Annotated in this window: 50 protein-coding genes and 1 pseudogene (1 of these 51 running past the window's edge); 27 read left to right on the top strand and 24 right to left on the bottom strand. The window is 72.7% G+C overall.

Annotated features, from left to right (window positions below; genetic code table 11):
• The 5 genes from KUM32_RS05165 to KUM32_RS05145 form a co-directional block, all read left to right on the top strand.
• Positions 1-818: the 3' portion of an endonuclease/exonuclease/phosphatase family protein gene (locus KUM32_RS05165; protein ID WP_217140591.1), read on the top strand. 235 nt of this gene lie to the left of the window's left edge; only the last 818 of its 1,053 coding nucleotides appear in the window; its start codon lies beyond the left edge, outside the window; it ends in the stop codon at positions 816-818.
• Between the two features lie 100 nt (positions 819-918).
• Positions 919-2,145, top strand: a complete 1,227-nt coding sequence (locus KUM32_RS05160; protein WP_217140590.1) for an MFS transporter — start codon at positions 919-921, stop codon at positions 2,143-2,145.
• A gap of 521 nt (positions 2,146-2,666) precedes the next feature.
• Positions 2,667-3,572, top strand: a complete 906-nt coding sequence (locus KUM32_RS05155; protein ID WP_217140589.1) for an alpha/beta fold hydrolase — start codon at positions 2,667-2,669, stop codon at positions 3,570-3,572.
• Positions 3,573-3,628: 56 nt separating this feature from the next.
• A complete protein-coding gene (locus tag KUM32_RS05150) occupies positions 3,629-4,480 on the top strand; it encodes a helix-turn-helix transcriptional regulator (protein ID WP_217140588.1) in 852 nt (283 codons plus the stop codon).
• Positions 4,477-4,686: a DUF397 domain-containing protein gene (locus KUM32_RS05145; protein WP_217140587.1), complete on the top strand. Its 210-nt coding sequence runs from the start codon at positions 4,477-4,479 to the stop codon at positions 4,684-4,686. The genes KUM32_RS05150 and KUM32_RS05145 overlap by 4 nt, the downstream gene beginning before the upstream one ends.
• A gap of 30 nt (positions 4,687-4,716) precedes the next feature.
• Here the strand turns inward: KUM32_RS05145 and glnA (KUM32_RS05140) are convergent, their stop codons facing one another.
• A complete protein-coding gene (gene glnA, locus KUM32_RS05140; protein WP_217140586.1) occupies positions 4,717-6,078 on the bottom strand; it encodes a type I glutamate--ammonia ligase in 1,362 nt (453 codons plus the stop codon).
• 348 nt (positions 6,079-6,426) lie between these two features.
• Here glnA (KUM32_RS05140) and KUM32_RS05135 point away from each other — a divergent pair, with 348 nt between their 5' ends.
• The 3 genes from KUM32_RS05135 to KUM32_RS05125 are packed head-to-tail and all read left to right on the top strand — an operon-like array spanning position 6,427 to position 9,527.
• Positions 6,427-7,095 carry a DUF3105 domain-containing protein gene (locus tag KUM32_RS05135; RefSeq protein ID WP_217140585.1) on the top strand — a complete coding sequence of 223 codons (669 nt, stop codon included), beginning with the start codon at positions 6,427-6,429 and terminating at the stop codon, positions 7,093-7,095.
• On the top strand, positions 7,092-7,718 hold the full coding sequence (locus KUM32_RS05130) for a DUF305 domain-containing protein (RefSeq protein ID WP_217140584.1): 627 nt from the start codon (positions 7,092-7,094) through the stop codon (positions 7,716-7,718). The genes KUM32_RS05135 and KUM32_RS05130 overlap by 4 nt, the downstream gene beginning before the upstream one ends.
• Before the next feature lie 54 nt (positions 7,719-7,772).
• Positions 7,773-9,527, top strand: coding sequence for an NAD+ synthase (locus KUM32_RS05125; RefSeq protein WP_217140583.1), 1,755 nt, complete (start codon positions 7,773-7,775; stop codon positions 9,525-9,527).
• A gap of 180 nt (positions 9,528-9,707) precedes the next feature.
• Here KUM32_RS05125 and KUM32_RS05120 read toward each other — a convergent pair whose 3' ends face one another.
• From KUM32_RS05120 to KUM32_RS05110, 3 genes are all read right to left on the bottom strand, one after another.
• On the bottom strand, positions 9,708-10,154 hold the full coding sequence (locus KUM32_RS05120) for a VOC family protein (protein WP_217140582.1): 447 nt from the start codon (positions 10,152-10,154) through the stop codon (positions 9,708-9,710).
• A gap of 85 nt (positions 10,155-10,239) precedes the next feature.
• Positions 10,240-10,494: a Txe/YoeB family addiction module toxin gene (locus KUM32_RS05115; protein WP_217140581.1), complete on the bottom strand. Its 255-nt coding sequence runs from the start codon at positions 10,492-10,494 to the stop codon at positions 10,240-10,242.
• Complete coding sequence (locus KUM32_RS05110) at positions 10,491-10,754, bottom strand: type II toxin-antitoxin system Phd/YefM family antitoxin (RefSeq protein ID WP_217140580.1); 264 nt, start codon at positions 10,752-10,754, stop codon at positions 10,491-10,493. The genes KUM32_RS05115 and KUM32_RS05110 overlap by 4 nt, the downstream gene beginning before the upstream one ends.
• A 217-nt stretch (positions 10,755-10,971) precedes the next feature.
• On the opposite strand from KUM32_RS05110, the gene KUM32_RS05105 reads away from it, so the two are divergent.
• A complete protein-coding gene (locus KUM32_RS05105) occupies positions 10,972-13,965 on the top strand; it encodes a bifunctional [glutamine synthetase] adenylyltransferase/[glutamine synthetase]-adenylyl-L-tyrosine phosphorylase (protein ID WP_217140579.1) in 2,994 nt (997 codons plus the stop codon).
• 50 nt (positions 13,966-14,015) lie between these two features.
• Here the strand turns inward: KUM32_RS05105 and KUM32_RS05100 are convergent, their stop codons facing one another.
• Entirely contained in the window at positions 14,016-14,879 is an 864-nt protein-coding gene (locus KUM32_RS05100; RefSeq protein ID WP_217140578.1) for a phosphatase PAP2 family protein, read from the bottom strand.
• A gap of 81 nt (positions 14,880-14,960) precedes the next feature.
• Entirely contained in the window at positions 14,961-15,995 is a 1,035-nt protein-coding gene (locus KUM32_RS05095; RefSeq protein ID WP_217140577.1) for a LacI family DNA-binding transcriptional regulator, read from the bottom strand.
• A 379-nt stretch (positions 15,996-16,374) separates the two neighbouring features.
• On the opposite strand from KUM32_RS05095, the gene KUM32_RS05090 reads away from it, so the two are divergent.
• From KUM32_RS05090 to KUM32_RS05055, 8 genes and pseudogenes are all read left to right on the top strand, one after another.
• A complete protein-coding gene (locus KUM32_RS05090; protein WP_217140576.1) occupies positions 16,375-17,646 on the top strand; it encodes an extracellular solute-binding protein in 1,272 nt (423 codons plus the stop codon).
• Positions 17,647-17,773: 127 nt separating this feature from the next.
• A complete protein-coding gene (locus KUM32_RS05085; protein WP_217140575.1) occupies positions 17,774-18,778 on the top strand; it encodes a carbohydrate ABC transporter permease in 1,005 nt (334 codons plus the stop codon).
• Between the two features lie 13 nt (positions 18,779-18,791).
• On the top strand, positions 18,792-19,703 hold the full coding sequence (locus KUM32_RS05080) for a sugar ABC transporter permease (RefSeq protein WP_217140574.1): 912 nt from the start codon (positions 18,792-18,794) through the stop codon (positions 19,701-19,703).
• 191 nt (positions 19,704-19,894) lie between these two features.
• The gene (locus tag KUM32_RS05075; protein ID WP_217140573.1) at positions 19,895-21,577 is read left to right on the top strand and encodes a glycoside hydrolase family 13 protein; all 1,683 of its coding nucleotides are present in this window, start codon (positions 19,895-19,897) and stop codon (positions 21,575-21,577) included.
• Between the two features lie 553 nt (positions 21,578-22,130).
• Complete coding sequence (locus tag KUM32_RS05070; RefSeq protein WP_254405054.1) at positions 22,131-22,670, top strand: hypothetical protein; 540 nt, start codon at positions 22,131-22,133, stop codon at positions 22,668-22,670.
• Positions 22,671-22,720: 50 nt separating this feature from the next.
• Positions 22,721-24,850 carry an FG-GAP-like repeat-containing protein gene (locus KUM32_RS05065; protein WP_217140572.1) on the top strand — a complete coding sequence of 710 codons (2,130 nt, stop codon included), beginning with the start codon at positions 22,721-22,723 and terminating at the stop codon, positions 24,848-24,850.
• Between the two features lie 684 nt (positions 24,851-25,534).
• Positions 25,535-28,564, top strand: a pseudogene (gene pulA, locus KUM32_RS05060) (pullulanase-type alpha-1,6-glucosidase); the annotation flags it as partial.
• A 55-nt stretch (positions 28,565-28,619) separates the two neighbouring features.
• Positions 28,620-28,982 carry a 5-carboxymethyl-2-hydroxymuconate Delta-isomerase gene (locus tag KUM32_RS05055; protein ID WP_217140571.1) on the top strand — a complete coding sequence of 121 codons (363 nt, stop codon included), beginning with the start codon at positions 28,620-28,622 and terminating at the stop codon, positions 28,980-28,982.
• A gap of 12 nt (positions 28,983-28,994) precedes the next feature.
• On the opposite strand, the gene KUM32_RS05050 is transcribed toward KUM32_RS05055, so the two are convergent.
• The 9 genes from KUM32_RS05050 to KUM32_RS05010 form a co-directional block, all read right to left on the bottom strand.
• The gene (locus tag KUM32_RS05050; protein ID WP_217140570.1) at positions 28,995-29,711 is read right to left on the bottom strand and encodes a TetR/AcrR family transcriptional regulator; all 717 of its coding nucleotides are present in this window, start codon (positions 29,709-29,711) and stop codon (positions 28,995-28,997) included.
• Positions 29,712-29,783: 72 nt separating this feature from the next.
• Positions 29,784-31,715, bottom strand: a complete 1,932-nt coding sequence (locus tag KUM32_RS05045) for a hypothetical protein (RefSeq protein ID WP_217140569.1) — start codon at positions 31,713-31,715, stop codon at positions 29,784-29,786.
• A gap of 46 nt (positions 31,716-31,761) precedes the next feature.
• Positions 31,762-32,313, bottom strand: coding sequence for a tetratricopeptide repeat protein (locus tag KUM32_RS05040; RefSeq protein ID WP_217140568.1), 552 nt, complete (start codon positions 32,311-32,313; stop codon positions 31,762-31,764).
• 115 nt (positions 32,314-32,428) lie between these two features.
• Positions 32,429-33,082, bottom strand: a complete 654-nt coding sequence (locus KUM32_RS05035; protein ID WP_217140567.1) for a response regulator transcription factor — start codon at positions 33,080-33,082, stop codon at positions 32,429-32,431.
• Entirely contained in the window at positions 33,067-34,332 is a 1,266-nt protein-coding gene (locus KUM32_RS05030; RefSeq protein ID WP_217140566.1) for a sensor domain-containing protein, read from the bottom strand. The genes KUM32_RS05035 and KUM32_RS05030 overlap by 16 nt, the downstream gene beginning before the upstream one ends.
• A gap of 181 nt (positions 34,333-34,513) precedes the next feature.
• The gene (locus tag KUM32_RS05025) at positions 34,514-35,545 is read right to left on the bottom strand and encodes an SDR family oxidoreductase (RefSeq protein ID WP_217140565.1); all 1,032 of its coding nucleotides are present in this window, start codon (positions 35,543-35,545) and stop codon (positions 34,514-34,516) included.
• A 60-nt stretch (positions 35,546-35,605) separates the two neighbouring features.
• A complete protein-coding gene (locus KUM32_RS05020; protein WP_217140564.1) occupies positions 35,606-36,220 on the bottom strand; it encodes a winged helix-turn-helix domain-containing protein in 615 nt (204 codons plus the stop codon).
• A gap of 411 nt (positions 36,221-36,631) precedes the next feature.
• On the bottom strand, positions 36,632-37,663 hold the full coding sequence (gene glnII, locus KUM32_RS05015) for a glutamine synthetase (protein WP_217140563.1): 1,032 nt from the start codon (positions 37,661-37,663) through the stop codon (positions 36,632-36,634).
• A gap of 263 nt (positions 37,664-37,926) precedes the next feature.
• The gene (locus KUM32_RS05010) at positions 37,927-38,286 is read right to left on the bottom strand and encodes an arsenate reductase family protein (RefSeq protein WP_217140562.1); all 360 of its coding nucleotides are present in this window, start codon (positions 38,284-38,286) and stop codon (positions 37,927-37,929) included.
• 175 nt (positions 38,287-38,461) lie between these two features.
• Here KUM32_RS05010 and KUM32_RS05005 point away from each other — a divergent pair, with 175 nt between their 5' ends.
• From KUM32_RS05005 to KUM32_RS04980, 6 genes are all read left to right on the top strand, one after another.
• Positions 38,462-38,776, top strand: coding sequence for a hypothetical protein (locus KUM32_RS05005; protein ID WP_217140561.1), 315 nt, complete (start codon positions 38,462-38,464; stop codon positions 38,774-38,776).
• A gap of 189 nt (positions 38,777-38,965) precedes the next feature.
• The gene (locus KUM32_RS05000; RefSeq protein WP_217140560.1) at positions 38,966-40,207 is read left to right on the top strand and encodes a sensor histidine kinase; all 1,242 of its coding nucleotides are present in this window, start codon (positions 38,966-38,968) and stop codon (positions 40,205-40,207) included.
• Entirely contained in the window at positions 40,207-40,881 is a 675-nt protein-coding gene (locus KUM32_RS04995) for a response regulator transcription factor (protein WP_217140559.1), read from the top strand. Before KUM32_RS05000 ends, KUM32_RS04995 begins: the two co-directional genes overlap by 1 nt.
• Positions 40,882-41,051: 170 nt before the next feature.
• A complete protein-coding gene (locus KUM32_RS04990; RefSeq protein WP_217140558.1) occupies positions 41,052-41,486 on the top strand; it encodes a hypothetical protein in 435 nt (144 codons plus the stop codon).
• Positions 41,487-41,509: 23 nt separating this feature from the next.
• On the top strand, positions 41,510-42,277 hold the full coding sequence (locus tag KUM32_RS04985) for an ABC transporter ATP-binding protein (protein WP_217140557.1): 768 nt from the start codon (positions 41,510-41,512) through the stop codon (positions 42,275-42,277).
• On the top strand, positions 42,274-44,859 hold the full coding sequence (locus tag KUM32_RS04980; protein ID WP_217140556.1) for an ABC transporter permease: 2,586 nt from the start codon (positions 42,274-42,276) through the stop codon (positions 44,857-44,859). Before KUM32_RS04985 ends, KUM32_RS04980 begins: the two co-directional genes overlap by 4 nt.
• A gap of 62 nt (positions 44,860-44,921) precedes the next feature.
• Here KUM32_RS04980 and KUM32_RS04975 read toward each other — a convergent pair whose 3' ends face one another.
• Both KUM32_RS04975 and glnA (KUM32_RS04970) read right to left on the bottom strand, forming a co-directional pair.
• On the bottom strand, positions 44,922-45,179 hold the full coding sequence (locus KUM32_RS04975) for a hypothetical protein (protein ID WP_217140555.1): 258 nt from the start codon (positions 45,177-45,179) through the stop codon (positions 44,922-44,924).
• Positions 45,180-45,338: 159 nt separating this feature from the next.
• On the bottom strand, positions 45,339-46,748 hold the full coding sequence (glnA, locus tag KUM32_RS04970; RefSeq protein WP_217140554.1) for a type I glutamate--ammonia ligase: 1,410 nt from the start codon (positions 46,746-46,748) through the stop codon (positions 45,339-45,341).
• 264 nt (positions 46,749-47,012) lie between these two features.
• Between glnA (KUM32_RS04970) and KUM32_RS04965 the strand changes: the two genes are divergently transcribed.
• Positions 47,013-47,480: an RDD family protein gene (locus tag KUM32_RS04965; RefSeq protein WP_217140553.1), complete on the top strand. Its 468-nt coding sequence runs from the start codon at positions 47,013-47,015 to the stop codon at positions 47,478-47,480.
• 122 nt (positions 47,481-47,602) lie between these two features.
• On the opposite strand, the gene KUM32_RS04960 is transcribed toward KUM32_RS04965, so the two are convergent.
• The 4 genes from KUM32_RS04960 to lipB all read right to left on the bottom strand — a co-directional run bounded on the left by KUM32_RS04960 (position 47,603) and on the right by lipB (position 50,865).
• Complete coding sequence (locus KUM32_RS04960) at positions 47,603-48,307, bottom strand: DUF4191 domain-containing protein (protein ID WP_217140552.1); 705 nt, start codon at positions 48,305-48,307, stop codon at positions 47,603-47,605.
• A 91-nt stretch (positions 48,308-48,398) separates the two neighbouring features.
• On the bottom strand, positions 48,399-48,599 hold the full coding sequence (locus tag KUM32_RS04955; protein WP_217140551.1) for a hypothetical protein: 201 nt from the start codon (positions 48,597-48,599) through the stop codon (positions 48,399-48,401).
• Positions 48,600-48,866: 267 nt separating this feature from the next.
• Complete coding sequence (gene lipA, locus KUM32_RS04950; protein ID WP_217140550.1) at positions 48,867-49,820, bottom strand: lipoyl synthase; 954 nt, start codon at positions 49,818-49,820, stop codon at positions 48,867-48,869.
• Between the two features lie 193 nt (positions 49,821-50,013).
• Positions 50,014-50,865 carry a lipoyl(octanoyl) transferase LipB gene (gene lipB, locus KUM32_RS04945; protein ID WP_217140549.1) on the bottom strand — a complete coding sequence of 284 codons (852 nt, stop codon included), beginning with the start codon at positions 50,863-50,865 and terminating at the stop codon, positions 50,014-50,016.
• A 236-nt stretch (positions 50,866-51,101) separates the two neighbouring features.
• Between lipB and KUM32_RS04940 the strand changes: the two genes are divergently transcribed.
• Positions 51,102-52,577 (top strand): regulator, encoded by a 1,476-nt coding sequence (locus KUM32_RS04940; RefSeq protein WP_217140548.1) that lies wholly within the window; start codon positions 51,102-51,104, stop codon positions 52,575-52,577.
• Between the two features lie 16 nt (positions 52,578-52,593).
• On the opposite strand, the gene KUM32_RS04935 is transcribed toward KUM32_RS04940, so the two are convergent.
• A complete protein-coding gene (locus KUM32_RS04935; RefSeq protein WP_217140547.1) occupies positions 52,594-53,997 on the bottom strand; it encodes an NAD(P)/FAD-dependent oxidoreductase in 1,404 nt (467 codons plus the stop codon).
• 403 nt (positions 53,998-54,400) lie between these two features.
• Positions 54,401-55,318 carry a TIGR01777 family oxidoreductase gene (locus KUM32_RS04930; RefSeq protein WP_217140546.1) on the bottom strand — a complete coding sequence of 306 codons (918 nt, stop codon included), beginning with the start codon at positions 55,316-55,318 and terminating at the stop codon, positions 54,401-54,403.
• 71 nt (positions 55,319-55,389) lie between these two features.
• Here KUM32_RS04930 and KUM32_RS04925 point away from each other — a divergent pair, with 71 nt between their 5' ends.
• Positions 55,390-55,914, top strand: a complete 525-nt coding sequence (locus KUM32_RS04925) for a GNAT family N-acetyltransferase (RefSeq protein ID WP_217140545.1) — start codon at positions 55,390-55,392, stop codon at positions 55,912-55,914.
• A 126-nt stretch (positions 55,915-56,040) separates the two neighbouring features.
• The gene (locus KUM32_RS04920; protein WP_217140544.1) at positions 56,041-56,838 is read left to right on the top strand and encodes a peptidoglycan recognition protein; all 798 of its coding nucleotides are present in this window, start codon (positions 56,041-56,043) and stop codon (positions 56,836-56,838) included.
• Positions 56,839-56,944: 106 nt separating this feature from the next.
• Here the strand turns inward: KUM32_RS04920 and KUM32_RS04915 are convergent, their stop codons facing one another.
• Complete coding sequence (locus tag KUM32_RS04915) at positions 56,945-57,466, bottom strand: DUF4240 domain-containing protein (protein ID WP_217140594.1); 522 nt, start codon at positions 57,464-57,466, stop codon at positions 56,945-56,947.
• Positions 57,467-57,671 lie beyond the last annotated feature (205 nt).

Genomic DNA, 57,671 nt, shown 5'->3' with positions numbered 1-57,671 from the left:
TCCTGCCCTGGTTCGGCCTGCTGGTCCCGGTGCTGCTGGTGATCGCCGTCGTCCGCAAGTCGGCGACGGCGCTGATCGCGCTGGTGCTGCCGGTGAGCGTGTGGCTCAACCTCTTCGGCGGCCTGCTCTTCGACAAGACCGGCACCGGCGGCAACCTCACGGTGGCCACGCACAACGTCAACGCGGCCAACGCCGACCCCGCCGGCACCGCCCGCGCCGTGGCCGCGTCCGGCGCGGACGTGCTGGCCCTGGAGGAGCTGAAGGCGGCAGCGGTACCGACGTACGAGAGGGCGCTGGCCACGAAGTACCGCCACCACGCGGTCGTCGGCACCGTCGGACTGTGGAGCACGTACCCGATCGGCGACGTGAGGGCCGTCGACATCGGGCTGGGCTGGACGCGCGCGATGCGCGCCACCGTCGCCACGCCGTCCGGACCGCTCGCGGTGTACGTCGCCCACCTGCCCTCCGTACGGGTGAAACTGGAGGCCGGGTTCACCGCCCGGCAACGGGACGAGAGCGCCGACGCCCTCGGCGAGGCGATCGCCGACGAGAAGCTGCCCCGCAAGATCCTGCTCGGCGACCTCAACGGCACCATGAACGACCGTGCGCTCACCGCCATCACCTCCCAGATGCGCTCCCCGCAGGGTGCCGTGGGCAACGGCTTCGGCTTCAGCTGGCCGGCGTCGTTCCCGATGGCCCGCATCGACCAGATCCTGGTCAAGGGCGTCGAGCCGCTCACCAGCTGGACCCTCCCGGCGACGGGCAGCGACCACCTGCCGATCGCCGCGCGTGTGAGGGTCAACACACCGACCGACTGAGATTCGTCGGCGGAATACTCGCCCTGAGAGGCTTTGTTCCGTACGGGAACATAGAGGTTCCCCCCGTACGCACCCCCGCTCTCGAAAGGCGAGACCCTTCATGCCCCTGGCCCTGCTCGCCCTTGCCGTGGGCGCCTTCGGCATCGGTACGACCGAGTTCGTGATGATGGGCCTGCTGCCCGACGTCGCGGACGACCTGGACATCTCCCTCCCCACCGCCGGCCACCTGGTCTCGGCCTACGCGCTGGGCGTCGTCATCGGCGCCCCGCTGCTCGCGGCGGCGACCGCGCGGATGTCCCGCCGCACGGTCCTGATCGCGCTGATGGCCCTCTTCGTGGCCGGCAACGCGCTGTCGGCGTTCGCCCCCGGCGAGGTCTCCCTCCTGGCCGCCCGCTTCGTCAGCGGTCTGCCGCACGGCGCCTTCTTCGGCGTCGGCGCGGTGGTCGCCACCGGCATGGTGGCGCCGGAACGCAAGGCCCGCTCCGTCTCCCTGATGTTCCTGGGCCTCACCGTCGCCAACATCGTCGGCGTGCCCGCGGCGACGGCCATGGGCCAGCAGCTCGGCTGGCGGGCGACGTTCCTCGGCGTGAGCGCGATCGGCGTCGCGGCGATAGCGGCGCTCGCCGCGCTGATCCCGCGCGACCACGCCCCCGCCCCCGCCACGGGCCTGCGCGGCGAACTGGCCGCCCTGCGCTCCGTCCCCGTCTGGCTGGCGCTCGGCACGACGGTCGCCGGCTTCGGCGCGCTCTTCGCCGCGTACAGCTACATCACGCCGATGCTCACGGACGCCGCCGGGTTCGCCGAGGCCAGCGTGACGCTGCTGCTCGCCCTCTTCGGCGTCGGGGCCACCGCGGGCAACCTGCTGGGCGGCCGCCTGGCCGACCACTCCCTGCGCGGCACCCTCTTCGGCGGCCTCGCCTCGCTGGTCCTCGTCCTCGCCCTCTTCCCGCTCCTGATGCGCGCGGAGGTCACGGCGGCGGTGGCGGTGGCGCTGCTCGGCATGGCGGCCTTCATCACCGGCTCCCCGCTCCAGCTGATGGTCATGGAGAAGGCCTCCGCGGCCCCCTCCCTCGCCTCCTCGGCCAACCAGGCCGCCTTCAACCTCGCCAACGCCGGCGGCGCCTGGATCGGCGGCCTCGCCCTGGCGGCGGGCTTCGGCGTCACGTCCCCGGCGACGGCGGGCGCGGGGCTGGCCGTCCTCGGCCTGGCGGTCGCGGGCGCGGCGTGGGCGGTGGACCGGCGCCGGGCCGCTGCCGCTCCGGCGGCCGGGCGGGAGCGCGTGGTCGCGGCGCACATGCCGGAGGCCCCGGAGCCGGCGCGGCGGTGACCCCCGGTCCGCCGTGGCCCTGGGCGGGCCGGGGGCCTACCGGATTCAGCGGCAGGTCCCGGAGCCGGCGCGGCGGTGACCCCCGGTTCGCCGTCGCCCTGGGCGGGCCGGGGGCCTACCGGATTCAGCGGCAGGTCCCGGAGCCGGCGCGGCGGTGACCCCCGGTTCGCCGTCGCCCTGGGCGGGCCGGGGGCCTACCGGATTCACCGGCAGGTCCCGGAGCCGGCGCGGCGGTGACCCCCGGTCCGCCGTCGCCCTGGGCGGGCCGGGGGCCTACCGGATTCACCGGCAGGTCCCGGAGCCGGCGCGGCGGTGACCCCCGGTCCGCCGTCGCTCTGGGCGGGCCGGGGGCCTACCGGATTCAGCGGCAGGTCCCGGAGCCGGCGCGGCGGTGACCCCCGGTCCGCCGTCGCTCTGGGCGGGCCGGGGGCCTACCGGATTCACCGGCAGGTCCCGGACCCGCCCGGCGGCAGCGGAAAACCCCGTGCGGAACCGACGGCCCGGCCGTCAGGATGCGGTGCATGACCGTCCTCGTGTCCGATCCCGTCCGCCTCGGTGAGACGCGCCTGCCGGACGGGCGCCTGCTCGGCTGGGCCGAGTGGGGGCCGCCGGACGGGGTGCCCGTCCTGCTGTGCCCCGGCGCGGCCACGAGCCGCCGGCTCGGCTTCGGCGCGGGTGTCGTGGACGGGCTCGGCGTACGCCTGGTCTCCGTGGACCGCCCGGGACTCGGTGCCTCGACCCCGGCCCCCGGCCGGACCTTCGCCGACTTCGCGTCCGACGTCCGCCGTCTGTGCGCGCTGCGGGACCTGGGGCGCCCGGCCGTGGTCGGCAACTCGCAGGGCGCCCCGTTCGCCCTCGCCTGCGCCGAGGCCGGCGTCGCCTCCGCGCTGGCCCTCGTCTCGGCGGCCGACGAGGTGGCGGCCCCCGAGTTCGCCGCCGCACTGCCCGCCGAGCTGCGCGCGCTGACCGAACGGGCCGTACGGGACCCGTCCGGCGCCGAGGAGTTCTTCGCCGGGTTCGACGCGGACGCGATGTGGGACATGGTCATGGGCGGCAGCCCGGCCTGCGACCTCGCCGTGTACCGGGAGGACGGCTTCTCGGCCGCCTACCGCCGCGCTCTGGCGGAAGGCTTCGCCCAGGGCGCCGCCGCCGGATACGCCCGTGACACCACCCTCGCCATGGGCCGCTGGCCCTTCGCGCTCGACCGCGTCACCGTCCCGGCCGACATCTGGTACGGCGAGCAGGACACCAGCCACTCCCCGGACAACGGCGTCCTCCTCGCGGCCCGGATACGCGGTTCCCGCCGCCGTGTCGTACCGGGGGTCGGGGGCGCGGTGCTGTGGACCCACGCGGAGCCGATCCTCACCTCGCTGCTGGCCGGTCACCCGTTGGCGTGCGCGGGGTCCCGTTCCCGCCCGCAGGCGTAGTACGGCGCCCTACCGTGTCGTCCGTCGCGATACGACGCGTACGAGGAGGGGTGCGGATGTCGGTGAACGGCGAGGCGGACGAGCCGGGTTGGGAGGTCGACCCGGACGACGAGTGGGGTGTGGCCGTCCTCACCACCGTGGGGAGGCAGTTGAAGCTGCGCCGTGAAGCGGTGGGGATGCGGGCCGGCGACTTCGGAGTGGCGGTCGGATACGGGGAGGATCTCGTCTACAAGGTGGAGGGCGGGAAGCGGATCCCCCGGCGGGAGTATCTGGAGAAGGCGGACCAGGTGCTGCGGGCGGGCGGTCTCATCGCCGCGGCCTGGGAGGACGTGAAGAGGGTCCGGTATCCCAAGCAGGTGCGGGATCTGGCGAAGATGGAGTCCAGGGCGGTCGAATCGCTCTCGTACGGCAGCTACAGCCTGCACGGGTTGCTCCAGACCGAGGAGTACGCGCGCGCACTCCTCGGCAAGCGGCGGCCGGCCCTCACCGAGGACGAGGTGGAGAACGCCGTCGCCGCGCGCATGGGCCGCAAGGCGATGTTCGAACGGGCCCCGGCCCCGGAACTCAGCTTTGTCCAGGAGGAGGCGACCCTCAGGCGCCCTGTGGGAGGCAGGATGGTTCTGCGGCGGCAGCTCGAACATCTGCTGGAGGTCGAGCGATTCCGGCACGTGGAGATCCAGGTGATGCCGACGTCTCGCGGTGACCATCCGGGAGGCGGGCGGATGCAGGTGCTCAAGTTCGAGGACGGCACGGCGGTCGGACGGGCGGACGACATGTTCGGCGGCCGGCCCGTCACGGATCCCCGGCAGTTGCGCATCCTCGAACTGCGCTATGGCAGTATCCGGGCCGAGGCGCTGTCCGCCCGGGAGTCAGTGGCCTTCATCGAACAACTGCTGGGGGAGACATGAGCCGCAAGGACACATCCGGACACCTCGCCGACCTGGCCTGGTTCAAGAGCAGCTACAGCGACACCAGCGAGCCCAGCGACTGCGTCGAGGTGGCGACGACCCCCGCCGCCGTCCTCGTCCGCGACTCCAAGCGCCCCGACGGCCCCCGCCTCGCCGTCACGCCGTCGGCGTGGGCGGGGTTCGTCGCCGGGGCGGGCGGGGGCTGATCCCCGCCCCCACCCGCACCCGGCGGAGCGTCACAGCACCGGCAGCGACTTCCGCAGCTCGAACGCCGTGACCTGCGACCGGTACTCCTCCCACTCCTGCCGCTTGTTGCGCAGGAAGAAGTCGAAGACGTGCTCGCCGAGGGTCTCCGCGACCAGGTCGCTGTGTTCCATCAGGGCGAGGGCCTCGCCGAGGTTCTGGGGGAGCGGCTCGATGCCCAGGGCGCGGCGTTCGGCGTTGGACAGGGCCCACACGTCGTCCTCGGCGCCCGGCGGGAGTTCGTAGCCCTCCTCGATGCCCTTCAGACCGGCGGCCAGCAGGACGGCGTAGGTCAGGTACGGGTTGGCGCCGGAGTCGATGGAGCGGACCTCGACGCGGGCCGAGCCGGTCTTGCCGGGCTTGTACATCGGCACGCGGACCAGCGCCGAGCGGTTGTTGTGGCCCCAGCAGATGTACGACGGGGCCTCGCCGCCCGCGCCGGCCGTGCGCTCGGAGCCGCCCCAGATGCGCTTGTAGGAGTTCACCCACTGGTTGGTGACCGCGGAGATCTCCGCCGCGTGCCGCAGCAGGCCCGCGATGAAGGAGCGGCCGACCTTGGAGAGCTGGTACTCCGCGCCGGACTCGTAGAACGCGTTGCGGTCGCCCTCGAAGAGCGAGAGGTGCGAGTGCATGCCGGAGCCGGGGTACTCCGAGAAAGGCTTCGGCATGAAGGTGGCCTGCAGGCCCTGCTCCAGCGCGACCTGCTTCATGACCAGGCGGAAGGTCATGATGTTGTCGGCCGTGGAGAGCGCGTCCGCGTAGCGCAGGTCGATCTCCTGCTGGCCGGGGGCGCCCTCGTGGTGGGAGAACTCCACCGAGATGCCCATCGACTCCAGCATGGTGATGGCCTGGCGGCGGAAGTCCATGCCGATGTTCTGCGGGGTGTGGTCGAAGTACCCGGAGTTGTCGGCGGGGGTGGGGACCGTGCCGTCGACCGGCTTGTCCTTCAGCAGGAAGAACTCGATCTCCGGGTGGGTGTAGAAGGTGAAGCCCAGGTCGGAGGTGCGGGCCAGGGCGCGCTTGAGGACGAAGCGCGGGTCGGCGAAGGACGGGGAGCCGTCCGGCATCAGGATGTCGCAGAACATGCGGGCCGTGCCGGGGGCCTCCGCGCGCCAGGGCAGGACCTGGAAGGTGGAGGGGTCCGGCTTGGCGATCATGTCGGACTCGTAGACCCGGGCGAAGCCCTCGATCGCGGAGCCGTCGAAGCCGATGCCCTCGTCGAAGGCCTGCTCCAGCTCGGCCGGGGCCACGGCGACGGACTTCAGGAAGCCCAGTACGTCCGTGAACCACAGGCGTACGAACCGGATGTCGCGCTCCTCCAGCGTCCGGATCACGAACTCCTGCTGCTTGTCCATCTTCCGCTTCCCCATCCTTGCTGGTCAGGCCGCCTGTCTCCGGTACGGCGGGAGGCGGTCGGGCACCCGGGCATCACACCACAGCACGGTTTCGTACGCGTTGCGGACCCCGATCGGCAGACCGGTCACGGCCTGAACGTCTCACGTACGTCCGGTGTACCGCTCTCCCCGCAGACTAGAGGCCATGTGTTCGATCGGGCCATTCCTGGGATCCCGCCGGGACGGAACCTACGACAGAACCTGTGAACGGATCCCGCGACCTCCCCTACAAAGGGCCCCCGCTCCCCCATTACGATCAGCGGACTCACCGCCCCCCGCTTTCTTTCCTTCCCAAGAAGGGCACACCCCATGGGTTCCGCCAAGAAGAGCAGCAACACGGCGCGACAGGCACGCATAGCCGAGATGCGGCGCGCCGAGGAGGCCCGCGAGCGCCGGAACCGGATCCTCACGATCGCGGTCAGTGCCGTGGTCGTCGCCGGTCTCGTCGCCGGCGGGGTCGTTCTAGTGCGGTCGCAGTCCGGCGACTCCGACGACGCCGCGGCGTCCGACGACAAGAGCACCGGCAAGTTCGTCGCCGGGGAGGACGGGGTGCGGACCTGGGAGGGGAACCTGTCCCGCAACCACGTCACCAAGAAGGTGACGTACCCCGTCGAGCCCCCGGTCGGCGGCGACCACAACCAGGTCTGGATGAACTGCGACGGCGACGTCTACACCAAGCCGCTCAACAAGGAGAACGCCGTGCACTCGCTGGAGCACGGCGCCGTCTGGGTCACGTACACCAGCAAGGCCCCGAAGGCCGACGTCGGGAAGCTTGCCGCCAAGGTCAAGAAGACGCCGTACTCCCTGATGAGCCCGGTCGAGGGGCAGAAGGACCCGATCATGCTCACCGCCTGGGGCCACCAGCGCACGGTGACCGGCGCCGACGACCCGAACGTGGACACGTTCTTCGAGAAGTTCGTCCAGGGCGAGCAGACCCCCGAGCCCGGTGCCGCCTGCACCAACGGACTGTCCCAGTGAAACCGGGCCGCGCCTGCTGGATCGCCGGGGCCGCCGCGGCGGCGCTCGTCGCGGCCGGTGCGATCACCTACGCGGGCGCCGGGGACGACGGCGCGGAGCGCGTCCCGGCGGCCGACTCGGCGGACGCCGGTTTCGCGCGGGACATGGCGGTGCACCACCAGCAGGCCGTGGAGATGTCGTACATCGTGCGCGACCGCACCGGGGACGAGGAGGTGCGGCGGCTCGCGTACGACATCGCGCAGACGCAGGCCAACCAGCGCGGCATGATGATCGGCTGGCTCGATCTGTGGGGGCTGCCCAAGGTGTCGTCCGACCCGCCGATGACCTGGATGGGCATGGGCGACATGCCCTCCGCGGGGGAGGGCTCGCTGATGCCGGGGATGGCCACCGACGCCGAGATGGAGAAGCTCGGCACCCTGAACGGGAGGCAGGCGGAGGTCTTCTACCTGCAGCTGATGACGGAGCACCACAAGGGCGGCGTCCACATGGCCGAGGGGTGCGCCGAGACGTGCACGGTCGGCGTGGAGAAGCGGCTGGCCCGGGGGATGGTGGAGTCGCAGGAGTCGGAGATCCGGCTGATGGCGGACCTCCTGGCCGAGCGGGGCGCGAAGCCGCGGGCCTGAGCCCGGCACCGGCGCACCACCCCATCGCGTCGTTCTGACGATTACACTGGGCGCGTGCCTCAACTACGACTCGCCCTGAACCAGATCGACTCCACCGTCGGTGACATCGCCGGGAACGCGGAGTCGGTCGTCCGCTGGTCCCGGCACTCGGCCGAGCAGGGAGCGCACCTGGTGGCGTTCCCGGAGATGATGCTGACCGGGTATCCCGTCGAGGACCTGGCCCTGAGATCGTCCTTCGTGGAGGCCTCCCGCGCCGCCCTGCGCTCCCTCGCCGCGCGGCTCGCGGACGAGGGACTCGGCGGACTGCCGGTGGTCGTGGGCTACCTCGACCGCTCGGCGACCGCCCGGCCGAAGTACGGCCAGCCCGCCGGCGCCCCGCAGAACGCGGCGGCGGTGCTGTACGGCGGCGAGGTGGTGCTGACCTTCGCCAAGCACCACCTGCCGAACTACGGCGTCTTCGACGAGTTCCGCTACTTCCTGCCCGGCGACACCATGCCGGTGGTGCGGGTGCGCGGCGTCGACGTGGCCCTGGCCATCTGCGAGGACCTGTGGCAGGACGGCGGCCGGGTGCCGGCCGCGCGCTCGGCGGGGGCCGGACTGCTGCTCTCCGTCAACGCCTCGCCCTACGAGCGCGACAAGGACGACACCCGGCTGGAGCTGGTGCGCAAGCGGGCCCAGGAGGCCGGGTGCACCACGGCGTACCTCGCGATGACCGGCGGGCAGGACGAACTCGTCTTCGACGGCGACTCGATCGTGGTCGACCGGGACGGCGAGGTCGTGGCACGGGCCCCGCAGTTCTCCGAGCGCTGCATGGTGCTGGACCTCGACCTGCCGGCCGCGGACGCCGACGCCCCGGCCGGCGTGGTCGACGACGGGCTGCGCATCGACCGGGTGGTGCTGTCCGAGGAGCCGGTGCCCGCCTGCACCCCCGCACGCTCCGGCGGACACGCCGAGCGGCTGGACGACGACGAGGAGGTCTACTCGGCACTGGTCGTCGGGCTGCGCGCCTACGTCACCAAGAACGGCTTCCGCTCGGTGCTGATCGGGCTGTCCGGCGGCATCGACTCCTCCCTCGTCGCGGCGATCGCCTGCGACGCGCTGGGCGCGGAGAACGTGTACGGGGTGTCGATGCCGTCCAGGTACTCCTCCGGCCACTCCAAGGACGACGCGGCGGAGATGGCGCGCCGGACCGGGCTCAACTACCGCACCGTGGCGATCGAGCCGATGTTCGACGCGTACATGGGCTCGCTGGGCCTGACCGGGCTCGCCGAGGAGAACCTCCAGTCACGCCTGCGGGGCACCCTGCTGATGGCGATCTCCAACCAGGAGGGCCACATCGTCCTGGCGCCGGGGAACAAGTCCGAGCTGGCGGTCGGGTACTCCACGCTGTACGGCGACTCCGTGGGCGCCTACGGGCCCATCAAGGACGTCTACAAGACGTCCGTCTTCCGCCTGGCCGAATGGCGCAACCGCGCCGCCGAGGCCCGCGGCCAGACCCCTCCGATCCCCGAGAACTCGATCACCAAGCCCCCGAGCGCCGAGCTGCGCCCGGGCCAGGTCGACACCGACTCCCTGCCCGACTACCCGGTGCTGGACGCCATCCTGGAGCTGTACGTCGACCGGGACCGGGGCGCGGACGAGATCGTGGCGGCCGGGTACGACCGGGAGCTGGTGACGAAGACGCTGCGGATGGTCGACACCGCGGAGTACAAGCGGCGGCAGTACCCGCCGGGCACGAAGATCTCGGCGAAGGGCTTCGGCAAGGACCGCCGCCTGCCGATCACCAGCCGCTGGCGGGAGACCGGCTGACGCGGCCCCGGGAACCGCGGTGGCGCTGACGCGGCCCCGGGAACCGCGGTGGCGCTGACGCGGCCCCGGGAACCGCGGTGGCGCTGACGCGGCCCCGGGAACCGCGGTGGCGACGGCGGGAGACCGGCCGTGACACGTCCGCGGGCCGGCCCCCGGCGAGGGGCCGGCCCGCGGACGTGGTCACCGCTGCCGCTTCAGCTCCGCCAGCACCTGGTGCAGGGGCTCCGTCTGCCGGCGCCGGTACTCCTGGATCGCCCAGCCGTTGCCGTCCGGGTCCTTGAAGTACATGAAGGTGGCCCCGTCGTCCGGCGCGTACTGCACCGGCTCGGAGACGTCCAGACCGCGCCCCACCAGTTCCGTGTGGGCCGCCTTGATGTCGGCGACGCACAGCTGCAGGCCCTGGTAGGAGCCGGGCGCGGGGCGGCTCTGCCCCTGGGCCATCTCCCAGATGGCGTCGCCGAGGGCGATCGAGCAGCCGGAGCCCGGAGGCGTCAGCTGGACGATCCGCATGCCCGGCATGACTTCCTGGTCGATGTCGACGTGGAAGCCGACCTTGTCCCGGTAGAAGTCCCGGGCGCGGTCGATGTCGGTGACGGGCAGGGGAATGACTTCGAGGGTGAAGTCCATGGCGTGACTCCTTCGACTGCGTCGTCGATCAGGGACAAGTCAGCACAGTGATCAGCCGGGCACGATATCCGTACGGGTCGCGGTGTCAGTAGTGGTAGCGCGCCTGGACGATGATCAGCGCGTCACCGGTCGGCTTGTACACGAGACGGTGGGTGTCGTCGATGCGTCGTGACCAGTAGCCCGACAGGTCGCCCTTCAGGGGCTCCGGCTTGCCGATGCCCTTGAACGGGTCACGAGTGATGTCGGTGATCAGTTTGTTGATCCGCTTGGTCACCTTCCGGTCGCTCTCGGCCCAGTGGACGTAGTCCTCCCAGCCGTGCGACGTGAAAGTGATCTTCACGCGTGCTCCGCGTCCGGATCGATCAGCTCACGCTGCCGGGCGCCGCCGGACTCGGCCTCGGCGATGGAGTCGAGCAGGCGGCGGGCGTTCTTGGGGGAACGCAGGAGGTGCACCGTCTCCGTCCAGGCCGTGAAGTCCTCCTCGGACATCAGGACGGCGTTTCCCTTGCGGGAGGTGATGTGCACCGGGGCGTGGTCCTCGTTGACCTGCTCTATCAGCGGGAAGAGGTTCTGACGGGCTTCGCTGGCGGTGATGGACATACCGATGCCTCCCTTCGCGGCTTGTACAAGATATCGTACGAGTATGGAGTGGTCCACCGGAGGCCGGGATACGCCGCACGGGCCGCTCTCCCCGGCACGCCCGGCGCCTCCTCGCGGCACCCCGGTTACGCTCAAGGCCGGACGACCTTGATCCGACGGGCCGTCCCCACAGGTCCGCGAGGTCCGCCAGGTCCGACAGTCCGAGCAGGAGGCCGAGATGACGTCGCCGGGACGCCGGAGCAGCACCTTCACGCGGCTGCTGCGGCACGGCTTCACCGATCCCTCGGCCGCCGAGCGGCTGCTGGACGGCGCGGAGCTGGCGCCCGTCCGCGCCGACCCGGTCCTGCTGGAGGCGCTGGGCGCCACCGCCGACCCCGACCTCGCGCTGCACGGCCTGGTCCGGCTGCTGGAGGCGCAGCCCGACGCCACCGCCCGCCGGGAGCTGCTGGACACGCTGATAGCGTCCAAGCCCCTGCGCGACCGCCTCCTCGGCGTGCTCGGCGCCTCCGAGGCGCTCGCCGACCACCTCGCCCGGCACGCCGGCGACTGGCAGGCCCTCGTCACCTACGAGCCGCGCGACCTGCACCGCGGGGTGGCGGAGTTCGAGCACGGCCTCGCCGAGGCGACCGACCCCGTCTCCCTGCGCGTCGCCTACCGGCGCTGCCTGCTGTCCATCGCCGCCCGCGACGTGTGCGGCACCATCGACGTCGCCGAGACCGCCGCCGAGCTGGCCGACCTCGCCACCGCCACGCTGCGCGCCGCGCTGGCCCTCGCCGAGGCGGACGCGCCCGAGGACGCCGCCCTGTGCCGGCTGGCGGTGATCGCGATGGGCAAGTGCGGCGGCCACGAGCTGAACTACGTCTCCGACGTCGACGTCATCTTCGTGGGGGAGGCGGTGGACGGGGCCGACGAGGCCAGGGCGCTGCGGGCCGCGACCTCGCTCGCCTCGCACATGATGCGGATCTGCTCCGAGACGACCGTCGAGGGCTCCATCTGGCCCGTCGACGCCAACCTCCGCCCCGAGGGCCGCAACGGCCCGCTGGTGCGCACCCTCAGCAGCCACCTCGCCTACTACCAGCGCTGGGCCAAGACCTGGGAGTTCCAGGCGCTGCTCAAGGCCCGCCCGGTGGCCGGCGACGCCGGTCTCGGCGCCGAGTACGTCGCCGCCCTCCAGCCCCTGGTGTGGCAGGCCGCCGACCGCGAGAACTTCGTCCCCGACGTGCAGAAGATGCGCCGCCGGGTGGTGGAGAACATCCCCGTCGCCGAGGTCGACCGGCAGCTCAAGCTGGGCCCCGGCGGCCTCAGGGACGTCGAGTTCGCCGTGCAGCTGCTCCAGCTGGTGCACGGGCGGTCCGACGCCTCCCTGCGCAGCGGCACGACACTGGACGCGCTGGCCGCGCTGGCCGCGGGCGGGTACGTGGGCCGGGTCGACGCCGCCCAGCTCGACGAGGCGTACCGCTTCCTGCGCTCCATGGAGCACCGCATCCAGCTGCACCGGCTGCGGCGCACCCACCTCGTGCCCGAGGACGAGACCGACCTGCGCCGCCTCGGCCGCTCCCTCGGCCTGCGCACCGACCCGGTCGCCGGGCTGCTGCGCGCGTGGAAGCGGCACGCCTCCGTCGTACGGCGGCTGCACGAGAAGCTGTTCTACCGGCCGCTGCTCGACGCCGTCGCCCAGCTCGCGCCCGGCGAGGCCCGGCTGAGCGCCGAGGCCGCGCGGGAGCGCCTGGTCGCCCTCGGATACGCCGACCCGGCCGCCGCGCTCAGGCACCTGGAGGCGCTGGCGTCCGGCGTGACCCGCAAGGCGGCCATCCAGCGGACCCTGCTGCCCGTGCTGCTCGGCTGGTTCGCCGACTCCGCCGACCCGGACACCGGCCTGCTCAACTTCCGCAAGGTCTCCGACGCGCTCGGCAAGACGCCCTGGTACCTGCGGCTGCTGCGGGACGAGGGCGCGGCGGCCGAGAACCTCGCCCGCGTACTCTCCGCCGGGCGGCTCGCCCCCGACCTGCTGATGCGGGCGCCGGAGGCCGTCGCACTGCTCGGGGACGGCGACGCCGGGGGACTGGCGCCGCGCGGGCGGGCCCAGCTGGAGCAGGAGATACTCGCCGCGGTCCGCCGCGCCGACGGCGCCGTCCAGGCGGTCACGGCCGCGCGCGGCGTACGGCGCAGGGAGCTGTTCCGCACGGCCGCCGCGGACATCGTCGGCTCCTACGGCACCGACGCGCACCCCGTCGAGGCCGACCAGGGCGCCCTGGTGGACCGGGTCGGCGGCGCCGTCTCGGACCTGACGGCGGCGACGCTGGCGGGGACGCTCCGGGCGGTCGTGCGGGACGGCTGGGGCGACACCCTGCCCACCCGGTTCGCGGTCATCGGCATGGGCCGGTTCGGCGGGCACGAGCTGGGCTACGGCTCCGACGCGGACGTGCTGTTCGTGCACGAGCCCCGCGACGGGGTGGACGAGCGGGAGGCGGCCGACGCGGCGAACAAGGTCGTCTCCGAGATGCGGCGCCTGCTCCAGGTGCCCAGCGCCGACCCGCCGCTGATCGTCGACGCCGACCTGCGCCCCGAGGGCAAGTCCGGGCCGCTGGTGCGGACGCTGAAGTCGTACGAGGCCTACTACCGGCGCTGGTCGCTGGTGTGGGAGTCGCACGCCCTGCTGCGGGCCGAGTTCGTGGCCGGCGACGAGGACCTGGGACGGAGGTTCATCGAGCTGGTCGATCCGCTGCGGTACCCGGCGGGCGGACTCGCGGAGGACGCCGTACGGGAGATCCGGCGGCTCAAGGCCCGGATGGAGGCCGAGCGGCTGCCGCGCGGCGCGGACCCCAAGCTGCACGCCAAGCTGGGGCCGGGCGGGCTGTCCGACGTGGAGTGGACCGTGCAGCTGCTCCAGCTGCGGTACGGCCACCGGGAGGCGGGGCTGCGGACCACCCGGACGCGTCGGGCCCTGGCCGCCGCGGCCGACGCCGGGCTCGTCCCGGCGGAGAGCGCCGGGACCCTCGACGAGGCGTGGGTGCTGGCGACACGCGTGCGCAACGCGGTGATGCTGGTGCGCGGCCGGGCCGGCGACACCTTCCCGACCGACCCCCGGGAGCTGGCGGCGGTGGGCCGCTATCTGGGCCACGGCCCCGGTCACGCGGGCGACATGCTGGACGAGTACCGCCGCACGGCCCGCAGGGCCCGGACGGTGGTGGAGGAACTCTTCTACGCCTAGCCCGGCCCCTCAGCCGCGGGCAGTCGTGCCCCCCTCAGCGCCGGGCACGTCTACGCCCGCCCGGGCACCCACGCCCCCCGCCGGCCACCGCCCCCCGGCACCGACCGCGGCAGCGCGTGCGGCAGCGACCCGTACCACACCGCCGCCACCCCGTACCCGAACCCCAGGCACAGCACGCCCCCCACCGCGTCCAGCCAGAAGTGGTTGGCGGTGGCGACGATCACCACCAGCGTGAGCGCCGGGTACACCAGCCCCAGCACCCGCACCCACGGCACCGACGCCAGGGCGAAGATCGTCACCCCGCACCACACCGACCACCCGATGTGCATCGACGGCATCGCCGCGTACTGGTTGGACATGTTCTTCAGGTCCCCGGACGCCATCGACCCCCACGTCTCATGGACCATCACCGTGTCGACGAAACGCCCGCCGTTCATCAGACGGGGCGGCGCGAGCGGATACAGGTAGTAGCCGACCAGGGCGACGCTCGTCGTCGCGAAGAGGACGAGCCGGGTCGCCGCGTAGCGCCCGGGGTGGCCGCGGTACAACCACACCAGTACACCCAGCGTCATCACGAAGTGCAGCGTGGCGTAGTAGTAGTTCATGCCGACGATCAGCCAAGTCACCGAGTTCACGGCATGGTTGAGCCACTCCTCGACCGCGATGCCGAGTTGCTGCTCGGTCCGCCAGATCCAGTCGGCGTTGCGCAGCGCCTGCGCCCGCTGCTCCGGCACGGCATTGCGGATGAGCGAGTACGTCCAGTAACTGAGCGCGATCAGCAGGATCTCGAACCACAGGCGGGGCCGGCGGGGCGTGCGCAGCCGCCGCACGAGACCCTGCCCCTTCTCCTCCGTGACGGGGCGCGGAACGGCTGCTCGCAGGCGTTCCGGAGTCCTCACGGTCACGTCACCCATGGGCATGGAGTCTGCCAGAAAAGCCTTCTGCCACCGATCATCCCCCTGCCGGGTGCGGCCCGCACCCGCTGCCCCGACGGTTCAGGGCCGGTTCCGCTCGCCGGGCGCCGACGCCGTCGAGCCGCGGACCACCAGCTCCGGCATGAACACGAACTCGCTGTGCGGCGCGGGCGTCCCGCCGATCTCCTCCAGCAGGGTGCGCACCGCCGCCTGTCCCATCGCGGGGACCGGCTTGCGGACGGTCGTCAGCGGGGGGTCGGTGAAGGCGATCAGCGGCGAGTCGTCGAAGCCGACGACCGAGATGTCCTTGGGCACGTCCAGGCCTTGCTGCCGGGCGGCCCGTATCGCGCCCAGCGCCATCATGTCGCTGGCGCACACCACCGCCGTGCAGTCCCGCTCGATGAGCGCGGTGGCCGCCGCCTGGCCGCCCTCCAGGGTGTAGAGGGAGTGCTGGACGAGCTCCTTCTCCACGGTCTCCGGACTCAGGCCCAGTTGGTCCTGGACGGTGCGGACGAAGCCCTCGATCTTGCGCTGCACGGGCACGAACCGCTTCGGGCCGAGGGCCAGCCCGATGCGGGCGTGGCCGAGCGAGACGAGGTGCGTGACCGCGAGGCTCATCGCGGCCCGGTCGTCGGGCGAGATGAACGGTGCCTGGACCTTCGAGGAGAAGCCGTCGACGAGGACGAACGGCACGCCCTGGGCGCGCAGCCGCTCGTAGCGCTGCATGTCGGCGGTGGTGTCGGCGTGCAGGCCGGAGACGTAGATGATGCCGGCGACCCCACGGTCGACCAGCATCTCCGTCAGCTCGTCCTCCGTGGAGCCGCCCGGGGTCTGGGTGGCGAGCACCGGCGTGTAGCCCTGGCGGGTCAGCGCCTGCCCGATGACCTGGGCCAGCGCCGGGAAGATGGGGTTCTCCAGCTCCGGGGTGATCAGGCCCACCAGGCCCTCGCTGCGCTGCCGCAGCCGCACGGGGCGTTCGTAGCCCAGCACGTCCAGGGCGGCGAGGACGGACTGTCGGGTGGTGGCGGCGACGCCCGGCTTCCCGTTGAGGACGCGGCTGACCGTCGCTTCGCTCACCCCCGCCTGGGCGGCGATGTCGGCAAGCCGTGTGGTCACAGGGGTGGACTGTACCTGTCGGATGGCGCCTTGCACACCGATCGGGCGCCGTGGGCGGCCTGTTGGTCGGCTCGGCGCGGGCTGCTGCGTCATCGCGGCTCCCTGGGGAAAGTGGCGGCAAGAGCTTGCAGAGTCTTGCACAACCGGCCGGATACCGCTCGCTCCCCGTAAACAAGCGTCTCACGTCGGTCGCTGGGAGGTCACGCGAGGGTAACTTCGGGACTCTCTTGCACTTTTTTGCTGCAAGGCCTTTCGTCAGTGCTTACATCGCTGTTACGTTCACGTCGCCCGACGGCGGCAATGACGCGGTCGGTGTCGGCAGGAGCGGCGGACGGGCCCGCACCCTGCACCACACGGGCTTTCACCTCAAGGAGAACTCATGCGGCGTGGCATAGCGGCCACCGCGCTGGTGGCGTCCCTCGCCCTCGCGGCGACGGCGTGCGGCGGGGACGGCGACAGCGACAGCGGGTCGGGCGGACCGGTCACCATCACTTACTGGGACACCTCCAACGCGACCAACGAGGCGCCGGCCTACAAGGCCCTGGTCAAGGAGTTCGAGGCCGCCAACAAGGGCATCAAGGTCAACTTCGTCAACGTGCCCTTCGACCAGGCGCAGAACAAGTTCGACACCGCCGCCGGCGCCCAGGGCGCCCCGGACGTGCTCCGCGCCGAGGTCGGCTGGACCCCCGCATTCGCCAAGAAGGGCTTCTTCCTGCCGCTGGACGGCACCGAGGCCCTCTCCGAGCAGGCCAAGTTCCAGCCCAGCCTGATCGAGCAGGCCAAGTACGAGGGCAAGACGTACGGCGTGCCGCTGGTCACCGACACCCTCGCCTTCGTCTACAACAAGGAACTGTTCAAGAAGGCCGGCGTCGAGGCCCCCAAGACCTGGGACGACCTGAAGAAGGCCGCCGCCGCCATCAAGGACAAGACCGGCGTCGACGGCTTCTGGGGCTCGACCGCGGGCTACTACGCCCAGCCGTTCCTGCACGGCGAGGGCACCGACACCGTCGACGTCGACGCCAAGAAGGTCACCGTCAAGTCGGCCGCGGCCGAGAAGGCCTACGGCACCTGGCTGAGCCTGTTCGACGGCAAGGGCCTGCACAAGGCCGACACCACCGCCGACGCCTACGCGCACATCCAGGACGCGTTCGTCAACGGCAAGGTCGCCTCGACGATCCAGGGCCCGTGGGAGATCACCAACTTCTACAAGGGCACCGCGTTCAAGGACAAGAAGAACCTCGGCATCGCCACGGTCCCGGCCGGCTCCACCGGCAAGGCGGGTGCCCCCACCGGCGGCCACAACCTGTCGGTCTACGCCGGTTCGGACAAGGCGCACCAGGAGGCGGCGCTGAAGTTCGTGAAGTTCATGACCTCGGCGAAGTCCCAGGAGACCATCGCCCTGAAGAACTCCACGCTGCCGACCCGCGAGGACGCCTACACCGCCGAGGTCAAGGCCGACCCGGGCATCGCCGGCTACCAGACGGTCCTGCCCGCCGCCCAGCCGCGTCCGGCGCTGCCCGAGTACAGCTCCCTGTGGTCCCCGCTGGACGACGAGCTGCCCCAGATCGCGAGCGGCAAGGAGTCCTTGGACAAGGGCCTGAGCGACGCCGAGACCGCGATCGCCAAGCTGGTGCCGGACTTCGGCAAGTGAGTCCGTGTGGCCGCCGGGTCCCCCGCCCCGGGGGAGGGGACCCGGCGGCCACCGGCCCGCGCGTCGTACCCCCTGCCCCGCCCGACGCTCCAGTTGATCTTCCTGATGCTCCCGAAGGTGTCGAACCATGACAGTCGCCATCGACCGCGCGACCGGCAAGCGCCGCGGTGACCGCACCCCGCGGCCCGGCTTCGGCCGGCGTCTGAAAGACGGATACCAGAAGCACTGGTACGCCTACGCGATGATCGCGCCGGTGGCCGTCGTGCTCGGCGTCCTCGTGCTGTACCCGCTGGGGTACGGCCTCTACCTCACGCTCACCGACGCCAACAGCCTCAACTCCGCGCGCACCATCGGCGTCAACGAGATCGAGGCCACCTACAAGTTCGTCGGCCTGGACAACTACGCCGACATCCTGTGGGGACCGACCGCGTACGACAGGTTCTGGTCGCACTTCATCTGGACGATCGTGTGGACCGCCCTCTGCGTCGGTCTGCACTACTTCATCGGCCTGGGCCTCGCCCTGCTGCTCAACCAGAAGCTGCGCGGGCGCACCTTCTACCGGCTGATCCTGGTCCTGCCGTGGGCCGTGCCCACCTTCGTCACCGTCTTCGGCTGGCGGTTCATGCTCGCCGACAGCGGCATCATCAACTCCGGTCTCGAAGCGCTGCACCTGCCGACACCGCTGTGGCTGGAGGACGTCTTCTGGCAGCGGTTCGCCGCGGTCATGGTCAACACCTGGTGCGGTGTGCCGTTCATGATGGTCTCGCTCCTCGGCGGACTGCAGTCCATCGACGGCAGCCTCTACGAGGCCGCCGAGATGGACGGCGCGAACGCCTGGCAGCGGTTCCGCCACGTCACCCTGCCCGGACTCAGGGCCGTCAGCTCCACCGTCGTCCTGCTCGGCATCATCTGGACCTTCAACCAGTTCGCCGTGATCTTCCTGCTGTTCGGCAACACCGCCCCCGAGGCGCAGATCCTCGTCACCTGGGCGTACCAGCTCGGGTTCGGACAGCAGCCGCGCGACTTCGCGCAGTCCGCGGCCTACGGCATGCTGCTGCTGGCCATCCTGATCGTCTTCACCTCCTTCTACCGCCGCTGGCTGAACCGCAATGAGCAGCAGCTCGCGAACTGAGGCAGGAGCCCCCATGAGTACCACCACCGTGCCCACCGAGGCTCCCGCGGAGCAGACCACCGCGTCCACCACGCCGCCCCGCCGGGTGCGCGGGCGCAGCGAGCGCAGCCGCGCCGCCTCCCTCGCCTCCCACGGCATCCTGACCGTCGCGAGCCTCGTCGCGCTCTTCCCGATCGCCTGGCTGGTCTACCTGTCCCTCGGCCCGGACAAGGACGACTACCTGCACCCCGGGCGCATCTGGTCGAAGATGTCCTTCGACAACTACGCGTTCGTGCTCCAGGACACGAACTTCTTCGAATGGCTGAAGAGTTCGCTGATCGTCTCGCTGGGCACCACGGTCATCGGCGTGATGGTCGCCGCCACCACCGGCTACGCGGTCTCCCGGATGCGCTTCCCGGGCTACAGGAAGCTCATGTGGGTCCTCCTGGTCACCCAGATGTTCCCCATCGCGGTGCTGATCGTGCCGATGTACCAGATCCTGTCCGACCTCCGGCTCATCGACAACTACCTCGGCCTGATCCTCGTCTACTGCTCGACCGCGGTGCCGTACTGCGCCTGGCTGCTCAAGGGCTACTTCGACACCATCCCGTTCGAGATCGACGAGGCGGGCCGCGTCGACGGACTGAGCCCCTTCGGCACCTTCTTCCGGCTGATCCTGCCGCTCGCGAAGCCGGGCCTCGCGGTCGCCGGTTTCTACAGCTTCATCACCGCCTTCGGCGAGGTCGCGTTCGCCTCGACGTTCATGCTGAGCGACACGAAGTACACCTTCGCCGTCGGACTGCAGAGCTTCATCAGCGAGCACGACGCGCAGCGCAACCTGATGGCGGCGACCGCCGTGCTCGTCGCGATACCCGTCTCCGCCTTCTTCTACCTCGTGCAGAAGAACCTGGTGACCGGCCTCACCGCCGGCGGCACGAAGGGCTGACGCCCACCGACCCCCGCGCCTCGCGCGCGGGTGGCGGCCGCGGTGCCCATCCGACCCCGCCGGCACCGCGGCCGCCTCGTCACCCGCCGCCGTACACCCACGGCCGCGACTCCACGGCCGCGACTCCACTACCGCGACTTCACGGCCGCGACTCCATGACCCGAACCTCCTCGTCACGTATCAAGGACGCCATGAGCCAGCAGCACTCCGCCGCACCGGCCCCCACCTCCGCCACTGCCACCGTCGCCGGGCGCCGCGACTGGTGGCGGGACGCGGTGATCTACCAGGTGTATCCGCGCAGCTTCGCCGACAGCAACGGCGACGGCATGGGCGACCTGGAGGGTGTCCGCACCCGCCTGCCGTACCTGCGCGACCTGGGCGTGGACGCCGTGTGGCTCAGCCCCTTCTACGCCTCCCCGCAGGCCGACGCCGGCTACGACGTCGCCGACTACCGGGCCGTCGACCCCATGTTCGGCACTCTGCTGGACGCCGACGCGCTCATCCGAGACGCCCACGGGCTCGGCCTGCGCATCATCGTCGACCTGGTCCCCAACCACTCCTCCGACCAGCACGAGTGGTTCAAGCGCGCCCTCGCCGAGGGCCCCGGCTCCCCGTCGCGGGACCGGTACCACTTCCGCCCCGGCAAGGGCGAGAACGGCGAACTGCCCCCCAACGACTGGGAGTCCATCTTCGGCGGACCCGCCTGGACCCGGGTCACCGAGCCCGACGGCACGCCGGGGGAGTGGTACCTGCACCTGTTCGCGCCCGAGCAGCCCGACTTCAACTGGGAGCACCCGGCCGTCGGCGACGAGTTCCGTTCCATCCTGCGCTTCTGGCTGGACATGGGGGTCGACGGCTTCCGCATCGACGTCGCCCACGGCATGGTGAAGGCCGAGGGCCTGCCCGACCTCGGATCGCACGAGCAGCTCAAGCTGCTGGGCAACGATGTCATGCCGTTCTTCGACCAGGAAGGCGTCCACGACATCTACCGCCAGTGGCGGCTGATCCTCGACGAGTACAGCGGCGAGCGCATCTTCGTCGCCGAGGCGTGGACCCCGACCGTCGAGCGCACCGCGAACTACGTGCGCCCCGACGAACTGCACCAGGCCTTCAACTTCCAGTACCTGGGCACCCACTGGGACGCCGAGGAGCTGCGCACGGTCATCGACCGCACGCTGGACGCCATGCGCCCGGTCGGCGCCCCCGCCACCTGGGTCCTGTCCAACCACGACGTCACCCGCCACGCCACCCGCTTCGCCAACCCGCCCGGCCTCGGCACCCAGATCCGCCTGGCCGGCGACCGCGAGCTGGGCCTGCGCCGCGCCCGCGCGGCCACCCTCCTCATGCTGGCGCTGCCCGGCTCGGCCTACGTCTACCAGGGCGAGGAACTGGGCCTGCCGGACGTCGTCGACCTCCCGGACGAGGTGCGCCAGGACCCGGCGTACTTCCGGGGCGCCGGTCAGGACGGCTTCCGCGACGGCTGCCGGGTGCCGATCCCCTGGACGCGCACGGGCTCGTCGTACGGCTTCGGTGACGGCGGCAGCTGGCTCCCGCAGCCGGCGGGCTGGGGCGAGCTGAGCATCGAGGCGCAGACCGGCGACCCCGGTTCGACCCTGGAGCTGTACCGGAACGCGCTGGCCGTCCGCCGTGAGCAGGCCGACCTGGGTGCCGGTGACGCCGTGGAGTGGCTGCGCGCCCCCGAGGGCGTCCTCGCCTTCCGGCGCGGGGAGTTCGTGTGCGTCGCCAACACCACCGGCGAGTCGGTGACGGTGCCCGCGTACGGGCGGGTCCTGCTCTCCAGCGGCGAGGTGACCGAGGCGAACGGCGAGGCGAAGGTGCCCGCGGACACCACGGTGTGGTGGACGACGGCCTGACGGCCGGTCAGCGCACGGGCCCGTCACTCCCGACCGGAGTGACGGGCCCTTGGTCGTTTCAGGCACCCGAAACATCAAATCCGGTCAATCTATGGGGGTAAATTGACTTTGAAGCGACTGTGAAAGATGTGGAGCGCAGTCAAGGATCAGCCTGCGGCCGAAAGCCGGGCCGGGGCCGACAACGACGCGGGGAGGGACACGGACATGCGGTGGTGCGGTGGGCACGGCCGCGGCGACGCGCCGACGGCGTCGCCCCGCGTGGCGGTGGCGGGCCGCCGGGACGCCGAGTCGTCCTTAACCGCCTTTTCCGTGTCGGAATGACCGACCGCCTTCCGGTTCCCGCCCTTCCGCCCGTCGACCGGGACGGCCTGCTCGTGCGCCGGAAGGGCGAGCCCCCGGCGTCGTGACACGCCCAGGGACAGGGACGCCGTGTGCGGTGCCCGCGCGCCGCGCTCCTTCCCCCGTCCAGTGGTCACCGGAGACCGCTTTCTCGTTGGATCACGTTCCGGCCTGCACCGGAACCGACGTTTTCAGGAATGTGATGAAGAAACGCATGTCGAACGCGGCAGAGCCGCGGCGGAACAGAACCGTGGCGCGCGTGCTCGGCGGCGCGGCCGCGGCCGGCGCCCTGGCCTGGTTCGCGCTGGCGGGCGGGCTCCCCGCCGGAGCCGGCGCGGGGACGGGATCCGAGGCCGCCGTACCCGTGGCCGACGAGGCCCCCGGCTACGCGGTCGAGGACTTCAACTACCCGGGCGCCGACAAGATCCTCGCCGAGAAGAACATCGTGCTCAAGCGCGGCGACGGTCACATCACCTACGTCGACTGCGCCAGCGGCACCGGTTTCCTGGAGGTCATGGCCCGCCGCAACGACAAGGTGTGCTTCAAGGTCGTCGGCGACTCCGGCTGGCTGACCATGGAGATCCCGGCGGTGTACATCATCAAGGGCAACGACTACGCCACCGAGGTCGATCTCACCGTCGACAGCGAGAAGAAGACGTACGAGATCGGGAAGAACACCTGGACCCCGGTGGGCGAGAGCGCGGACGAGCAGGGGCGCGAGCACCTGCTCGTGGAGATCAGGACCAGCAAGTAACAGGGCCTGAGCACAGTCCGCCGCTCCCGACAGAAACGAGTACTCCTACGATGTCCGCACCCCGCTCACGCGCCGCGCTGACCGTCGGCCTGCTGGTCGGCGCCGTGACCGCGAGTTGCCTCACCGCCACGGCGTCGGCCGCCACCGGCGCCCCCGTCACCGACAGCACGTACGCCTTCACCGCCCGCCTCGACATAGGCGACGGCGGGCGGGCCTGCTCCGCCGTACTGGTCGCGCCCCAGTGGCTGGCCACCTCCGCACGGTGTTTCGCCGACACCCTCGGCTCGCCCCAAGTGTCCGCCGGCAAGCCCCAGTGGAAGACCACGGCGACCATCGGCCGCTCGGACCTGACCACCACGGCCGGTCAGGTCCGCGAGGTCGTCGAACTCGTGCCACGGGACGACCGCGACGTCGTCCTGGCCCGTCTCGCCTCACCCACCACTGGGATCACCCCCGTCGCGTTCGCCAGGACCGCCCCCGTCGCGGGTGAGGAACTGACGGTCGCGGGCTTCGGCCGGACCGGCGACGAGTGGGCGCCGACGAAACTGCACACGGCGGCCTTCGTCGTGGACTCCGTCACCGACACCACCCTCGCCCTCGACGGCAGAACCGACGCGGACGCCATCTGCGCGGGCGACGCCGGCGGGCCGGTCCTCCGGCAGAAGGACGGCAGGACCGAGCTGGTCGCGCTCGGCAGCCAGTCCTGGCAGGGCGGTTGCTGGGGAACCGATCCGGCCGAGACCCGCAACAACGCCGTCTCCCCCCGGCTCGACAACATCGCCGGCGGCAACACCCTCACCGCCGGCAGCGTCCTCAGGCCCGGGGACACCCTGACGTCCAACGCCGCCCGCCTCACGCTGCGGTCCGACGGCGACCTGGTGGTCGTCTCCCGCGCCGGCAGGACGCTGTGGTCCACCGGCACCGCGGGCCACCCCGGGGCCACGGCGCGCTTCGACGCGAACGGCAACCTCGCCGTCCTCGACACCGACGGCACCACGGTGCTGTGGGAGTCGAAGACCACCGCGCCCGGGGGCAAGGCCGTCCTCCAGGACCGCGGCAACTTCGTCATCCACGACGCCCAGGGCGTCTCCCAGTGGGCCGCCGGCACCGTCGTCCGCCACGACTACGACGGCGACGGCCGCAGCGACCTGGCCGCCTGGTACGACCACAGCGACGGCCACGACTCCCTTCAGACGCTCACGGCAGCGGCCGACGGCACCCTGGAGCAGCCCTTCCAGTCGTACTCCTCCGCCGTCGGCAGCTGGAACGCCGCGAACATGCAGTTCTCGACCGGCGACTACAACGGTGACGGCCGCGGTGACATGGCGGCCCTGTATGGCTACAGCGACGGCTCCGTGCGGCTGTTCACCGCGCTGGGCAAGGCCGACGGCGGCTTCGCGGCCCCCTTCCCGTCCTGGGACGCCAAGCCCGGCGGCTGGACCGCCCGGAACATGACGCTGCACAGCGGCGACTTCGACGGTGACGGCCGCGACGACCTCGCCGCCTGGTACGACTACGACAACGGCGACGACAGGCTGTTCACCTTCACCGCGACCCCCTCCGGCGGTTTCGACGCGGCCTTCCCGTCGTGGAGCAACACCAACGACGACTGGAACAGCGACAACCTGAAGTTCGTCGTCGGTGACTTCGACGGTGACGGCCGTGACGACCTCGGCGGCCTCTACCGCCACGCCGACGGCAGCATCAGGACCTACAGCTTCCTCGCCAACGGCACCGGCGGGTTCCAGGCCTCGATCGGCTCCTGGTCCAGCTCCACCTTCGGCGACTGGAACCGGACCCACGTCAACGCGGGCGACTTCAACGGCGACGGCCGCGACGACATCGCCGCCTGGTACGACTATGCCGACGGACACGACGCCATTCACGTCCTGACCAGCAGCACCACCTCCGACGGTCACTTCGGCACGCCCGTCCAGGCCTACACGACCGCCGCCGGCAACTTCACGTACTCCGCCATGCGCCTGGTCCCCGGCGACTACAACGGCGACGGACTCGACGACCTCGCCGCCGTCTACGGATACAGCGACGGCAAGGTGCGGGCGTTCACCTGGACCAGCAGGTCCGACGGAAAGATCAACGGAGCGGCCCCCGGCTGGGCCAGCGCGACCACCACCGGGTGGGACATCAACCGCAGCACCTTCCTGCGCAGCGCCAACTGACGCGCCGGTAGCACGCAGGTGTGGCGGACGGCGTCCTGACGCCACGTCCGACCGCCGAGGGCCCGCACTCCCGTCCCAGGGAGCTGCGGGCCCTCGCCTTCGCGCCCCCCGACGGGCACCCGTCCGCCGACACGGCGCCCGCGCCGCGGGCGGGCGGACCCACCGGCTGAACGGGTCACGGGCGCAAGGGCCGTGAAATTCCTTTCCGTTGCTTTCAAGACCCTTGCTGTAATCCTTGCGGCGACGCTACCGTCTCGCCGGGGTCGGACCCGATCGAGCCGTAAGCGCAAGGAGTTCACACCTGTGATACCGAGATCGCCGGCGCCCGGGAGGCGCCGAACAGCCGCAGCGGGACGGGCCCTTGTGCCACGGCTCGCCGCCGTCACCGTGGCCGCCCTCGCGGCCTCGCTCGTCCAGCCGCTCGCCGCGCGGGCCGACGCCCCGCCCCCGCCCCCGTCCGACGCGAAGCCGGCCGGGGCCGACGCCCGCCACGACCTCACCCGCGAGCAGTTCTACTCCGTCCTGCCGGACCGCTTCGCCAACGGCGACCCCCGCAACGACAAGGGCGGTCTGACCGGCACCCGGCTCGCGACCGGTCACGACCCCACCGACACGGGCTTCTACCAGGGCGGCGACCTCAAGGGCCTCACCGAGAAGCTCGACTACATCAAGGGCCTCGGCACCACCATCGGCGAGGACACCCCCGCCGGGACCGCGTTGCGCTACAAGGCGGGCGTCGTGGACTCGGCGGGCCGCACCGCGAGCGCCACAGCCGCTTCGACGACCGGCACCCCGCCCGTCGCACAGCCGCCCACCGCCACCTCCCGCGACCACGCGATCGTCCACTACAAGCGGAGCGACGGGAACTACGACGGCTGGGGTCTGCACGTCTGGGGCGACGCCGCGAACCCCACCGAATGGTCGAAGCCGCTGCGGCCGGTGCGGACCGACTCCTACGGCGCCGTCTTCGAGGTGCCGCTCCCCGAGGGCGCCGGCAGCCTCGGCTACGTCCTCCACAAGGGCGACGAGAAGGACCTGCCCACCGACCGGGCCCTGGACCTCAAGGCCGACGGTCACGAGGTGTGGCTGCTGAGCGGCCGGGAGGAGCACCTGCTGCCACAGCCCGCGGGCTCGGCGGCGGCCATCGACCTCACCACCTCCAAGGCGGTCTGGATCGACCGGAACACCGTCGCCTGGAACGGCTCCGAAGGCGCCGCCTCCACCCAGCTGGTCACCTCCCGCACCGGCTCGGTCAAGGCCGTGAACGGCACGCTGACCGGGGACGACGAGCGGTGGCTGCGCCTGACCCGGACCACCCTCACCGACGCCCAGAAGGCGCGGTACCCGCACTTGAAGGAGTACACCGCCTGGTCCGTCGACCCGCGCGACCGCGGCCGGGTGCGCGAGGCGCTGCGCGGCCAGGTCGTCGCCTCCCAGCGCGCGGCCGACGGCGCCGTCCTCGCGGCGACGGGCGTGCAGACCGCCGGCGCCCTGGACGACCTCTACGCGGCCGACGCCACCGAGGCCGACCTGGGCCCGGTCTTCCGCCACGGCCGGCCCGCCCTCTCCCTGTGGGCACCGACCGCGCAGGACGTGAAGCTGGAGATCGGCGACCGCACCGTCCGCATGCGGCGCGACGACGCCACCGGCGTCTGGTCCGTCACCGGCCCGAGGTCCTGGAAGGGCGAGGCCTACCGGTACGTGGTGAAGGTCTGGTCACCCAGCGCCGGCGAGGTCGTCACCAACAAGGTCACCGACCCGTACTCGCTCGCCCTGACCACCGACTCCGAGCGCAGCCTCGTCGTCGACCTGGCCGATCGGGCCCTCGCCCCGCGCGGCTGGGACGGCTACCGCAAGCCCAGGGCCGTGCCGCTCAGGGACGCCCAGATCCAGGAGCTGCACATCCGCGACTTCTCCGTCGAGGACCGCACCGCCGACCACCCGGGCACCTACCTCGCCTTCACCGACAAGGACAGCGACGGCTCCCGGCACCTGCGCGAGCTGGCGAAGGCGGGCACCTCGTACGTCCATCTCCTCCCCGCCTTCGACATCGCCACCGTCCCGGAGAAGGAGTCCGACCGGGCAAGCGTCGACTGCGACCTCGCCGCGCTCCCGGCCGACTCGGACAAGCAGCAGGAGTGCGTGGCGAAGACGGCGGCCAAGGACGCCTACAACTGGGGGTACGACCCGTACCACTACACGGTCCCCGAGGGTTCCTACGCCACCGACCCGGACGGCACCGAGCGCACGGTCGAGTTCCGGAAGATGGTCAAGGCGCTCAACGAGGACGGCCTGCGGGTCGTCATGGACGTCGTCTACAACCACACGGCCGCCAGCGGTCAGGCGGACACGTCCGTCCTCGACCGGATCGTGCCGGGCTACTACCAGCGGCTCCTCGCCGACGGCTCGGTGGCCAACAGCACCTGCTGCGCGAACACCGCCACCGAGAACGCCATGATGGGCAAGCTGGTCGTCGACTCGGTCGTCACCTGGGCCAGGGAGTACAAGGTCGACGGCTTCCGCTTCGACCTCATGGGCCACCACCCGAAGGCCAACATCCTCGCCGTCCGCGAGGCCCTGGACGCGCTGACCGTCGAGAAGGACGGGGTCGACGGCAAGAAGATCATCCTGTACGGCGAGGGCTGGAACTTCGGCGAGGTCGCCGACGACGCCCGCTTCGTGCAGGCCACCCAGAAGAACATGGCCGGCACCGGCATCGCCACCTTCTCCGACCGCGCCCGCGACGCCGTGCGCGGCGGCGGCCCCTTCGACGAGGACCCCGGCGTCCAGGGCTTCGCCTCCGGCCTGTTCACCGACCCCAACTCCTCGAAGGCCAACGGCACCGAGGCCGAGCAGCGGGCCCGGCTGCTGCACTACCAGGACCTGATCAAGGTCGGTCTCTCCGGCAACCTCGCCGGCTACACCTTCACGGACACCGACGGCAAGGAGGTCAAGGGCTCCGAGGTCGACTACAACGGCGCCCCCGCCGGATACGCCGAGGCACCCGGCGACGCCCTCGCCTACGCCGACGCCCACGACAACGAGTCCCTGTTCGACACGCTCGCCTTCAAGCTGCCCAGGGACACGTCCCCCGACGACCGGGCCCGCATGCAGGTCCTCGCCATGGCGACCGCCGCCCTCTCCCAGGGCCCGGCGCTCTCCCAGGCGGGCACCGACCTGCTGCGCTCCAAGTCGCTGGACCGCAACTCCTTCGACAGCGGCGACTGGTTCAACGCCATCCACTGGAACTGCGCCGACGGCAACGGCTTCGGCCGCGGGCTGCCCCCGGCGGCGGACAACAAGGACAAGTGGCCCTACGCCAAGCCCCTGCTGGGCACGGTGAAGACCGGCTGCCCGCAGATCACGGGCGCCTCGGCGGCCTACCGCGACCTGCTGAGGATCCGTACGAGCGAGAAGGACTTCTCCCTCGCCACCGCCGGGCAGGTGCAGTCCCGGCTCTCCTTCCCGCTCTCCGGCACGGAGGAGACCCCCGGCGTGATCACCATGCGTCTCGGTGACCTCGTCGTGGTCTTCAACGCCACGCCCGAGCGGCAGGAGCAGCGGATCGGGGCGGCGGCCGGAACCGGCTACCGGCTGCATCCGGTGCAGGCGGCGGGCGCGGACCCCGTGGTGAAGGGGTCCTCGTACACGGCGGGGACCGGCACGTTCGCCGTGCCGGGCCGTACGGTCGCCGTGTTCCAGCGGGCCGGCTGACGGACGCGGCACTGCGGTTAGGGTGAGCCCTGCTGTTCACGCAACGGGAGGGCTCATGCCGCAGATCACCGTCGACTACTCCGCCGAGCTGGCGGACGACTTCGACCGGCCCGCCTTCGCGCGGGCGCTGCACACCGCCGTCGTCGAGATCGCGGCCGCCAAGCCGCCGGCGTGCAAGACGCAGTTCCGCCGGGGGGAGGACACCACGGTCGGCCCCGACACCGACGGACACGCCGTCGTGCACGTCACCCTGGGGCTGCTCGCCGGCCGCACCGACGAGACCAAGGCCCGCCTCACCGAGGCCGTCCTGGAGCTGCTGCGGCAGTACGTCAAGCCGGGCGACGGAATCGCCCTGCACGCCTCCGCCGAGGTCCGCGACCTGGACCCGTCGTACCGGAAGTTCGAGAGTCGGTCCTAGCCCGTCGGCCCGCTACCTCGCGAGGCCGCCGAGCCGGCCGGGCAGGTCCCCGAAGGGGCCGTCGGCCGGCTCGGCGTCGAGGACCCGGCGCAGCAGGGCGCCCATCTCCTCGTCCTGGGCGGCGCTCACCGCCGTCAGCGCGGCGAAGTCGCGCACGAGCTGGGTCTCCAGCTCGGCGCGCGGGATGCGGCGCCCGTCCAGCCAGATCAGGGCCGTCGACTCGGCGAGCGAGATCCAGGAGCGGACGACCAGGTCCAGCCGCGCCGGCGGATCGGTGACGTCCAGGTGCGAAAGGATCCGGACGTAGGCGGCCTGCCGTACGGAGGCGACGAGCGCGTCGGTCGTGGCGGCCGTGCTCAGGGAACAGGCCCCGCCCGCGGCGACGGCCGGACCGCCGCGCATCAGGGCCGAGAAACCGGGGCCGTGCTCGTCGGCGAAATCGAAGTAGCGGCCCGTCATCCGCAGCAGCCGCGCACTCAGCGGACCCTCGCCGGGCTCCGTGAACCGGGCCGCGAGGTCGTCCGCGGCGTGCTTCAACGCGGCCTCGTACAGGCCGAGTTTGCCGGGGAAGTAGTGGTACACCAGCGGGCGCGAGATGCCCGCCGCCGACGCTATCTCCTCGATGGAGACCTCGTCGGGCGAGCGGTGGCCGAACAGTTCGAGAGCGACGCCGATCAACTGCCGCCGCCGCTCCTCGACACCCATTCTGCGGCGCACCCCGGTCGTCATGCGAACACCTTACCGATCGAATCCGGCCTCCGAAGGGGGCCGTACCGGCCATCGGCACGCACACGTCGGTCGTCAGCGCAGTCCGCTGATCGTCCGCCCGTCCTCCAGGGTGCCCTTCAGCTTCGCCCGCGCGCCCTGCTCGGCCTTCACCGTCAGCAGGTTCTTGTCGGCCGAGCCCGTGATACCGCCCGTCGCGCTGATCGCCTCCGTGTCACGGCCGCCGGCGGCGAGCAGGTACCAGTGCCCGCCCTTCGACTTCCACAGCACCCCGGCCAGCACCTGCGGGTCGCGCTTGCCGCACGCGGGAACGTCCTGCGCCTTCGCCGCCACCACGCCCCGGTCCCCGCCCGGCGTCCGGAACTGGGCCAGCACCCTGACCCCGTCACCCCGCCAGGTCTCGGCGCGGGTGCACACCCACGTGGCCGAACCGCTCGCGTCGGGCAGCGGCTGCGCCGCGAACTCCCAGGCGTTGACCGACCGCACGCCCTGCCCCCGCACCGCGCCCAGCGAGCAGGCGTACGGCGCCCAGGTGCGCAGCGCCTCGGCGCCGGCGGCGTCCTTCGCCGAGCCGGGGTGCCCGGTGGTCAGACGGGCCGGGACCAGCTCGCCGAGGTCCGTCATCAGGCGGGTGGCCGAGCCGTCGGTCAGTTGCAGCACGTTCCAGGACGTGCACCCTCCGGACTCCTCCTGCCCCGGCCCGGCCAGCGGCGAGGTCACGCCCCCGGACAGCGTCAGGTCCATCGTGCCGGCGCCCGGATCGGTCAGGTCACGCGCGGCGGCCTTCGTCACCCAGGGCGCCGTCAGATAGCGGATGTTGCCGTCGGCCCGGCCCAGGACCACCGCGTTCGCCTCCGCCCGGCGGGCACCGTCGGTGCGGGTGAAGTCCAGCGCGGCACCGGCCGTGCCGTCCTTCGGCTCGGCGTACCTGACGAGGCGCAGACCGTCGTGGAGGATCACCACCCGCGCGTGGTCGACGGTCCCGGCGTACAGCAGCCGGGGCGGTCCGGACGGGCCGCCGGTCGCGGTGCCCGGCGTCGCCGAGACGCTCACGGCCTTTCCGGGCCGGGCCCAGACGGCGAGGGCCCGGCGCAGCAGCGCCTTGTCGCCGGTGAGGCCACCGCGCGCCGGCCACACCGAGAAGTCGGTGCGCGCGGACGTCTTCCACGCGGAGGGGGCGACCTTGGTCAGCCGGCCGGGATCGAGGGCGGCCTGCGCCGCCGGGTTCCGCGCGTAGGGCGGGGCGGCGGCGCCGTCCGGCCCCGGGCCGTCGCCGGGCAGGCCCAGCAGCGCCCCGCACACCAGCAGGGCCGCTCCGGCGGCCAGCGCGGCCCGCGCGTGCCGCCGGCGGCGCAACAGGTCGGTCGGCCGGGCCTGCAGCGAGCAGGGGTCGAAGGCGACGGAGCCGAGCAGCGCGGGCGGGCCGGGCACCTCGTCGGCCTCACGCAGCGCGGCCTCCACGTCGGCGGCCCCGGCGTCGCCGAGCAACCGGCGTACCTCGTCGTCGGGAAGCCTCTCCAGGCCCCGCAGCACGTACGCCGCCCGGCCCGCCGCGGAGAGGGCGGCCAGCCGCTGGTCCAGGGCGAGTTCGTCGGCGCCGCCGGAGCGCGGGAAGAGCTGGAGCCCCCGCACCCGGGGCAGCAGCGGCGGCAGCTGGGACCGCTTGGGCCACGCCCGGCGCCGCAGCGGCAGGCCCGCCTCCAGCGCCGTACGGACGACCCGCAGGCGGACCAGGGCGTAGCCGGGGTCGGCGGCACCGCCGGTCGACTGGGCCGGGATCACGGGCGCCGGCGTCCGGTTGCGGGGCAGCGCGCGCTGGGCGAGGGCGTGCGCGGTCAGCACGCGCCGGCTCCGGCCGAGGCCCGGTGGCAGCACCAGGTAGGCGAGCCGGACCAGGCGCGGGTAGTGCTCGACGAGCGCGGCCTCGGCCTGCTCGACGTCGACGACCGGGTCGGCCGGGGAGGCGGAGGCCGGTGTGGGGCTCGGGGCGACATCCTGTGGCTGCACGTTCGGCAGAACGAACGAGTCGGCGGTTGGTCACTGCCGGAACGCGTTACCCCTCGGGCTCCACCAGCAGCCGTGCGTAGGCGGCCATCGACCGCCGGTACCGCGGCAGATGGGGGGCGAGCGCGCCGAGCACCAGCGACAGGCCCTCGCGGTCGCGGCCCAGGCTCGACAGGCAGAGCGCGAGCGTAGCCCGTACCGCGTCGTCCAACTCGTCCGACGGCGCGTCCAGTTCGGGTGTCAGCAGCCTGACGCCCTCCTGCGGCTCCCCGGTGTTGCGCAGGGAGCTGGAGAGCTGGATCTTCGCCCGCCGGCCCTTGTAGCCGCTGACCTCGCCCAGCCCGCGCGCCAGCGCCTCGCGGTACAGGGGCACGGCCTGGTCGGAGTGACCCGTGGAGTCCCAGGCGCAGGCCCGCTCGAACAGGCCCAGAGGGCTGTCCGCGGGCAACTCGTCGGCGAGGGCGTCGATCACCGCGCGGAAGGCGGCGGCGTCGTCTTCGGCGTAGTCGTCGAACGTCGCCCATGCGGCGCTCACACGCTCTTCCCAGTCCTGGTTCACGGCGTCACTCTCGCACGGACCCGCACGGGGAGGCACCGGCATTTCCGGGGCCCCGCTCCCGAACGCTTCGGGCGCCACCTCCCCGCGGGCGCGGACCGGCACACCGGAGGTCCGCCGCCCCATGCCGCGACAGCCCGATCCATGGGACCGGTGCGGCTCAGCGGCCGTGGTCGAGATAGGCCAGGACCGCCAGCACACGCCGGTTGTCGTCGTCCGAGACCTCGAGGCTCAGCTTGGCGAAGATGTTCGCCGTGTGCTTCGCGACCGCCCGCTCCGTGACGACGAGCTTGCCGGCGATCGCCGCGTTGGTCCGCCCCTGCGCCATCAGTTCCAGTACCTCCCGCTCCCGCGGCGTCAGCCGCTCCAGCGGCTGGTCCGCCGCCGCACGCCGGCTGAGCAACTGCTGGATGACCTGCGGATCCATGGCCGTACCGCCCGCCGCCACCCGCCGTACGGCGTCCACGAACTGCTCCGCGTCGAACACCCGGTCCTTGAGCAGGTACCCCACCCCGCCACTGCCGTCGGCCAGCAGTTCACGCGCGTACAGCTGCTCCACGTGCTGGGACAGGACCAGGACCGGCAGCCCCGGCCGGTTGCGGCGGGCCTCGAGCGCGCACTGCAGGCCCTCGTCGGTGAGCGTGGGCGGCAGGCGTACGTCGACCACGGCGACGTCCGGCTCCAGCTCGGCCAGCGCCCGGGACAGCTCCGGGCCGGTCTCGACGGCCGCCGCGATCTCGAAGTCGTGGGCCTCCAGGAGCCGGACCAGCCCGTCGCGCAGCAGGAACAGGTCTTCGGCTAGGACAACGCGCAAGGTATCTCCATGGTGACCATGGTGGGGCCGCCCGCGGGTGAGCTGACGGCCAGGACGCCGTCGAATGTACCGAGCCGGCGCTCCACCCCGGCCAGGCCCGACCCCGCTCCGATCACGGCACCGCCCTTGCCGTCGTCGGTGACGCAGACGCGCAGCCGGCCCTCGGCGTGGTGCACGTCGACCCAGACCCGGTCGGCGCCGGAGTGCTTCACCGCGTTGGTGAGGATCTCGCTGACCGCGAAGTACGCGGCCGACTCCACGGGCGCCTCCGCGCGGCCGGGCAGGTCGACGTCGACCTCGACGGGGAGGGGCAGCCGCAGCGCCAGGGCCCGTACGGCGTCACCCAGGCCCCGCTCGGCGAGCACCGGCGGGTGGATGCCGCGCACGAGCTCGCGCAGCTCGGTCAGGGCGTCGGCGGAGGACCGGCGGGCCTGCGCGAGCAGTTCCCGGGCCTTCGCCGGGTCCTTCTCCAGCAGGGTCTCGATGGTCCCCAGGTCCATGCCCATGGCGACGAGCCGGGCCTGTGCCCCGTCGTGCAGGTCCCGCTCGATGCGGCGCAGTTCGGCGGCGGAGGTGTCGACCGCGTCGCGGCGGGTCTCGGTCAGCACCCGTACCCGCTCGGCCAGTTCGCCGTCACCGGGGTCGAGCAGCGCGCCCGTCAGCCGGAAGTGGGCGAGCAGCAGGCGCGGGGCGAGCCGGACGGCGACGACGAGGAGGACGGCGCCCAGCGCGGCGGCGTAGAGCGCGGAGGTCTGGTCGGTCACCTCGACGAAGCCGTACCAGTACCCGTCGGGAAGGACCCGCCACAGCCCGGCCGCGATCGCGAAGCCCTCCAGCGGGTAGAACGGCAGCGCGAAGGCGAGCAGCGCGGTGACGAAGCCCGCCGTCATGTCGACCGGCAGCCAGCGGAAGTCCCGCCAGGTCGCCGGGTCGCCGAGCATCCCGAAGGTGCGCGCCCAGGGGTTGGCGTCCTCGGGCAGCGGCCGGTACGCCCGCGGGATCCGCACCCCGCACCACTCGGCGGCGAGCAGCCGCCGCCGGTCCGCGAAGGCCCGCACACCGGTCAGCACGTAGGGGGTGGTGACGATGCCGACCCCGATCGGGACGAGGGCGACGGACACGAGGGTCAGGCAGAAGCACAGCGCGGCGCCGGGCAGGGATATGAACGCCAGGGCGAGCCCCCGCACGGCGGACAGTGCCACGCCCCGCGTCCGTGTCGTGTGTGTGCCGCTCTTCGTCTCGATGCTCATGAGGTCAGTCTCGCGGAGGTGAGGGCGTGAAGCACTGGGCCTGGCCTCACGGTCAGGGGGTGGTGCCAGGTACACCCCGGGTCGGCTCCCGCCTCGCCCGGTCGGCTCCCGCCCCGCCCGGTCGGCTCCCGCTCCGCCCCGTCGGCTCCCGCTCCGCCCGGTCAGTTCCCGCCCTGCCCGGTCAGTTCCCGCCCTGCCCGTCCCCGCCCGGCCCGTCCTCGGCGGCCGCCAGGACCTTCGCCTCCGTCTCCGGGTCCAGCCCGACCGGTGGCCGGTCCGGGCGCCGGGGCGCCGTGCCGCCGATGTCCCGCAGCCAGGTCCAGGTGTCGTGGACGGTGTCCGCGGCCGGCCGGCAGTCCAGGCCCGTCGCCAGGGCCCGGGAGACGTCCGCGCGGTGCAGGGCGTCGTGCAGGTCGCTGTCCGGCGGGACCCACACCGGCAGCTGCGTCCAGGGCTCGATGCCGGCGCCGAGCACGGTGCCGGGGGCGGTCCAGCGCAGCTCCGCCGTGCCGCCGGTGGCGTGCGCGCAGGCCTCGAGCAGGGCGCCCATGGTGGTGTGCCCCGGGGGAGCGATCAGGTTGTACGGGCCGCTCAGCTCCTGTTCCACCGCCCCGAGGGTCCACGTGGCGAGGTCGCGGACGTCGATGTACTGCAGGGGCAGATCCCGGGGGCCCGGGGCGAGCACCGGGCCGCCGCGGGCGATCCGGTCCAGCCACCAGGGCAGCCGCCCGATGTTCTCGTACGGGCCGAGGATCAGACCGGCCCGGACGAGCACCGCGCGGTCCGCGCCGAAGGCGTCCAGGACGGCCAGCTCGGCGCCCCGCTTGTCCCGGGCGTAGTCGGTCTGCCCGGCGTCCGCCGCGGCGCCCTCGACGAGCGGGGCGTCCTCGGTGTACCCGGCCGGCGGGGCCCAGGCGTACACCGAGCAGCTCGACACGTACACGTACCGGCCGACGCGGCCGGCCAGCAGCCGCGCCGCGTCGCGCACCGCGCGGGGCGCCGCCGACCAGGTGTCGACGACGGCGTCCCACGTGCCCTCGGCCAGGGCGGTGAGGCCGTCGGGCGCGGTGCGGTCGCCGTGCAGCGTCCGCGCCCCGGGCGGCGGCGCGTGCCGGCCGCGGTGGAAGACGGTCACCTCCCAGCCGCGCCCGAGTGCCGCCTCCACCACGGCCCGTCCCACGAACTCCGTACCGCCCAGCACCAGTAGCCTCATGCGGACCACTGTGCCCGGCGCGGCGGCCGAAGGGAACGCCGGTCTGCCGACAGCAGAGGCTCAGCGCCCCGCGGGCGGCGTGTACTTGTAGCCGACGCGCCGTACGGTCTGGATCGTGTGCCGGTGCTCGGCGCCCAGCTTGCGGCGCAGCCGGGCCACGTGCACGTCGACGGTGCGGCCGTCGCCCACGTGGCCGTAGCCCCAGACCGTGGTGACCAGCTGGTCGCGGGTGTGCACCCGGTGCGGATGCCTGACGAGATGGGCGAGCAGTTCGAACTCCAGGTAGGTCAGGACGAGTTCGCGGCCGTCCACGGCGGCGGTGCGCCGCGCGGTGTCGATCCGGACGAGGGGCGCGCCCGGCCCGTCGGCGCCGTCCCCGCCCTCCTGCTCCGTGGGGTCGGGCACGGACATCGGCGGGAACGGCGGCTGCTGGTCGGCCGGGACGAGCACCAGGTAGCCGACCATCGGCGGCCGGCCCGGCAGCGGGGGCAGGGTGTGCGGGGGAGCGGGCAGCCAGGTGGCGCCCGGCGGCAGGAGGTTCGCGACGTCCACCACCTCGTCCCGGTCGACGGCACGCAGCCGGTGCCGGGGGCCGCCGGAGGCGGGGAGGCCGGGGCGGGCGGCCGGGGCGGGGGAGTCGAGGGTGACGGTGGACAGGGAACGGGTGGTCGCCATGAGACGTCAGCTCTTTCGCGCGAGAGGTTCGTCGGGAGGGGCGACGGGCGCGGGTCGAGATCGGGCGCGTCGCGGGACGTACGTCGTGCGCGCCGGGTGAAGCCGTGGTGGTGTACGGCTTCCTAGCGGGCCGGCGCGGTCGTCGCGCGGCAACACACCCGGTCGAAGTCGTCGTGCTGACGGGACGGCCAGAAGGGCTCGAGGTCATGGCGACCCGTCGCTGCGTACTTCCGGAAGCTGGCCATGGCCCCATTGAAGCAGACACCGGCCCGCGACAGCAGCCTCCTCTCACTGCGTGGACGCCACCGTGGCGTGATGCCGACGCCGTACCGGCTGTCCCACCGGCCGTCGGCGACGCGAAGGGGCGTCCACCGTCGTGGTGGACGCCCCTTCGCGCGGGTCGGGAACGGATCAGACCTGGCCGGCCTTCTCCAGCGCCGTGCAGCAGGTGTCGACGAGCAGTCGGGTCACCACGTACGGGTCGACGTTGGCGTTCGGACGGCGGTCCTCGATGTAGCCCTTGCCGTCCTTCTCGACCTGCCACGGGATGCGCACCGAGGCGCCGCGGTCGGAGACGCCGTAGGAGTACTCGTTCCACGGGGCGGTCTCGTGCAGGCCGGTCAGGCGGTCGTCGATGCCGGCGCCGTAGTTCTTGACGTGGTCGAGCGGCTTGGAGCCCTCGCCGAGCGACTCGCAGGCGGTGATGATCGCCTCGTAGCCCTCGCGCATCGCCTTGGTGGAGAAGTTGGTGTGCGCGCCCGCGCCGTTCCAGTCGCCCTTGACCGGCTTGGGGTCGAGGGTGGCGGAGATGTCGAAGTCCTCGGCGGTGCGGTAGAGCAGCCAGCGGGCCACCCACAGCTGGTCGGAGACCTCAAGCGGCGACAGCGGGCCGACCTGGAACTCCCACTGGCCCGGCATGACCTCGGCGTTGATGCCGGAGATGCCGAGGCCGGCCTTCAGACAGTTGTCCAGGTGGGCCTCGACGACCTCACGGCCGAAGATCTCGTCCGAGCCGACGCCGCAGTAGTAGCCGCCCTGTGCGGCCGGGAAGCCGCCCTCGGGGAAGCCGAGTGGGCGGGCGCCCTTGAAGAAGGTGTACTCCTGCTCGATGCCGAAGACCGGCTCCTGGGCGGCGAACCGCTCGGCGAGCTCGGCCAGCGCGGCGCGGGTGTTGGTCGGGTGCGGGGTCATGTCCGTGTCCAGGACCTCGCACAGGACCAGGATGTCGTCGCCGCCGCGGATCGGGTCGGGGCAGGAGAAGACCGGCTTGAGCACGCAGTCCGAGGAACTGCCCTCGGCCTGGTTGGTGGAGGACCCGTCGAAGCCCCAGACCGGCAGGGCGTCGAGGCCGGCGGGGGCGCCCGTGATGATCTTCGTCTTGGAACGGAGCTTGGCCGTCGGCTCGGTGCCGTCGATCCAGATGTACTCGGCCTTGAAGGTCACGGGGACACATCCTTCGGGGTGGGTCTGGGCGCACTTGCGGGTGCTGCGGCGCTGGGGCGTCCGGGGCGTCGCGTCTACTGCCGTGCAGCGTGTCAACGGGCGATTTCCCGGCCGTTGCCCGTATGTGAACCCCGTGTTACCCGGGGGTGGTGTGGCGCGTTTCACGGTGCCGGGCGTGTTTCACGGTGCCGGGCACCGCCGCGCCGCGCGTACCGCGTGCTGTGCGCCGAGTCCGGCGACCACCGCGCGCGGCAGGTGGACGATCACCGGGACAGAGCGTCCCGGACGGCGTCGTCGGTGCGGGCGACGACGGCCGTGCCGTCGTCCGCCGTGATGATCGGGCGCTGGATGAGCCTCGGGTGCTCGGCGAGCGCGGTGACCCAGCGGTCGCGTGACGCCGCGTCACGGGGCCAGTCCCTCAGTCCCAGTTCCTCGGCGGCGGCCTCCTGGGTGCGGGTGATGTCCCACGGTTCGAGGCCGAGGCGGGTGAGGACCTCGCGGATCTCCTCCTCGCCGGGGACGTCCTCCAGGTAGCGGCGGACGGTGTAGTCGGCGCCCTCGGCGTCGAGCAGGCTGATCGCGCTGCGGCACTTCGAACAGGCCGGATTGATCCAGATCTCCATGCCGCACACGGTAGCCCGAGGGGCACGCGGACCCGTTCTCCTCATGTGCCCCAGCACCCCCGAAAGCCCTTGTGGCCAGGGGCTTTTGTCAGTGGTGGGCGGTAAAATGGAAGCAGTGTTCGAGGGTGTCGCCGGGAGGTCCGGACGGCGCCCCGACCGCGACAGGAGGATGCCCGTGCCCGCTGCCGCACTGAAGCCGAAGCCCCTGCCCACCCAGTCCACCGCGAAGCGTCCCGTGCTGCTCGAAACGCCCTGCGCCCCGGTGGAGAAGCGCCCGCTCCCGGCGGGCCGCCCGCGCGAGTGGTACGTCACGCACAACCGCCGGCTCAAGGCGATGCGGCTCGCCATCGCCCTGCTCGACTCCGGCGTCTACCTGCCGAACCAGGCCCGCAACGAGACGATCCGCACCACGGCGCGGCTGATCGGCGTCCACCCGCCGTCGGACACCACGTGCCACATGGTGCGCGCGTTCATGCGCTACAACCGCTGAGCCCGTCACCGTCGCCGGGCGCCCTCGGTCCCTGAGGCGCCCGGCGGCGCTGTGCCGCACGCCGGCCCGCCGCTGAGGCAGTATGGGCACGTGAGGGCACCGCCCTCGTCGTGAAGTCCCCGTGGCCTGAAGGCACTTGTGCGGCCGGCCACGCGGTCGCGCGTCCGCCGCAGGAGAAGGGTACGACGGTTGACAGAGGAGAGGACGGTCCCGGTCCCGTCGGCCTGGACGGCGCTGTCCGGCCGGTACGGACGCGCCCTCGCCCGGGCCTGCGACATCGGCATCGCGCTGGTGGTCCTGGCGGCGACGGACTACTACGACGCCGAGTACGACCTGCTCCTGGGCGGGCTGATGGCGCTGTCCCTGCTGGCCCGCAGACGGTTCCCCGGCACGGTGATGGCGGTCGTCCTCGCGCTGAGCGTCGTCCAGTTCGCCCTGTACAACCTGTCCGACCTGTCCGACCCGCCGTTGGCGTCGGCGCCCGCCTCGTACGACGCGGCCGTGCTGTTCGCCATGATGTCGGTCGTCCACCACTCCCGGACCACCTGGATGCCGTATCTCGCCGGCGCCGTGGTGCTGCTGGCCACGGCGGCCGGGGCGGTGGGGGTGCCGGCCCTCGGCATCGAGCCGTTCGCCGACCTCGAAACACTCCTGGTCTTCTGGGGACTGACGCTGACGGTCTGGCTGACGGCCTTCGCCCTGCACACGCGGCGCCTGTACGCCGAGAGCCAGGTGGCCCGCGCCCGGCACGCCGAGCGGGAACAGGAACAGCGGGTCCGGCTGGCCGCGGCCCGGGAGCGGGCCGAGATCGCCCGTGAACTGCACGACGTGGTGGCGCACAGCCTGGCCGTGATGATCCTCCAGGCCGACGGCGCCGAGTCGGTGCTGCGGAAGTCGCCGGACATGGCGCAGTCCGCGCTGAAGACGATCGCCGCCACGGGCCGGGACGCGATCGACGACATGCACCGCATTGTCCGGGTGCTGCGCGAGGGAAACCCGGACGCCCCCGACAGCGGTCCGCCACGGCGCCTGGTCACCCTCGACGAGATCGAGGTCGTCGCCGAACGCGCACGGGCCGCCGGGCTGACCGTGGACGTGTCGGTCGAGGTCGGGAAGGACCGGCTGTCGCCGGCGGAGGAGATGACGGCCTTCCGTATCGTCCAGGAGTGCCTCACCAACGTGCTCCGCCACGCCGGAGCCGGAGCGGGGGTCGACATCCGGCTCCATGAGGAGCAGGGCACACTGCTGATCAGTGTGGTCGACGACGGAGCGGGCACCCTCGCCGGCCGTGGCGTCGGTGGGCGCTCCGGGGGGAACGGGCTCGTGGGGATGCGGGAGCGGGTGGAGCTCGCCGGCGGCAGCTTCGAGGCCGGACCCCGGCTCGGCAGCGGATGGCACGTGCGTGCCTCGATTCCGACAAGGACGAAGTGATGACGCAGGCAGGCAGGCCGATCCGGGTGGCCGTGGTGGACGACCAGCCGCTGATCCGGGCCGGTTTCTCGATGGTGCTGGCCGGCCAGGACGACATCGAGGTCGTCGGCGAGGCGGAGAACGGGGCCCAGGCCCTCGAACTGCTGCGCGAGGTCGAGGCGGACGTCGTCATCATGGACATCCGCATGCCCGTCATGGACGGCATCCAGGCCACGGAGCAACTGATGCGGCTGGACGATCCGCCCGGCGTGCTGGTGCTGACCACCTTCGACAACGACGAGGACGCGTTCGCGGCCCTGCGCGCCGGGGCCGGCGGCTTCCTGCTGAAGAACGCCCCCGCCGCGGAGGTCGTCAACGCCATCCGGGTCCTGGCCGCGGGGGAGTCGGTGGTGGCACCGCGTATCACCAGGCTGCTCCTCGACCGGGTCTCGGACCAGCTGGCACCGGGGAACGGACGGGACGAACGGCTGGACGCCCTCACCGCCCGCGAGCGGGACGTGCTCGCCCTGGTCGCCCGTGGGCTGTCCAACGCCGAGATCGCGGCGGACCTGTACGTCGCGCAGGCCACGGTGAAGACGCACCTGGGCAACCTCATGGCCAAACTGCACCTGCGGGACCGTGCCCAGGCCGTCGCGTTCGCCTATCAGTCCGGGCTGGTCCGTCCCTCCCCCTGAGGTGGCAGAAGCGCCCCGGGGCTCTGCCCCCGGGGGTGCAGGAACCACCCCGCCCGGCGGGCCAGAACCGCCACCCGTGATCTCGAATCCGTGGCCGATGTCCGCGAGGCCGCCGGACTCCAGACTTCTCACTGTCGCCGAACACGGCCGAGAAGCCACTGGAGGACCCGATGACCACCACCACGCCCACCCCGCGGAACCGCAACCGGAACCGCCTCGTCATCGCGGCGGTCACGGCCGTGACCGCCGCGGCCCTGGCCGCCGGGGCGGGGTACTGGTGGCAGGATCGCGACAAGCTCAGCCAGGCGTCCGCCGAGGACTGCCGGCTGGCGCAGCGCATCATCACCGAGGCCGGGGAGATCTCCACCGGCTCCGTGCCGGACGCGGAGAAGTGGTGGCGGGAGACCGGCGACGAGCGCCGCGCGCAGATGGAGGACGGCTACCTCGGAGCCAAGATCTCCCGGTACGAGGGGTGGGCGGTCGAGACCGCCAGGAAGTCCCCCGAAGCGCCGTCCGCGAAGGACGTGGAGAAGCTCCAGGACGAGGCGCGGGGACACTGCTCCGACTCCGGCGTCACCCTGACCATGCCGCCGCTCGGCTCCTGACCCGGATCGCGGGAACCGTCACCATGGCTCTCCACACCGCCGCCCGCGGCCACGCGCCGGACGACGTCATCACCGCCACCGCCCTGGTGAAGACCTACCGTCAGGGCACCGCCGACGTGCGGGCCCTCGACGGGGTGTCCGTCGGTTTCCGGCGCGCCCGCTTCACCGCCGTCGTCGGCCCCTCCGGGTCGGGCAAGTCGACCCTGATGCACTGCGTCGCCGGACTCGACACCGTCACCTCCGGCAGCATCCTCCTGGACGGAACGGAGATCAGCGGGCTGTCCGAACGGCAGCTGACCCGGGTGCGCCGGGAGCGGATCGGGTTCGTCTTCCAGTCGTTCAACCTGCTGCCGCAGCTGACGGCCTACGAGAACATCGTGCTGCCCGTCACCATGTCCGGCGGGCGCCCCGACCGCGACCTGGTGGACCACCTCTGCGAAGTCCTCGGCATCGCCCACCGGGTGTCGCACCGCCCCGCCGAGCTGTCCGGGGGCCAGCAGCAGCGGGTCGCCGTGGCCCGGGCGCTGGTGACCCGGCCGGCCGTGGTCTTCGCCGACGAACCCACCGGCAACCTCGACTCCCGGGCCGGTGCCGAAGTCCTCACCCTGCTGCGCCGGTCCGTCGACGACCTCGGCCAGTCGGTCGTGATGGTCACCCACGACCCCGCGGCCGCACGGTACGCGGACCGGATACTGACCCTCGCGGACGGACGCCTCGTCGACGACGAGCACGTCAACCCCTCCGGACGCGCCGTCGCACCCGCCCTCGACGTCACGGGGAGGCGGCGATGAGGACCCCGTGGCGTGCCACCGTCCTGGGCTCCCAGGTGGCCGAACTCCTGAGGCGGCCCGGACGGTTCGCGGCGACCGGACTGTCGCTGCTGATCGCGGCCTTCGTCGTCTTCGGGACCGTCATGGCCCAGCAGATCGTCACCGCGACCGTCGTCGAGAAGTTCCGCGGAACACCCGAAGCGGTGTCCGTGGTGGTCATGCCCGGAGACGGGGACGACATCGGCGAGGCCCGCCTCCGCGAGATCCGGAAGACGCCCGGGGTCACCGAGGCCGTCGGCCGGATCGACGGCGGCAGCCCGCTGGACGGCAGCGCCGTCGAGCGCTACCTCGCCCTGTCCGCGGACCCGGGCTCCGGCCCCCTGTCGGAGGTCCGGCTGCTCGACGGCACGTACCCCTCCGGCCCGGGCCGGCTCGCCGTCGACACGCGGGCCGCGCGGGAGTACGGCCTCGCCCCGGGATCGTCGCTCACCCTGCTGCGGCCCGAACCCGACGGCGAGGGGACCCGACGGGTGACGGTCGAGGTCAGCGGCATCGTCCGCAGCACCGCCACGAAGGACGAGGGGCCCACCGGGTACGCCCCCGGTCCCCGGGTCGGCGAGCTGCTCGGCATGTCGGGCTACTCCCGCATCGACATCCGCACCGACGGCGCACCCGCCGCACCCTCCGCGTCCTCCGCGTCCGGCTCCGCGCCGACGGAGCTGACCGAGCGGATCCGGCGGGCGGTGCCCGGAGCGCAGGTGCGGTCCGGGGACGAGGTGCGGGACGAGGAGGCCCGCGAGGCGGTCGCGGAGGCGAAGGACACCCTGGAGCTGGTCACCGTCTTCCTCACCGTCGCCGTCGGCGCTGCCGTTCTCGTCGCGACCTCCACCTTCCGCATCGTCTTCGCACGGCGCGTACGCCAGCTGGCGCTGCTGCGCGCCATCGGGGCGACCCCGCGACGCCTCGCCGCCGCGCTCGTCGTCGAGGGGGCGGCGGTCGGCCTGCTGGCCGGTGCGACCGGTGTGCCGGCGGCCTGGGGCTGCGCGCAGCTCGTCCCCCCGGTCGCCCGGTGGTTCGGGCACGACCTGTCCGTCCCCTCCGCCCTCCCGCTGACGGAGGCCGTCCTCACCGTCGCCGGCACCGGCCTCCTGGCGGTCCTGGCGGTCCTGGCCCCCTCCCTGACCGCCTCACGGGTCTCCCCGCTGCAGGCCCTGCGCGGCGCGGCGTCCGGGGAGGGCACGGCGAGCGGCCTCGGCCGCACCCTGCTGGGCCTGCTGTGCGCCGCGGGCGCCGCGCTCCTCGCCCGGCAGCAGTACGGCGGGCTGCCCCAGCCGGGCGACACGGAGTACGACCGGTTCGCGGCGCTGACCGTCGTGGTGCTCTCGGGCGGGCTGGCCTTCCTGGCCCTGATCGCCCTCGGTCCCCGTCTGGTCCGGCCGGTGCTGTCGGCCGTCGCCGTGCCCCTGCGCCGCACCGGCGCGGCCGGCCGGCTCGCGGTCGCGGGCGTCGGGGGCGCGCCGGGCAGGGCGGCCTCGGTCTCGGTCGTCGTGGCCCTCGGCGTCTGCCTGGTCGGCTCGACCCTGACCTGCCTCGCCTCCCTGAACGCCTACGAGCGGTACCGGCAGGCGGCGGAGGCGCCCGCCGACTTCCAGCTGCACCCGAGGGACAGCGCGTCGCTGGACCGGTCGCTGGCCGCCGATCTGGCCTCTCACCCCGAACTCGCCGACGTGACCGCGTTCCGCACGGCGGAGGTGGTCGAGGGCAGCCTCAGCGCGACGATCTCCGACCTCGACCTCGGCACCGTCCGCTCCGGCGTGAGCCTGACCGCCCGGACCGGCTCCCTCGACGACCTCCCACCCGCCCACGTCGTCGTGGACGCCGGCCACGCCCACCGGCTCGGCGTCCGGGCGGGCGACCTCCTGACGCTGACGTTCGAGGGCCGCCCCGTCGACCTCACCGTGGCCGCGACGCTGCCCGGCGCCGGCCCCTACGGAGGGAACTTCTTCGTCCCCGCCGCGGACCTCACCCGTATGGGAGCGGACCCGGCGCCCACCACGGTCACCGCCAACGCCTCGCAGGACGGCGCCCAGGGGCGGATACGCGCACAGCGGGCCATCACCGACACCTTGACCGGCCCGGAGCGCGGCGACGGCCGTGTCATCGCCGAGGACGCGGCCGGACAGGCCAATGGCTCGGACGACCTGCGGACCATGGCCACGACAGTGATCATGGTCCTGGGCCTGACCGTCCTGGTGGCGGTCGCCGGAGTCGCGACCACGGCGAGTCTCACCGTCGTCGAACGCAAGCGGGAGTTCGGGCTGTTGCGGGCCCTGGGGCTCAGCGGAGCGGCCGTGCACCGCATGGTCACGGTGGAATGCGCGCTCTACGGAGTACTGGGCGGCATCCTCGGTCTGGCCCTCGGCCTGCCGTACTCCTGGCTGGTGGTCCGTGTCGCCGAGACGAGCGCCCCCTTCACCGTGCCGGCCGGACAGCTCGCGGCGGTCTTCACCGCCCTCGTCCTGGTGACCGCCGCCGCGGGTGTGGTGCCCGCCCTCCGCGCCTCCCGGACCTCCCCGACGGTCGCCGTCGCCCAGACCGAGTAGCCGGTGCGCGGGCGGGCGGGCACGCGCGCCAGGGGCCCGGCGGGCACGGCGTGCCGACGGGATCAGTACGGCCGGAAGTTGATGTAGCCGAGGAGCACGATCACCGCGGCGACACACCCGAGCACCACGGCCGTCGAGACCCACGACGAGCGGCGGGACGATCCCCGGTGGTCCGGGTCGGCGCGGAAGGGGACCGGTCCGGGCGGGTTCTCCTTCCAGCGCGCGGCGAGCATCCGGGCCCGTGCCGAGGGTTCCTTGTGCTCGGCCCGGTCCGCCCACTTCAGGTCGAACTCGCGCTCCTCGTCGTCCCGTTCGGACATCTCCGGCACTCTCCCCGTCCCCCTGACTCGAACAACCGTGTCAGTGCACATGATCCCGGCCCGGGTTCGCCCTGGGAAGTGTTTTCGGCCACGCACGGCGACGCCCCCGCCCCCTGGGACCAGGGAACGGGGGCGTCGGACGACCCGGGAGGGCGTCGATCACACGTCGAAGTACAGCTCGAACTCGTGCGGGTGCGGACGCAGCTGCAGCGGGGCGATCTCGTTCGCGCGCTTGTAGTCGATCCACGTCTCGATCAGGTCCGGCGTGAACACGTCGCCCTGGAGGAGGAACTCGTGGTCGGCCTCCAGGCGGTCGAGGACGGCGCCGAGGGAGGTCGGGACCTGCGCCACGTTGGCGTGCTCCTCGGGAGCCAGCTCGTAGAGGTCCTTGTCGATCGGCTCGGCTGGCTCGATCTTGTTCTTGATGCCGTCCAGACCCGCCAGCAGCAGGGCCGAGAACGCCAGGTACGGGTTGCCGGAGGCGTCCGGCGCGCGGAACTCGACGCGCTTGGCCTTCGGGTTCGAGCCCGTGATCGGGATACGCATCGCGGCCGAGCGGTTGCGCTGCGAGTACACCAGGTTCACCGGCGCCTCGAAGCCCGGCACCAGGCGGTGGTAGGAGTTCACCGTCGGGTTGGTGAAGGCCAGCAGCGACGGCGCGTGCTTGAGGATGCCGCCGATGTAGTAGCGGGCGGTGTCGGACAGTCCGGCGTAGCCCTGCTCGTCGTAGAAGAGCGGCTCGCCGCCCGACCACAGCGACTGGTGCACGTGCATGCCGGAACCGTTGTCACCGAAGATCGGCTTCGGCATGAAGGTCGCCGTCTTGCCGTTCTTCCAGGCCACGTTCTTCACGATGTACTTGAAGAGCTGGAGGTCGTCGGCGGCGGCGAGCAGCGTGTTGAACTTGTAGTTGATCTCGGCCTGGCCGGCGGTGCCCACCTCGTGGTGCTGGCGCTCGACCTTCAGGCCGGACCGCTCCAGCTCCAGGGAGATCTCGGCGCGCAGGTCGGCGAAGTGGTCGACCGGCGGGACCGGGAAGTAGCCGCCCTTGTAGCGGACCTTGTAACCGCGGTTGTCCTCCAGCGCACCGGTGTTCCAGGCGCCGGCCTCGGAGTCGATGTGGTAGAAGGACTCGTTCGCGCTGGTGGCGAAGCGGACGGAGTCGAAGACGTAGAACTCCGCCTCCGGGCCGAAGAACGCCGTGTCGGCGATGCCGGTGGAGGCGAGGTAGGCCTCGGCCTTCTTCGCCACGTTCCGCGGGTCACGGGAGTACTGCTCGCCCGTGATCGGGTCGTGGATGAAGAAGTTGATGTTGAGCGTCTTGTCCCGGCGGAACGGGTCGATGCGCGCGGTGGACAGGTCGGGGCGCAGGGACATGTCCGACTCGTGGATGGCCTGGAAACCGCGGATCGAGGACCCGTCGAAGGCCTGCTCGTCGTCGGGGTCGAACGCCTCGGCGGGCAACGTGAAGTGCTGCATGACGCCCGGCAGGTCGCAGAACCGGACATCGACGAACTTGACGTCCTCGTCCGCGATGAACTTCTTGGCGTCGTCGGCGTTCTGGAACATCCAGCTCCTCCTACTCCCGACCGTCCCGCCGGGGTGGTAATCGTTCGTGCGGCCAGTGCGGGTGGCACACGCTGCGTCGACCCTAGGGACGGGTGATTTCTCGGGCGTGACCCAATTGTTTCGCAGAAGTTAACCGGCTCCGTTCCAGCCTAGGCCCGATCCCGGACCGGCACACCCGCCCGTACGCCCCCGCGCGGTACTCCTTCCCGCTCCGCCGTCCACCCCTCGTCCCTGGGGCATATGCGGGCGCAGTACCGTGGACGGGTGGACAACAGGCAAGCAATCGGATCGTGGCTTTCCGGGCCGCGCGCGGCCATCGAAGAGTCCGGCGCCGACCTCGGGTACCGGGGTGAGCAGCTCGGTCTGCCCGAGCAGGGACCGGGGTCGATCGCCCGCCCGGGCCGGCGGATCGGTGCCCTGGCCGTCGACTGGGCCCTGTGCCTCTTGATCGCATACGGCCTCATCACGGACGGCTACGACCAGGCGACGGGCAACTGGGCCCTGCTGATCTTCTTCGTACTGAGCGTCCTGACCGTCGGCACGGTCGGCTTCACGCCGGGCAAGCGCATCCTGGGCCTGCGGGTCGTGGACCTGGGCACGGGCCGCCCCAGCCCGCTGCGCGCCCTGCTGCGCTCGGTCCTGCTGTGCCTGGCTCTCCCGGCGCTGATCTGGGACCGCGACGGCCGGGGCCTGCACGACCGGCTGGCCCGCACCGTGGAAGTGCGGATCTGACGCGGCGCGCGCCACGGCGACGAGCGAGCACCACGGCGACGAGACGCCGGTACGGCGATGGGGGCGCCCGGATCGATCCGGGCGCCCCCATCGCCGTACCGGCGTCTCGGAGTCCTACGGGGTCAACGCTGCCTCGGGTTGCCGCCCCTGGGCATGCGCATGCCCTTCGGCATCGGGCCCTTGGGCAGCGGCATGTTGCTCATCAGGTCGCCCAGCGCGCGCAGCCGGTCGTTGGTCACGGTGACCTGCGGGCCGGTCAGGACGCGGGGGAGCTTGAGCATGGTCGTGCGCAGCTTCTTCAGCTCGACCTGGCCCTCGCCGGTGCCCACGATCAGGTCGTGCACGGGCACGTCGGCGACGATGCGGTTCATCTTCTTCTTCTCGGCCGCGAGCAGCGACTTCACCCGGTTCGGGTTGCCCTCCGCGACCAGCACGATGCCGGCCTTGCCGACCGCGCGGTGCACCACGTCCTGGCTGCGGTTCATCGCCACCGCGGGCGTCGTCGTCCAGCCCCGGCCGACGTTGTCCAGCACGGCCGCCGCGGCACCGGGCTGACCCTCCATCTGACCGAAGGCCGCCCGCTCGGCCCGGCGCCCGAAGACGATCGCCGTCGCGAGGAAGGCGAGCAGCACGCCCAGGATGCCGAGATAGATGGGGTGACCGATCAGGAAACCGATCGCGAGGAAGACACCGAAGACGACGATGCCGACACCCGCGAGTACAAGACCGATCTTCTTGTCGGCCTTGCGGGTCATCTTGTAGGTCAGAGCGATCTGCTTCAGTCGCCCGGGGTTCGCAGCGTCCGCTGCAGGTTCCTTCCTCGCCATGCCACGAGTCTACGTGCCCCCGAAAGCGCGGACGACGGCAGTGCCCGGCACGGGGAGGCGGGGCGGGGCCGAGGAGGAGCGGCCGGCCGGGTCAGGGCCGGCCGGCGACGGACTGCCGCAGCACGCGCTCGGTCTCGATGCGCTCCTTGGCGCGGCGGCGGTCCTCCAGCACGGAGGTCCAGGCGTTGCGCCGGGCGGTGCGCTGGCCGCCGCTCATGAGGAGCGACTCGACGGCGCGCAGGGCGGTGGTGAACGACGGGATGGCGGTGGCGCGAACGGGCGCGGCCTGCATGGCGGAGGTCCCCCCTCGGTGCGGCTCCGGGTACGGAGACGGGTGTACGTGGTGTGATTCCAGGGTCACTGATTGGTGTTACCAGGGCGTGACCCGCCGGTCAAACGGACATGAAGCCACGGTGCCGGGGCCCGGAACGGCGGCGCGGCCCCGACCGGTGCCCTCATCTGCGAGGACGGTCGGGACCGCGTCGTATCGGCCATTACTGGCAAGTAGGGCCTTGTGCGTGAATTCACACACCGTCCGGCCGACGGTTCACGGGGCGGTTCACACGGTCGCGGTGTGACGCTGCTCCATGGCCATCTGGTAGAGGCGTCCCGCCCGGTAGGAGGACCGCACCAGCGGACCCGACATCACACCGGAGAAACCGATCTCCTCGGCCTCCTCCTTCAGCTCCACGAACTCCTGCGGCTTGACCCAGCGCTCCACGGGGTGGTGGCGCACGGACGGGCGCAGGTACTGCGTGATGGTGATCAGCTCGCAGCCGGCCTCGTGCAGCTGCTTCAGCGCCTCGCTGATCTCCTCACGGGTCTCGCCCATGCCGAGGATCAGGTTCGACTTGGTGACCAGGCCGTGGTCGCGGGCCTCGGTGATGACCTTCAGGGAGCGCTCGTAGCGGAAGCCGGGGCGGATGCGCTTGAAGATGCGGGGGACCGTCTCGACGTTGTGCGCGAAGACCTCGGGGCGGGAGTCGAAGACCTCGCGGAGCAGCTCCGGCACCGCGTTGAAGTCGGGCGCCAGCAGCTCGACCTTGGTGCGGCCGGCCTCGCGGTCCGCCGTCTGCTGGTGGATCTGGCGCACCGTCTCGGCGTACAGCCAGGCGCCGCCGTCGGGCAGGTCGTCGCGGGCGACGCCGGTGATGGTGGCGTAGTTCAGGTCCATGGTGACCACGGACTCGCCGACGCGGCGGGGCTCGTCGCGGTCGAGCGCCTCGGGCTTGCCGGTGTCGATCTGGCAGAAGTCACAACGCCGGGTGCACTGGTCGCCGCCGATGAGGAAGGTCGCCTCGCGGTCCTCCCAGCACTCGTAGATGTTGGGACAGCCGGCTTCCTGGCAGACCGTGTGCAGGCCCTCGCTCTTCACGAGGTTCTGCATCTTGGTGTACTCGGGGCCCATTTTCGCCCGGGTCTTGATCCACTCGGGCTTGCGCTCGATGGGGGTCTGGCTGTTGCGGACCTCCAGGCGCAGCATCTTGCGTCCGTCGGGTGCGACTGCGGACACGACCGGCTCCCTAGCGATTGATTCTTCGGCGACCTTCAGGGTACGCCCGTTGTTTTGATGCCCGGCGAGGGTGCTGGCCTTGCTGAGGGCTACCGCCCCCGGGCCCCCGCTCCGGCCCTGGACGGGCCTCGTCCTCAAACGCCGGACGGGCTGGAAATATGCCCTCCGCCGCGAAGGACCGGACGGGAGGGCATCACGCCGCCGGTGCCTTCTCGATCACCCGCGGCTTCAGGTCCGCGTTCTCCAGGACGTCGCGCAGGTGGCGCTCGGCCACCGGCAGGACCTCCTCGATGGTCACGTCCCGGCCCAGCTCGCCCGCGAGCGAGGCGACGCCCGCGTCGCGGATGCCGCACGGGATGATCCGGTCGAACCACTTGTTGTCGGGGTTCACGTTCAGCGCGAAGCCGTGCATCGTGACGCCCTTGGCCACCCGGATGCCGATCGCCGCGATCTTGCGGTCCTCGCGGCGCTGGCCGGCGTTGGACGGAGCGTAGTCCGGGCCGTTGAGGCGGGGGTCGAACTCCTCGTCCGTCAGCCGGGGGTCGAAGTCCAGGGAGAGGCCCGCCCGTCGCCCGCCGCCACCCTCGGCCGAAGCGCCGCGCGCTGCCCCTCCATAGCGCGCCGGACGCTGCTCGACGGGGTCCCCGAGGACCCACACCCCGCTGCGGCCCTCGACCCGGGAAGTCGCCAGGCCGAACTCCGCGCAGGTGCGGATCAGGGCCTCCTCCAGCCGTCGCACGTGCGCGACCACGTCCACCGGGCGCGGGAGCTTCTGGATCGGGTAGCCCACCAGCTGGCCCGGCCCGTGCCAGGTGATCTTGCCGCCGCGGTCCACGTCGATCACCGGCGTGCCGTCCAGCGGGCGCTCGCTGTCCTCGGTGCGCCGGCCGGCGGTGTAGACCGGCGGGTGTTCGAGGAGCAGGACGGTGTCGGGGACCTCGTCGGCGAAGCGCGCGGCGTGCACCCGGCGCTGCTCGTCCCACGCCTCCTGGTACTCGACGCGTTCGGCACCGAACCCCATTCGGACGAACCGCAGCTCACTCACGGCAAGTGCCTCCCTGGAAGGTCGTCAGGCACGAACCGTGCCCACGCCACTGTACGACTGCCCACGTACCGTCAGCCGGGCGGGCAATCCTCACACGATCGGATGAATGCCTGCCGAAGAGTGCGATGAGGTGCTTACTCTCCGCTACATTCGCGCCGTTCACGAGGCCATAAGGGCTGCTCACAGGCGCTCCGGGCACATCGAACGGCCCGGAAGGCAGGAGACCGCACCGCACCATGACGGAACGACCCGCGCAGCGCACCCCCAACCGCCAGCTCGCCGCGCTCATCGCCGAAGCGGGGTTCTCCAACGCGGGTCTCGCTCGTCGCGTCGACCAGCTCGGACTCGAACACGGCCTGGACCTGAGATACGACAAGACGTCCGTCACCCGGTGGCTGCGCGGCCAGCAGCCCCGCGGCACCACCCCCGCCCTGATCGCCGAGGTCTTCACCCGGCGCCTCGGCCGCCGTCTCACCGCCCAGGACCTCGGCCTGGACGCCTGCGCGCCCGTCTACGCGGGACTGGAGTTCGCCGCCACCCCGGAGGAGGCCGTCGACATCGTCGGCGGGCTGTGGCGCAAGGACTCCGGCAGCCACGCCGAACTGCGCAAGATCGCCTTCACCGCGGCCGGCCTCGTCGTGCCCAGCCGGGACTGGCTGATCGGCCGCCCCGACGAGAAGGTGGCCCGCGCCGAGGTGCCCGTCCGCATCCCCGCGCAGGGCCGCCCCGCGCCGCCCAGGACCAGGACCCCGGGCCCCGCCCCGCACGACCCGTCCCGCCGGCGGGCCCCGGCCGAGCGCGGCCCCGGTCAGAAGGTCACCGGCGGCGACCTCGCCGCGCTGCGCTCGGTCGGCGAGCTGTTCCGCAGCCTGGACGACCGGTACGGCGGCGGCCACGCCCGCCAGGCCCTGGTCCGCTACCTGGAGCACGAACTGGAGCCGATGCTGCGCGGCACCTACGGCGAGCAGACCGGCCGCCGGCTGTTCGCCGCCGCCGCCGACCTGACCCGGCTCGCCGGCTGGACGTCGTACGACATCGCCGCGCACGGCCTCGCCCAGCGCTACTTCGTGCAGGCGCTGCGGCTGGCGCAGGCGGCCGCGGACCGGACGTACGGCGCGTACGTGCTGGTCACCATGAGCCGCCAGGCGGTCTATCTGGGCCACGGACGCGAGGCGGTCCAGCTCGCGCGCGTGGCCCAGCAGGGCGTCGGGACCTCCGCGCCGCCGGTCGTGCAGACCCTGCTGCACGCGGCCGAGGCACGGGCGCACGGCGTCCTCGGCGAGGTGCGGGCGTGCACGGCGTCGCTGGTGCGCGCCGAACGCGCCCTGGAGGCCGCCCGGCCCGGCGACGAGGTGCCGCACTGGGCGCGCTTCTTCGACGAGGCGCAGCTCGCCGACGAGTTCGGGCACTGCTACCGCGATCTGCAGCAGTTCCGCGCCGCCGCCCAGTACGCGGAGCGCTCACTGCTCCTGCGCGCCCCCGCGTACGCCCGTAGCCGCCTGTTCTGCCGGGTGGTCCTCGCCACCGCCCGCCTCGGTCTCGGAGAACTCGACCAGGCCTGCCAACTGGCCGCCGAGGCGGCCGGCCAGGCGGCCGAGATGCGGTCGGTACGGGCGGCGGAGTACGTGCGCGACTTCGAACGGCGGCTGGAGCCGTACAAGGACGCGGCACCGGTGCGGGGATACCGGGACAAGGTGGCGGCGCTGGGGTGACGGGAGCGCGCGTCGGCTAGGCGGCGCGCGCCGTGGGCAGGGGATCGGCCGTGTGCATCGACCGGCCCGCCCCCAGGTCCGTCAGGATCGCCGCCGAGGCCCGGTGGCCCGAGTGCAGCGCGCCCTGGACGGTGCTGGTGTCGCGGTGGTCGCCGCACACGTACAGGCCGGCCAGCAGCCGTACCGGCCTGCGCAGGTCGTGCGGTGGGCGCATCGCGGGCACCGCCTCGGCCGTGTGGTGCACGGCGAGGGTCTCCCAGCGGGTGGTCGGGGTGCCGTAGAGGCGGGACAGGTGGATGCGGACGGCGGTGTCGACGTCGGTGGGGGGAGGGCCGAGGACCGTCGAGGAGACGAGGGTGCGTCCGGCCGGCGCGCGGGACGGGTCCACGTGGCTGACCACCGCCGTGTGGGCGACCGGGCCGCCGCGGTCCGCGTCGAGCAGCAGCGAGGCGCCGGTCGTCGGCGGTTCGTCCGTCGTGTGGTGCAGCACCGTCACCGGGTGGAAGTCCGGCACCCTCAGGCCCGGCAGCAGCTCGGCCGCCGCGCGGGCGTCGGTCGCCACCAGGACGGCCCGGCAGCGGATGACGCCGTGCTCGGCGGTGGTCACGGCGTTGGTGGCGACGGCGGTGACCCGGACGCCGGTGTGCACGGTGCCCGGCGGCAGACCGCGCGCCAGCAGCTCCGGCAGCGCCTCCGCGCCACCCTCCGGCAGCACCGGCCGACCGCTCGCGAAGGCCCGCAGCGCGAGGTCGGCGCACCGGCTGGAGGTGGTGAGGTCCGGGTCGCACAGCAGTGCGGCGAGCAGCGGACGCAGGAAACCGTCGATCGTGCGGGCCGGCAGCCCCCGGGCGGCCAGGGCCTGCGCGGCCGGCAGCTCCGGGCGGGCCAGCAGCCGTTCGACCGGCGTGCCCGCCAGGCGGGTCAGCGCGGCGCCGAGCCGGGCCTGGTCGACGGCGGTACCGAGGGGGGCGCCCGCCCGGGTGCGGGGTGCGGGCACCGTCCTTCCCGGCCCCCGGGGCACGGAGACCGGGCGCCGGGGCGCGGATCCCGACCGGGGGGCGCTCGCCAGGGCGCGCACCGCATGGAGTGCGCCCCTCGCGCCCCGTGGACCCGCCGGGGCGCCCGCACGGTGGTGGCGGCCCTCACTGTGCAGCAGGACGCCGGGTGCGAAGGGCAGCAGCGCGAGGCCGTCCAGCCCGGGGACGAGGCGCGGTTCGGGATACGCCGTGGACAGCAGCTGTCCGATCCTGTCGAGCCGGAATCCGTCGACCTTCTCGGTGGCCATCCGGCCGCCCACGCCATGGGCGGCCTCCAGCACCGTGGTCGTCACTCCTGCGCGGGTCAGCCGATGCGCCGCGGCGAGACCGGCGATCCCGGCCCCCACGACGACGACGTCCGTCTGGTACGCGGGCTCAAGCACGTGCCCCTCCTCGAGGTTGCGCGGCCGCTGGAGACGTCATGCCCCCAACCGGCTTGAGGGATACCCGAGTTCGATTCGAGGTTAGGACCCGGAACGGACAACGGGAGTCGCACGCAGGCAGAGCACGGTCGCACGGTGGTCGCATATGGGTGCGATATGGACGTCATGTGCTGACAGGTGGTCAGGAGGCGGCAGGCGGCGCCAGGAAGCGGTCGCGGCCCGGCCGGGGAGCGTGCCGGACGCGGCCTGGCCAAGGGAGCGTGCGGACACGGCCTGGCCAAAGGACCGGCCCGGACACGGCTGGAGGGACGGCCCACCGGCCCCGCCTCACCGTGCCCCGCCCACCCGCCTCACCGTGCCCACGCCCACCGGCCTCACCGGCCCCACGCCCACCGGCCCCGTGTCACAGTGCCGCCCGGATCGCCCCGTCGATCTCCGGGAACGCGAAACGGAAGCCCGATTCCAGCAGGCGGGCCGGAAGGACCCGGGCGCTGCCCAGGACGTCGCCGGCCATGTCGCCGAGCGCGACGCGCAGCACCGGTGCGGGCACCGCGAAGAAGGTCGGCCGGTGCAGCACGCGCCCCATGGCCGCGGTGATCTCACGGTTCGTCAGCGGGTGCGGGGCGGTCAGGTTGAACGGGCCGGACAGGTCCCCGCGGTCCAGGAGGTGCCGGATCGCCGCCACCTCGTCGTGCAGCGCCACGAAGGACCAGTACTGGGACCCGTCGCCCAGCCGTCCGCCGAGCCCGGCCCGGAAGAGCGGGAAGAGCCGGCCCCAGGCACCGCCCCCGCTCGCGACGACCAGGCCGGTCCGCGCGAACACCGTCCGTACTCCCGCCTCCCGGGCGGGCGCCGCGGCGGCCTCCCACTCCACGCACAGGGACGGCAGGAAGCCCTCTCCCGGGGGCGCGCTCTCGTCGACGGCCCGGTCACCGGTCTCCCCGTAGAAGCCGATCGCGCTGCCGTTCACGAAGACCCGCGGCGGGCGCTCCAGCGAGGCCACGGCCTCCGCGAGCGCCGTGGTGCCGTGCACCCGGCTGCTGCGGATGCGTGTCTTGTACGCGTCGTTCCAGCGGCGGTCGCCCACCCCGGCCCCGGCCAGGTTGACCACGGCGTCGCACCCGGTGAGCCCGGCCGCGTCCACCCGCCCGTTCTCGGGGTCCCACCGGACCTCGTCCGCCTCCCGGGGCGCGTGGCGCACCAGGCGCACCACCTCGTGCCCGTCCGCGGTCAGGGACCGCACCAGTGCGCTGCCGATGAGACCGGACGCGCCGGCCACCGCGACGCGGGAACGCTCCCTGCCCACACGTCCATCGTCCATGCGCCCATCCTGCCGGGTGGCCCCGGAAAAACCCCGGAGCCGCCACTCTCCCGCGTCGTACAGTGATCACCATGCCCGTGCCCCACATACGACACGCCAGGTCCGGAGACGAGCAGTCGCTGCGCCGTCTCGACCGGGACACCTGGTCCCCCCTGCACGCCGTCTCGCCCCCGCCGGGGCCGGACGACCCGTTCTTCCGCGAGGACGCGGGCCCCGCCGACCACCTGGTCGCCGAACTCGACGGTGCCGTCGTCGGCTACGTCCGCCTCGGCTTCCCCACGCCACTGGCCTCCAACGCCCACGTGCGCCAGATCCGCGGCCTCGCCGTCGCCGACGCGGCCCGCGGGCACGGCGTGGGCCGCGCGCTCGTCCGGGCCGCCGTCGAGGAGGCCCGCCGCCTGGGCGCCCGGCGCATCACCCTGCGCGTCCTCGGTCACAACACCCCCGCTCGTGGGCTCTACGAGTCCGAGGGCTTCGTCGTCGAGGGGGTGCAGCCGGAGGAGTTCCACCTCGACGGCGCGTACGTCGACGACGTGCTGATGGGCCAGTCCCTCACCGCGCCGGCCACGCCGGACGAGCCGACGCACACGACGTGACCGGCTCGCCCCCGTCCGCCGCCTGAGCCGGCGAGCGACCGGGAACACCGTGGACCCGGCCGGAGGGGTCCGTCGAGCGGCGCAGCACTTGTCGCGGACCGGCCGGACCCGCCGGACAGTGGGACCATGCGTGTCTTCCGAGGGCCGCGCGGGGCCCGGGCACGGCGTATGGTCCGCATACCGCGCGCGGCCCTGGTGCCGCTCGGCTGCCTGCCCGGCCTGGCCGCCGCCGCCGCGCTGGCGCTGTGCGCGAGCGGCGTGGAACGAGCGGCGGCGCCGCGCGCCCACCCGGTCGCCGCCGCACCGCACACCGCGCCCCGGCCGCCCGTCGTGCCCCGGTCGGTCTGGCTCGGCGACGCCGCCCGCGAGCAGCCGCCCCCGCGCTACGACGACAAGGTGCTCGCCGTCTTCGTCCACCACACCGACACGCCCAACGGTTACGACTGCGCCGACGTACCGGCCATCCTCCGGGGCGTCTACGCGGGCCAGACCGGCGCCCGGGACTGGGACGACATCGGCTACAACTTCGTCGTCGACCGCTGCGGCACCATCTACGAGGGCCGCGCCGGCGGCATCGACCGCCCCGTCACCGGCGCCCACACCCAGGGCTTCAACCACCGCACCACCGGCATCGCCGCCCTCGGCACCTTCACCGCCGGCGTGCCCGTGCCGGACGCGCTGACCGACGCGATCGCCGCACTGGCCGCCTGGAAACTCGGCCCGACCGACACCGACCCGCGCGCCAGGGTCGGCCTGGTCTCCAGCAACGGCCTCAGCCGGTACGGCGCCGGCGCCACCGCCGCCCTGCCCGCCGTCGCCGGACACGACGAGGGCTACCGGACCACCTGCCCGGGCGCCGCCCTCACCGCCCGCCTCCCGCACATCAGGGAGCTGGCGGCCCGGCTGCAGGGCAGGAACGGCTGATCCCCGGGACGGGCAGGGCGGGGCCGGCCGCCGCACGGTCCCGGCACGCGACCAGGCCGGTGCCGCGCCGCCGCACCCCAGGCCCCCCGAGCGGGCGCCGGGTGACTCACGGCCGGCCGAACCGCTCCCACAGGCCCGGGAGCCGCTCGGCGAGGGCCCGGTCGTCCTCCAGGTCGATCGGCGTGCCCAGCGGTTCGGCGGGCGCGGGCGCGATGCCCAGGTCCGGGGCGACGGTCCCGGTGAGCTGCTCGTACGCCTCGTCGGCCGCGTAGCCCAGCTCCTCGCCGTCGCCGTCCAGCTCCTCGTCGAAGTCGTCCAGCAGCTCGGCGAGCGAGTCGGGGTCGTGCACCGCGCCCTCGTACACCTCGCGGCCCTGGCCGATCAGCCAGCACCGGAAGAAGTCGAAGGCGTCGTCGCTCGCCCCGCCGAGCAGCACCCACGCGGCGCCCCACAGGTCCCAGGTGCAGGCGCGGTTGTAACGGGCCTCGAAATGGCGGGCGAAGTCCAGCACGAGATCCGGGTCCATCCCGACGAGCCGCTCCACGAGCAGGTCGGCCTGGTCCTCCGGATCGCCGTCGGCACCCTCGCGGGTGGCGTCGATCAGCTCCCAGAACTCCGTCTCGTCCATCACGCGTCCAGCATCGGTCCTGCACGGGTACGGCGCACGTGGAGTGCCGGAGATCGTCATGCCCCGGACGGTCCCGTGTCGGCGGACGGGTCGGTGTCGGCGGATGGTCCCGTGTCGGCGGACGGGTCGGTGTCGGCGGGTGGTCCCGTGTCGGCGTACGGGTCGGTGTCGGCGGGTGGTCCCGTGTCGGCGGACGGGTCGGTGT

The sequence above is a fragment of the Streptomyces sp. AC627_RSS907 genome (genome assembly GCF_019049165.1).
This window is presented reverse-complemented; position numbering and strand designations above follow the sequence as displayed.

Coding starts and splice junctions, on each gene's coding strand:
- KUM32_RS05090 (WP_217140576.1), top strand. CDS start 16,375: ATGCGGCGTGGCATAGCGGCCACCGCGCTGGTGGCGTCCCTCGCCCTC.
- KUM32_RS05025 (WP_217140565.1), bottom strand. CDS start 35,545: ATGAGGCTACTGGTGCTGGGCGGTACGGAGTTCGTGGGACGGGCCGTG.
- KUM32_RS05065 (WP_217140572.1), top strand. CDS start 22,721: ATGTCCGCACCCCGCTCACGCGCCGCGCTGACCGTCGGCCTGCTGGTC.
- glnA (WP_217140586.1), bottom strand. CDS start 6,078: ATGGACAAGCAGCAGGAGTTCGTGATCCGGACGCTGGAGGAGCGCGAC.
- KUM32_RS04995 (WP_217140559.1), top strand. CDS start 40,207: ATGACGCAGGCAGGCAGGCCGATCCGGGTGGCCGTGGTGGACGACCAG.
- KUM32_RS05085 (WP_217140575.1), top strand. CDS start 17,774: ATGACAGTCGCCATCGACCGCGCGACCGGCAAGCGCCGCGGTGACCGC.
- KUM32_RS05010 (WP_217140562.1), bottom strand. CDS start 38,286: ATGGAGATCTGGATCAATCCGGCCTGTTCGAAGTGCCGCAGCGCGATC.
- KUM32_RS05075 (WP_217140573.1), top strand. CDS start 19,895: ATGAGCCAGCAGCACTCCGCCGCACCGGCCCCCACCTCCGCCACTGCC.
- KUM32_RS05155 (WP_217140589.1), top strand. CDS start 2,667: ATGACCGTCCTCGTGTCCGATCCCGTCCGCCTCGGTGAGACGCGCCTG.
- KUM32_RS05020 (WP_217140564.1), bottom strand. CDS start 36,220: ATGGCGACCACCCGTTCCCTGTCCACCGTCACCCTCGACTCCCCCGCC.
- KUM32_RS04920 (WP_217140544.1), top strand. CDS start 56,041: ATGCGTGTCTTCCGAGGGCCGCGCGGGGCCCGGGCACGGCGTATGGTC.
- KUM32_RS05070 (WP_254405054.1), top strand. CDS start 22,131: ATGTCGAACGCGGCAGAGCCGCGGCGGAACAGAACCGTGGCGCGCGTG.
- KUM32_RS05030 (WP_217140566.1), bottom strand. CDS start 34,332: ATGAGCATCGAGACGAAGAGCGGCACACACACGACACGGACGCGGGGC.
- KUM32_RS05100 (WP_217140578.1), bottom strand. CDS start 14,879: ATGGGTGACGTGACCGTGAGGACTCCGGAACGCCTGCGAGCAGCCGTT.
- KUM32_RS05050 (WP_217140570.1), bottom strand. CDS start 29,711: ATGACGACCGGGGTGCGCCGCAGAATGGGTGTCGAGGAGCGGCGGCGG.
- KUM32_RS05040 (WP_217140568.1), bottom strand. CDS start 32,313: ATGCCGGTGCCTCCCCGTGCGGGTCCGTGCGAGAGTGACGCCGTGAAC.
- KUM32_RS04955 (WP_217140551.1), bottom strand. CDS start 48,599: ATGCAGGCCGCGCCCGTTCGCGCCACCGCCATCCCGTCGTTCACCACC.
- KUM32_RS04915 (WP_217140594.1), bottom strand. CDS start 57,466: ATGGACGAGACGGAGTTCTGGGAGCTGATCGACGCCACCCGCGAGGGT.
- KUM32_RS05105 (WP_217140579.1), top strand. CDS start 10,972: ATGACGTCGCCGGGACGCCGGAGCAGCACCTTCACGCGGCTGCTGCGG.
- KUM32_RS04975 (WP_217140555.1), bottom strand. CDS start 45,179: ATGTCCGAACGGGACGACGAGGAGCGCGAGTTCGACCTGAAGTGGGCG.
- KUM32_RS05120 (WP_217140582.1), bottom strand. CDS start 10,154: ATGGACTTCACCCTCGAAGTCATTCCCCTGCCCGTCACCGACATCGAC.
- glnA (WP_217140554.1), bottom strand. CDS start 46,748: ATGTTCCAGAACGCCGACGACGCCAAGAAGTTCATCGCGGACGAGGAC.
- KUM32_RS05150 (WP_217140588.1), top strand. CDS start 3,629: ATGTCGGTGAACGGCGAGGCGGACGAGCCGGGTTGGGAGGTCGACCCG.
- KUM32_RS04930 (WP_217140546.1), bottom strand. CDS start 55,318: ATGGACGATGGACGTGTGGGCAGGGAGCGTTCCCGCGTCGCGGTGGCC.
- KUM32_RS05145 (WP_217140587.1), top strand. CDS start 4,477: ATGAGCCGCAAGGACACATCCGGACACCTCGCCGACCTGGCCTGGTTC.
- KUM32_RS05055 (WP_217140571.1), top strand. CDS start 28,620: ATGCCGCAGATCACCGTCGACTACTCCGCCGAGCTGGCGGACGACTTC.
- KUM32_RS04980 (WP_217140556.1), top strand. CDS start 42,274: ATGAGGACCCCGTGGCGTGCCACCGTCCTGGGCTCCCAGGTGGCCGAA.
- KUM32_RS05160 (WP_217140590.1), top strand. CDS start 919: ATGCCCCTGGCCCTGCTCGCCCTTGCCGTGGGCGCCTTCGGCATCGGT.
- KUM32_RS05080 (WP_217140574.1), top strand. CDS start 18,792: ATGAGTACCACCACCGTGCCCACCGAGGCTCCCGCGGAGCAGACCACC.
- KUM32_RS05110 (WP_217140580.1), bottom strand. CDS start 10,754: ATGTCCATCACCGCCAGCGAAGCCCGTCAGAACCTCTTCCCGCTGATA.
- KUM32_RS04990 (WP_217140558.1), top strand. CDS start 41,052: ATGACCACCACCACGCCCACCCCGCGGAACCGCAACCGGAACCGCCTC.
- KUM32_RS04925 (WP_217140545.1), top strand. CDS start 55,390: ATGCCCGTGCCCCACATACGACACGCCAGGTCCGGAGACGAGCAGTCG.
- KUM32_RS04985 (WP_217140557.1), top strand. CDS start 41,510: ATGGCTCTCCACACCGCCGCCCGCGGCCACGCGCCGGACGACGTCATC.
- KUM32_RS05135 (WP_217140585.1), top strand. CDS start 6,427: ATGGGTTCCGCCAAGAAGAGCAGCAACACGGCGCGACAGGCACGCATA.
- KUM32_RS04940 (WP_217140548.1), top strand. CDS start 51,102: ATGACGGAACGACCCGCGCAGCGCACCCCCAACCGCCAGCTCGCCGCG.
- KUM32_RS04960 (WP_217140552.1), bottom strand. CDS start 48,307: ATGGCGAGGAAGGAACCTGCAGCGGACGCTGCGAACCCCGGGCGACTG.